The sequence below is a fragment of the Candidatus Methylobacter oryzae genome (assembly GCF_003994235.2).
Taxonomy (GTDB): domain Bacteria; phylum Pseudomonadota; class Gammaproteobacteria; order Methylococcales; family Methylomonadaceae; genus Methylobacter_A; species Methylobacter_A oryzae.
On the sequence record NZ_RYFG02000109.1, the window covers coordinates 1 to 57,671 of the forward strand.

At 47.6% G+C, this 57,671-nt stretch carries 46 protein-coding genes, 2 tRNA genes and 1 pseudogene (1 of these 49 running past the window's edge); 35 read left to right on the top strand and 14 right to left on the bottom strand.

The window, feature by feature from the left end; genetic code table 11:
• The 4 genes and pseudogenes from EKO24_RS15415 to EKO24_RS15430 form a co-directional block, all read left to right on the top strand.
• A pseudogene (locus tag EKO24_RS15415) lies at positions 1-269 on the top strand (hypothetical protein); the annotation flags it as partial.
• An 88-nt stretch (positions 270-357) separates the two neighbouring features.
• Entirely contained in the window at positions 358-852 is a 495-nt protein-coding gene (locus EKO24_RS15420; RefSeq protein ID WP_127028410.1) for a chemotaxis protein CheX, read from the top strand.
• 394 nt (positions 853-1,246) lie between these two features.
• Complete coding sequence (locus EKO24_RS15425) at positions 1,247-1,534, top strand: hypothetical protein (RefSeq protein ID WP_127028409.1); 288 nt, start codon at positions 1,247-1,249, stop codon at positions 1,532-1,534.
• 132 nt (positions 1,535-1,666) lie between these two features.
• Positions 1,667-2,074 carry a bacteriohemerythrin gene (locus EKO24_RS15430; protein WP_127028408.1) on the top strand — a complete coding sequence of 136 codons (408 nt, stop codon included), beginning with the start codon at positions 1,667-1,669 and terminating at the stop codon, positions 2,072-2,074.
• A gap of 137 nt (positions 2,075-2,211) precedes the next feature.
• Here EKO24_RS15430 and EKO24_RS15435 read toward each other — a convergent pair whose 3' ends face one another.
• A complete protein-coding gene (locus EKO24_RS15435; RefSeq protein ID WP_127028407.1) occupies positions 2,212-2,898 on the bottom strand; it encodes a c-type cytochrome in 687 nt (228 codons plus the stop codon).
• Positions 2,899-3,483: 585 nt separating this feature from the next.
• On the opposite strand from EKO24_RS15435, the gene cobO reads away from it, so the two are divergent.
• From cobO to EKO24_RS15460, 5 genes are all read left to right on the top strand, one after another.
• On the top strand, positions 3,484-4,020 hold the full coding sequence (gene cobO / locus EKO24_RS15440) for a cob(I)yrinic acid a,c-diamide adenosyltransferase (protein WP_127028406.1): 537 nt from the start codon (positions 3,484-3,486) through the stop codon (positions 4,018-4,020).
• Positions 4,021-4,155: 135 nt separating this feature from the next.
• Complete coding sequence (locus tag EKO24_RS15445; protein ID WP_127028405.1) at positions 4,156-4,527, top strand: hypothetical protein; 372 nt, start codon at positions 4,156-4,158, stop codon at positions 4,525-4,527.
• Between the two features lie 153 nt (positions 4,528-4,680).
• Positions 4,681-5,019, top strand: coding sequence for a cold shock domain-containing protein (locus EKO24_RS15450; RefSeq protein ID WP_127028404.1), 339 nt, complete (start codon positions 4,681-4,683; stop codon positions 5,017-5,019).
• A gap of 123 nt (positions 5,020-5,142) precedes the next feature.
• On the top strand, positions 5,143-6,198 hold the full coding sequence (locus tag EKO24_RS15455; protein WP_127028403.1) for an AI-2E family transporter: 1,056 nt from the start codon (positions 5,143-5,145) through the stop codon (positions 6,196-6,198).
• Positions 6,195-6,983: a DUF3530 family protein gene (locus tag EKO24_RS15460; RefSeq protein WP_127028402.1), complete on the top strand. Its 789-nt coding sequence runs from the start codon at positions 6,195-6,197 to the stop codon at positions 6,981-6,983. Before EKO24_RS15455 ends, EKO24_RS15460 begins: the two co-directional genes overlap by 4 nt.
• A gap of 197 nt (positions 6,984-7,180) precedes the next feature.
• Here EKO24_RS15460 and EKO24_RS15465 read toward each other — a convergent pair whose 3' ends face one another.
• From EKO24_RS15465 to asnB, 9 genes are all read right to left on the bottom strand, one after another.
• Positions 7,181-7,780, bottom strand: coding sequence for a serine O-acetyltransferase (locus EKO24_RS15465; RefSeq protein WP_127028401.1), 600 nt, complete (start codon positions 7,778-7,780; stop codon positions 7,181-7,183).
• A complete protein-coding gene (locus EKO24_RS15470; protein ID WP_127028400.1) occupies positions 7,781-8,518 on the bottom strand; it encodes a DapH/DapD/GlmU-related protein in 738 nt (245 codons plus the stop codon). It lies immediately after the preceding gene.
• Positions 8,515-9,351: a hypothetical protein gene (locus tag EKO24_RS15475; RefSeq protein ID WP_127028399.1), complete on the bottom strand. Its 837-nt coding sequence runs from the start codon at positions 9,349-9,351 to the stop codon at positions 8,515-8,517. The genes EKO24_RS15470 and EKO24_RS15475 overlap by 4 nt, the downstream gene beginning before the upstream one ends.
• A 39-nt stretch (positions 9,352-9,390) precedes the next feature.
• Positions 9,391-10,431 carry an NAD(+) synthase gene (gene nadE / locus EKO24_RS15480; RefSeq protein WP_127028398.1) on the bottom strand — a complete coding sequence of 347 codons (1,041 nt, stop codon included), beginning with the start codon at positions 10,429-10,431 and terminating at the stop codon, positions 9,391-9,393.
• A 22-nt stretch (positions 10,432-10,453) separates the two neighbouring features.
• On the bottom strand, positions 10,454-12,016 hold the full coding sequence (locus tag EKO24_RS15485) for a class I adenylate-forming enzyme family protein (protein ID WP_127028397.1): 1,563 nt from the start codon (positions 12,014-12,016) through the stop codon (positions 10,454-10,456).
• Positions 12,017-12,238: 222 nt separating this feature from the next.
• Positions 12,239-13,141, bottom strand: a complete 903-nt coding sequence (gene prmC / locus EKO24_RS15490) for a peptide chain release factor N(5)-glutamine methyltransferase (protein WP_127028396.1) — start codon at positions 13,139-13,141, stop codon at positions 12,239-12,241.
• Between the two features lie 27 nt (positions 13,142-13,168).
• Positions 13,169-14,707, bottom strand: a complete 1,539-nt coding sequence (locus tag EKO24_RS15495) for a class I adenylate-forming enzyme family protein (protein ID WP_127028395.1) — start codon at positions 14,705-14,707, stop codon at positions 13,169-13,171.
• 15 nt (positions 14,708-14,722) lie between these two features.
• Positions 14,723-14,977 (bottom strand): acyl carrier protein, encoded by a 255-nt coding sequence (locus EKO24_RS15500; RefSeq protein ID WP_127028394.1) that lies wholly within the window; start codon positions 14,975-14,977, stop codon positions 14,723-14,725.
• 26 nt (positions 14,978-15,003) lie between these two features.
• Positions 15,004-16,968, bottom strand: coding sequence for an asparagine synthase (glutamine-hydrolyzing) (gene asnB / locus EKO24_RS15505; protein ID WP_127028393.1), 1,965 nt, complete (start codon positions 16,966-16,968; stop codon positions 15,004-15,006).
• A gap of 742 nt (positions 16,969-17,710) precedes the next feature.
• On the opposite strand from asnB, the gene tig reads away from it, so the two are divergent.
• From tig to EKO24_RS15545, 8 genes are all read left to right on the top strand, one after another.
• The gene (gene tig / locus EKO24_RS15510) at positions 17,711-19,006 is read left to right on the top strand and encodes a trigger factor (protein WP_127028392.1); all 1,296 of its coding nucleotides are present in this window, start codon (positions 17,711-17,713) and stop codon (positions 19,004-19,006) included.
• A 42-nt stretch (positions 19,007-19,048) separates the two neighbouring features.
• Complete coding sequence (gene clpP / locus EKO24_RS15515) at positions 19,049-19,666, top strand: ATP-dependent Clp endopeptidase proteolytic subunit ClpP (protein WP_127028413.1); 618 nt, start codon at positions 19,049-19,051, stop codon at positions 19,664-19,666.
• A gap of 87 nt (positions 19,667-19,753) precedes the next feature.
• Positions 19,754-21,025: an ATP-dependent Clp protease ATP-binding subunit ClpX gene (gene clpX, locus EKO24_RS15520; RefSeq protein ID WP_127028391.1), complete on the top strand. Its 1,272-nt coding sequence runs from the start codon at positions 19,754-19,756 to the stop codon at positions 21,023-21,025.
• Between the two features lie 156 nt (positions 21,026-21,181).
• The gene (gene lon / locus EKO24_RS15525) at positions 21,182-23,608 is read left to right on the top strand and encodes an endopeptidase La (RefSeq protein WP_127028390.1); all 2,427 of its coding nucleotides are present in this window, start codon (positions 21,182-21,184) and stop codon (positions 23,606-23,608) included.
• Positions 23,609-23,802: 194 nt separating this feature from the next.
• On the top strand, positions 23,803-24,075 hold the full coding sequence (locus tag EKO24_RS15530) for an HU family DNA-binding protein (protein ID WP_127028389.1): 273 nt from the start codon (positions 23,803-23,805) through the stop codon (positions 24,073-24,075).
• A 13-nt stretch (positions 24,076-24,088) separates the two neighbouring features.
• Positions 24,089-24,164: transfer RNA gene (locus tag EKO24_RS15535), tRNA-Val, on the top strand.
• Between the two features lie 6 nt (positions 24,165-24,170).
• Positions 24,171-24,247 (top strand) — tRNA-Asp (locus EKO24_RS15540).
• An 80-nt stretch (positions 24,248-24,327) separates the two neighbouring features.
• Positions 24,328-26,190: a SurA N-terminal domain-containing protein gene (locus EKO24_RS15545; protein WP_127028388.1), complete on the top strand. Its 1,863-nt coding sequence runs from the start codon at positions 24,328-24,330 to the stop codon at positions 26,188-26,190.
• Positions 26,191-26,256: 66 nt separating this feature from the next.
• On the opposite strand, the gene EKO24_RS15550 is transcribed toward EKO24_RS15545, so the two are convergent.
• Positions 26,257-27,039 (bottom strand): enoyl-ACP reductase FabI, encoded by a 783-nt coding sequence (locus EKO24_RS15550; protein ID WP_127028387.1) that lies wholly within the window; start codon positions 27,037-27,039, stop codon positions 26,257-26,259.
• A gap of 377 nt (positions 27,040-27,416) precedes the next feature.
• Here EKO24_RS15550 and EKO24_RS15555 point away from each other — a divergent pair, with 377 nt between their 5' ends.
• From EKO24_RS15555 to EKO24_RS15570, 4 genes are read left to right on the top strand one after another with little or no spacing between them, the layout of a single operon-like run.
• Positions 27,417-29,285, top strand: a complete 1,869-nt coding sequence (locus EKO24_RS15555; protein ID WP_421743943.1) for an ABC transporter substrate-binding protein — start codon at positions 27,417-27,419, stop codon at positions 29,283-29,285.
• Complete coding sequence (locus EKO24_RS15560) at positions 29,282-30,259, top strand: ABC transporter permease (protein ID WP_127028385.1); 978 nt, start codon at positions 29,282-29,284, stop codon at positions 30,257-30,259. Before EKO24_RS15555 ends, EKO24_RS15560 begins: the two co-directional genes overlap by 4 nt.
• Positions 30,259-31,590: an ABC transporter permease gene (locus EKO24_RS15565; protein ID WP_127028384.1), complete on the top strand. Its 1,332-nt coding sequence runs from the start codon at positions 30,259-30,261 to the stop codon at positions 31,588-31,590. Before EKO24_RS15560 ends, EKO24_RS15565 begins: the two co-directional genes overlap by 1 nt.
• Entirely contained in the window at positions 31,583-33,208 is a 1,626-nt protein-coding gene (locus EKO24_RS15570; protein ID WP_127028383.1) for an ABC transporter ATP-binding protein, read from the top strand. Before EKO24_RS15565 ends, EKO24_RS15570 begins: the two co-directional genes overlap by 8 nt.
• On the opposite strand, the gene EKO24_RS15575 is transcribed toward EKO24_RS15570, so the two are convergent.
• Positions 33,182-34,459, bottom strand: a complete 1,278-nt coding sequence (locus EKO24_RS15575; RefSeq protein ID WP_127028382.1) for a TolC family protein — start codon at positions 34,457-34,459, stop codon at positions 33,182-33,184. The genes EKO24_RS15570 and EKO24_RS15575 overlap by 27 nt on opposite strands.
• On the bottom strand, positions 34,452-35,060 hold the full coding sequence (locus EKO24_RS15580) for a TetR/AcrR family transcriptional regulator (protein WP_127028381.1): 609 nt from the start codon (positions 35,058-35,060) through the stop codon (positions 34,452-34,454). Before EKO24_RS15580 ends, EKO24_RS15575 begins: the two co-directional genes overlap by 8 nt.
• Before the next feature lie 263 nt (positions 35,061-35,323).
• Between EKO24_RS15580 and EKO24_RS15585 the strand changes: the two genes are divergently transcribed.
• The 9 genes from EKO24_RS15585 to EKO24_RS15625 all read left to right on the top strand — a co-directional run bounded on the left by EKO24_RS15585 (position 35,324) and on the right by EKO24_RS15625 (position 46,409).
• On the top strand, positions 35,324-36,340 hold the full coding sequence (locus tag EKO24_RS15585; protein ID WP_127028380.1) for an HlyD family secretion protein: 1,017 nt from the start codon (positions 35,324-35,326) through the stop codon (positions 36,338-36,340).
• A gap of 234 nt (positions 36,341-36,574) precedes the next feature.
• The gene (locus EKO24_RS15590; protein ID WP_127028379.1) at positions 36,575-38,134 is read left to right on the top strand and encodes a DHA2 family efflux MFS transporter permease subunit; all 1,560 of its coding nucleotides are present in this window, start codon (positions 36,575-36,577) and stop codon (positions 38,132-38,134) included.
• Positions 38,135-38,220: 86 nt separating this feature from the next.
• Complete coding sequence (locus tag EKO24_RS22420) at positions 38,221-38,358, top strand: YceI family protein (protein ID WP_127028378.1); 138 nt, start codon at positions 38,221-38,223, stop codon at positions 38,356-38,358.
• A 38-nt stretch (positions 38,359-38,396) separates the two neighbouring features.
• Positions 38,397-39,005 carry a glutathione transferase GstA gene (gene gstA, locus EKO24_RS15600; RefSeq protein ID WP_127028377.1) on the top strand — a complete coding sequence of 203 codons (609 nt, stop codon included), beginning with the start codon at positions 38,397-38,399 and terminating at the stop codon, positions 39,003-39,005.
• 156 nt (positions 39,006-39,161) lie between these two features.
• The gene (locus EKO24_RS15605; RefSeq protein WP_206667292.1) at positions 39,162-39,902 is read left to right on the top strand and encodes a glycerophosphodiester phosphodiesterase; all 741 of its coding nucleotides are present in this window, start codon (positions 39,162-39,164) and stop codon (positions 39,900-39,902) included.
• Between the two features lie 388 nt (positions 39,903-40,290).
• A complete protein-coding gene (locus tag EKO24_RS15610) occupies positions 40,291-42,327 on the top strand; it encodes a carbamoyltransferase family protein (protein WP_127028375.1) in 2,037 nt (678 codons plus the stop codon).
• A 302-nt stretch (positions 42,328-42,629) separates the two neighbouring features.
• Positions 42,630-43,418 (top strand): hypothetical protein, encoded by a 789-nt coding sequence (locus tag EKO24_RS15615; RefSeq protein ID WP_127028374.1) that lies wholly within the window; start codon positions 42,630-42,632, stop codon positions 43,416-43,418.
• Positions 43,419-43,464: 46 nt separating this feature from the next.
• On the top strand, positions 43,465-44,400 hold the full coding sequence (locus EKO24_RS15620; protein WP_127028373.1) for an ABC transporter substrate-binding protein: 936 nt from the start codon (positions 43,465-43,467) through the stop codon (positions 44,398-44,400).
• Positions 44,397-46,409 carry a TonB-dependent receptor plug domain-containing protein gene (locus tag EKO24_RS15625; RefSeq protein ID WP_127028372.1) on the top strand — a complete coding sequence of 671 codons (2,013 nt, stop codon included), beginning with the start codon at positions 44,397-44,399 and terminating at the stop codon, positions 46,407-46,409. Before EKO24_RS15620 ends, EKO24_RS15625 begins: the two co-directional genes overlap by 4 nt.
• Before the next feature lie 205 nt (positions 46,410-46,614).
• Here the strand turns inward: EKO24_RS15625 and EKO24_RS15630 are convergent, their stop codons facing one another.
• The gene (locus EKO24_RS15630; protein WP_127028371.1) at positions 46,615-47,919 is read right to left on the bottom strand and encodes a DUF917 domain-containing protein; all 1,305 of its coding nucleotides are present in this window, start codon (positions 47,917-47,919) and stop codon (positions 46,615-46,617) included.
• Positions 47,920-48,178: 259 nt separating this feature from the next.
• Here EKO24_RS15630 and EKO24_RS15635 point away from each other — a divergent pair, with 259 nt between their 5' ends.
• The 5 genes from EKO24_RS15635 to EKO24_RS15655 all read left to right on the top strand — a co-directional run.
• Entirely contained in the window at positions 48,179-49,369 is a 1,191-nt protein-coding gene (locus EKO24_RS15635; RefSeq protein ID WP_127028370.1) for a cytochrome P450, read from the top strand.
• Positions 49,370-49,739: 370 nt separating this feature from the next.
• A complete protein-coding gene (locus EKO24_RS15640; RefSeq protein ID WP_127028369.1) occupies positions 49,740-52,082 on the top strand; it encodes an alpha/beta fold hydrolase in 2,343 nt (780 codons plus the stop codon).
• Positions 52,083-52,564: 482 nt separating this feature from the next.
• Positions 52,565-53,704, top strand: a complete 1,140-nt coding sequence (locus EKO24_RS15645) for a thiolase family protein (RefSeq protein WP_127028368.1) — start codon at positions 52,565-52,567, stop codon at positions 53,702-53,704.
• Positions 53,704-56,016, top strand: coding sequence for a 3-hydroxyacyl-CoA dehydrogenase/enoyl-CoA hydratase family protein (locus EKO24_RS15650; protein ID WP_127028367.1), 2,313 nt, complete (start codon positions 53,704-53,706; stop codon positions 56,014-56,016). The genes EKO24_RS15645 and EKO24_RS15650 overlap by 1 nt, the downstream gene beginning before the upstream one ends.
• A 200-nt stretch (positions 56,017-56,216) precedes the next feature.
• Positions 56,217-57,671 carry the 5' portion of an acyl-CoA dehydrogenase gene (locus tag EKO24_RS15655; RefSeq protein ID WP_127028366.1) on the top strand. It continues 981 nt past the right edge of the window, so 1,455 of the gene's 2,436 nt are visible here — the first part of the coding sequence; its start codon is at positions 56,217-56,219; the stop codon falls past the right edge of the window.

Consider the following 57,671-nt stretch of genomic DNA (forward strand, 5'->3'; position numbering starts at 1 on the left):
GGTTATCGCCACGTTCATCACCGGCTTTATGCCGGGCAAAGACCAGCTCAATCCACAATATTAACCAGCGGTCAATGCGTAACTTCTATATTAATAAAACTGGCGTAATAGTGTTGGCGAATGAACAAGCGGCGTTTATTAGTTTCGGTCGTTTTGCTTTGCCCGACCTTGAATATATTGCGGATGAGCTTGAAGTCGTGGGCAAGAGTTGGAACGAAGCATCAAAGACCGGCGTATTATGGTTATGCGCAGGCCCAACAAACGCCTGAATTAAAACCAGAGTTTGAACCTTAAAATAGATTGGAAAACGCTATTGAAAGTCCTATTCATTTTTACCAAATTAAACGGATTTAAAGCATGAAAGTTAATTTCATCAATCCGGTTCTTAAGTCAACGTTGATTGTGTTTTCGACGATGGCGCATATTGAACCCCAAGTTGGTTCTCCAGAGGTAAAAAAAAATTTACAGTCTGTTCAAGGGAAAAATATTACCGGTTTAATGGACATGGTTGGGGCAAAAGGAAAAGCATCCATTGCGTTAACTTTTTCTGAGTCTGCCATTTTACTGGTTGCAAAAAATATGATGCCTCCTGACAGCGTAGGGACTGCCATTGACGGCATGGTGATTGACTTGGTTGGAGAGCTCGCCAATATGGTTCTCGGCGGCGCAAAAAGCGAGCTTGAAAATGAAGGTTATCTTTTCAAATTATCGCTGCCAACAATTATCTTTGGAAGTGATTATTTGATCACCCATAAAACAAATACCCCCATCATTAGACTGCCCTTTACCATGCCTGTAGGTGAGTTTTTCCTTGAGGCAGGTTACGAAGAAACCAACAGTCAAAAAGAATAAAGGGCATATTGGCAGGCATCGCGCCTCCAAACGGGACTGGATTTGCAAGCTTGTCCCTAACCTTTGTTTTCCCTCCACACTGATACACAAGCTACCCCCGTTTTCAAGCATTTTTGCGATGTTTGAGCAAGGCAACGCAGCTCGTTCGGCTTATAAGCAAATAGTCTGGATGGAACTTACGGATTCAGGGCTTCGAGGCGTTGATCAGCCTGCATTCCGCTACGCTGCATACGGGCTACGTTAATCATATGCTTTCCCCGAATGATACCGTGGTTCTATTAGACTACAATAGACAACCGATTTATTCGATAAAATCGATAAAACCGATTGACAGTTGTTGTCTTTGAGTTTTAAATCTCCGCTGACGTCTTTAACTAAAGGGTGGGGAAATACAATGATGAACAACACATTGATTACCAGAATCATGGGGATATCCAAATCCGCCATAGCAGACGTAAAGTTTAATTATCCCAGTCAATTGAAATATGCTAAATCGCCGGAAGGCGGAATTATGATTACAGGCGACAGCAGCACACTTGCCGACGTTTTAGCATGGCTCGAAGACAATCATCATATGCATAGTGTTCGGAGACTCGGCAGTCTGGAATTTTGCGAACGCTTGCTTTTGGCGTTACGGGCAGGCCAGTTTTTAACCTGCCATGCCAATGAGTTGCAACAGTAGGAAAAAATGGACCCAAGCTTTGAGGTTTTGTATTGTGCGGTTTTTTCAAACAAACTTGATTAGGCACAGTGCAAGGCCTCCTTTTTTCTTATAAATTGATGTTACGCACTGTCCACGAAAAGCACGAAAAATATGTCTTTAATTACCTGGAACGACCAACTTACAGTTGGAGTGGAAGAAATCGACCAACAACATCAAAAGCTTGTCCAGCTTATTAATGGTTTGCATAACCATATGCTGGCCGGCGATGCCAGCGAGATAATGAATAAGGTTCTCGATAGGGTTATCGAATATACGGGCTTTCATTTTCAAACCGAAGAGCAATTAATGCTGGAGTATGATTATCCGGACTCGGAAACTCATCGGCAGGAGCACAAAGATCTTGTGAATACCGCAGTCGATTTGCAGAAAAAACTGAAAAGCGGGCACGCTCACATCACCATGGAAACCATGCATTTTTTACAAGATTGGCTGCAACATCATATTCTCGGGTCAGACAAGAAATTTGCCGGGCATCTTAGAGCCAAGGGGCTTAAATAAATATAAACACTCCTGCATGATGTATTGGGTTGCAGAAAATGCAACCCAATACAATTGCTTGCAAAAGCAGTGCGCCATTTTTCAAAATCAAAGTAACCGTTCCGGCAAGAACCCTCGCGGTTCTGTTCGGCGGGGAATTATTGTGCTCCGGGGACGGTGTTATAACTGTTCAAGATGAACAAAAATGGATTGGAGTTTGGCACCAACGTCAATTCGGCACTGACTTGATTTTGGCTAGCGCCATTTTGCATCAGCTGAACAACAGGAATAGTCATTTGCCCGGTTGTCGGGAAAAAATTCGCAGCATTTCCCGAAGAGTCTGTGGTTGGTTGGGCGGTCTCCAACACAAAGCCAATGCCTGTCGGGCTGCTGTTGATGGTGTTTAGTCTAAGCGTAGCGTTGTACGTTTGACTGCCGACATTAACGACAGGCAATGTCAGCATGTTATTGTCGTAGGAATAATTGGCAATGCCCGAGGTAGTGGCTGCTCTTGGGTAGCCATTTCTTTGCCAAGCGAGCATGGCCGCACTCTGCTCCTGGTTAAGTACAGGGATACCGTCGTTAAAAGAGGGCATGGGGTCTGTCGCTCTTGCGACAGCGCGAGCGGCATTCTGTAATGTTGCTTCATAAGTATCCCAGTTAAATGAATCCGGGGCGCCGTTTCGAGCCGAACCGGCCAGGTTGGACGAATGGCAGCCCAAGCAATGAGGGACGAATATTTGCTCGCGAATGCCGTTCGCACCTTCGTAAAAGGGGTCGGTAGCGAAAGCATTACCGGCGGTGAAAAAAAGAGATAATATGACTAACGTGCTTTTTGTATTCATTAAAGTGTTCCTTTTATATGTATACGGGAATTAAGGACGTTTCTAAATATCAGTTTTTTCATAAAATAAATTACACAAGTGATTGCGTTGATAGTGCTCCTTTATACCCGGAGGGCATAAGTTTCGTTTGAGCAGGCAAGCTGCTCAACTCAGCTTTAATTCAAGTTATATGGCATAAAATGGATTTATGATGGTGAGGGCAATTCGGCAGTAATCGTAAAAATTCCGTCCTGGAATGTTGTTCTCAGCCGAAATGATCGGCTAATGCTGTTTTGTTACCGCCTTCCAATTCCATAGACCTCGTTCAGCTCAGACAATACAGGAAAATTCCCTGTAAATTCATTATGCTAGAAAAGCAGCATTGTTCAATACGTATGATTACCTTAGTTAAACCTCATGCTGCTGAAATTATCTAATACGGGAGGCGGGGACTTGCATTTGATCAAGATGTGTCGTGTTCAGGAGCGGATTCGGGCGATAATGCCTTTTTAAACCCAGAGGGCATAAGTAGGGTTTGAGCAGACAAGCTGCTCAACTCAGCTTTATATAAAACAGGTGTGTTTCAAATTTAAGGAATAAGCTTTTATGAAATCCAGAGATAGACGCCGGGGCTTGGTTTTAGTCAATACCGGTTCGGGCAAGGGGAAATCTTCCAGCGCGTTGGGCATGGTTTTTCGTGCCGCCGGTTGGAATATGAAGGTCTGCGTGATCCAATATATTAAAGGACAATGGCAAACCGGCGAACAAAAAGCCGCCGAACGCTTTGAGAATATCGAATGGCATGCGCTGGGCGACGGATTTACTTGGGATACCAAGAATCCCGAGCAGGATATTAAAACCAGCCGGGAAATTTGGGAGTTCAGTAAAGCTAAGATTCTGTCTGAAGAATTCGATCTGGTGTTGCTGGATGAGATCAATTACTGTTGTGGCTATAATTGGATCTCCGGCCGGGAAATAGCCGATTTTATCCGCAATGAAAAGCCTGCCTGGATGCATTTAGTTTTGACCGGTCGCAATGCAGCCTCCGAAGTCATGGAAATTGCCGATACCGTTACCGAGATGACGAAGATAAAGCACGCTTATGAGCAGGGCATCAAGGCTGAGCAAGGGATTGAGTTTTAATATTGATCGATAAGAACAGGAATTGGGACTGGTATGTTATAAGTTGCCGGGCGACAGGCGGCTATAGAATTTTAAGGTAAATACGCCGGGCAAGCTGTAGAATGCCGGGGGATTATCACAACGAGGAGAAGAAAAATGTCAGAAGTACAAAAAATTATGATAGCGGTTGCTTCAGTTTTTATAATGGGTTTTATTCTGGTTGGCCTAAGCAAAGAAGAGCAGACGCCAGAGCAAATGGAAGCGGCGGCAAAGATTAGAGGCATGGCGGCAATGCAAGCGATGGCAAACAACAAATGTCCTCAGAAAATCAAGGAAGTAACCGGAGAGCAAGTGTTTCTCACTTCTGAAACCGAGAGCGATAAAGAGACTTACCTGACGTTGAAATGGGTAGGCGAAAACGCGAATAACGGCGGCTTCAAACATGCATCGTGCACGCTGCATGCTGCGTTGGGCGGGATTTCCGAACTGATTATTGATGATAAGGTCATCATAAAGAAAAAAATATAGGTTAATGGAATTCCGGTTGGATCGGCCATTTTGATGCGCTTCGTTTATCCAACCGGAAAACAGCTTTAGAACTTGGACACCACAAAACTCGTATCCCGTAGTCTACATTGATGTAGCCGGGGTTAAGATAACAAAGAAGAAATTTTTATTTTTATGACAAAAACAGTGATTAGAGGAGTTTTAAAAACATGGAAAGAAGATCGGGGGTTTGGTTTTATTAGCCCTGATGGTGGTGGAAAAGATATTTTTATACATATCTCTGCGCTCAAGGGAGCGAGTCGCCGCCCGGTAACCGGCGATATTATTTATTACCAGCCTGCAAGAGATAATCAAGGAAAGTTCAAAGCGGTTAATGCGCGTATTGAAGGCGTAGAAATTATCGAAGAAAAAGCCGCCCCGGCCTTTTTTAAGACCAAAGAGAGCATTGTTCTGATAGCGCTAGCCTTAGTCGCTATTGCTGCTGCGGTTGTCGCACTCAATTTGGCGCCTTAATCGTAGAAAATTATTTACCAGCCGACGACGATAGGCGGCGTATCGGCTGGTAAATTATCGTTAATTACACGGCAGCTAATGAACGGTACTAATCCACTTAAACTATAAATTAAGGATTTGTAAATGACCGATTCACAAAAATGGTTGGCCTTGGTTTTTATCTCGGGTTTAGCCTGGCTGGTTTATCTGTTGGCGCCGGTGTTGATGCCGTTTGCATTTGCCGCGATGCTGGCTTATTTAGGCGATCCGTTGACCGACAGATTGGAAACGTATCAATTATCCAGGACCAAGGCCGTGCTGGTGGTTTTCTCCGGGATGACGCTGGTTTTTGTATTGTTTTTATTGCTGTTTGTCCCTCTTTTGGAATACCAGGTCGAGCATTTTGTCGGCAGTCTGCCCGCCTATGTGACGTGGCTGAACGAGACCGTCATACCTTGGACGCAGCGTCGATTTCATCTAGGCATCAGGCCGATTAACCTCAACCAAATCATTAATCTTGTTAAGAGCCACTGGGAACAGGCCGGCGGTATTGCCGCGTCTATCATGAGTTCGGTTTCCCATTCCGGCGGGGTCATAGCCGAATGGATGATGAATCTGCTGTTAATTCCTGTCGTTACTTTTTATTTATTGCGCGATTGGGATGAACTGATCGTCAAAATCCATGATTTATTGCCCCGGCGCGTGACTTCTACCGCGTCCAAGCTGGCGCGAGAAGTCGATACCGTGTTGTCTGCATTCGTTAGAGGCCAGCTCTACGTGATGTTGGCCCTGGGTTGTATTTACAGTATCGGGCTGTGGATGACCGGCCTCGATTTGGCGTTGCTAATAGGCATGTTGGCCGGCCTGGTCAGTTTCGTGCCTTATCTGGGCTCGATTGTCGGCATCGTTACGGCCTGTATAGCCACCTTGGTGCAATTTCACGACCTGATAGAACTGGTGCCGGTCGCCATCGTTTTTATCGTTGGGCAATCCCTCGAAGGCATGGTGTTAACGCCGATGCTGGTAGGCGATAAAATCGGTTTGCATCCGGTTGCGGTGATGTTTGCGGTATTGGCCGGCGGCCAGCTATTCGGTTTTCTAGGCATTTTGCTGGCATTGCCTGTCGCTTCGGTCATTATGGTGCTGCTGCGGCATGTGCATGATATATACCGGTACAGCGATTTTTACGGCCGCGAATGAGATTTACGCCGGTCGTTTTTACGCTCTGTTTTGCGTATTTGCTTGGCTCTGTCTGTTGGGCTAGCGATGAAAAGCGGGAAGCCGATTTTGCCGATGGCATCGGCAAGACGTTGACTGTCGGCAAGACGGTTTGGCTGGAGTCAGAAGGAAGAAAGTTTCTCGGTCTTTATACGGAAACTGAAAAAGTGTCCGGCAATGGCGCTGCAATTATTCTGCACGATATCGATGGACATCCCGACCAGCAGCAACTGGTCAATCGTTTAAGAGTCCTTTTACCCGAACATAACTGGTCAACACTGTCGCTGCAAATGCCGCTTAGGGAGGCCGGCGCTGAACAGGAAGAATATTACGCTTTGCTTCCTGAGGCGGCGGCGCGGATTCAGGCGGGAATTAGTTATGTCAACGGCAATGGCGCAACCAATGTCGTAGTGATCGGTTATGGTATCGGCGGCTTGATGGGCATTTACGCGCTGTCTGAGCGAGGGGCTAATATCAAAGCATTGGTAGCCATTAGCTTGCCGGTGCCGGCGACTGACAACAAAATGGCGCAAACACTCGATTTCATCAAGAAGATCAAGATTCCGATGCTGGATATTTACGGCTCACTGGACATAGCCGATGTGGCTGGAAGCGCCAGGGAGCGGCGTTTGGCGGCAAAAGAAAATAGCGGTTACCGGCAGGTTAAAATCGATGATGAAGGCCATGCTTATTTGCACGATGAAGGGCTGTTGGTTAAGCGCGTCTACAGCTGGTTAGGGGCGGTCGCTGCCGCTGCCGCTCAATAATTGATCGAGGTCGAGATCCTCGGTTAATCAAGACCTTATACCCAGAGGGCATAAGTAGGGTTTGAGCAGGCAAGCTGCTCAACTCAGCTTTATAGCCAAAGGCCATAAGTTTCGTTTGAGCAGGCGGGCTGCTCAACTCAGCTTTATACTCAAAGGGCATAAGTTTCGTTTGAGCAGACAAGCTGCTCAACTCAGCTTTATACCGCGCAATTATCTTGTTGCGTCATGCGGCCCGGATTGCTGATATTGTAGTCTCGTTGGGCAATACGTCCCGGATTGCCGAGCACCAAGCAGTGTTGGGGGATGTCCACGGAGATGACAGCGCCGGCGCCTATGGTGACATCGTCGCCGACACTGACGTCTCCGCATATCCGTGCATGGGCGCCGATATACACGCCTTCGCCAATCACCGGTCCGTTGCCGGCCGTTTTATTGTCCCGTCCCACTTTGACTTGCTGATGAATCACACAGTTCGGTCCGATGCGGCAGTTTCTGATTTCAATGCCGCCGAAGTGTCCGATGCAGAAGCCGGGGCCAATATCCGCACTTTGATCCAAATCGATACCGTAGGCGTTACGCACACATATGGACAATACCCGGTAAACCGGGGCGAGAGACGTTGCAATCAGCCAACCGCAGCGGTATTTGCGCAGATGGCCCAACCAGCGTCCAAAGCGGTATATCATCAGCGCCTGAAGTCCGTAATTTACCCAAAGCGAGCCCAGCACATCAATCGGGCGGGCCGTGCCGGTCCAGCGATGTACGTGCATAATATCTATACGAATATTCTCGAACATTTAATCTTCTTGTCCCGTATTCACATAGTGCGTGGCATCCAAATCGCAATGCTCCCGCAATTGGGAATTATCAAAACCCCTCGCCACTAATCGGGGAGGATTGCCTTGCATCATAACGCCGGGCGGGACGCTTCTGCTGAGCACTGTGCCCGGCAGTAGCGTAGCCCCGTCGCCGATAGTGATGGCGCCGTAGATCACGCAATCCGAACCGATCCAGACATTGCGGCCAATCTTCGGCCGCCCTCTATCGGTATGGTTCATGCCGACGGTGACGCGCGTGCCGATCACAGTTCCGGAGCCGGTTCTTCGGGCTCCGAAAATGATATTGCCCTGATCGGAAAAGAGCACGTCCTGTTCAATCTCACAGTCGTTGGCAATGTCGCTTTTGGCGTTCATCCTCATCATCGTCAGCTTCATCAGTGCAATCGGAATCAGCATGACCCGCCAAAGCCATTTGCGTGCGCTGTTATTTTTACGTTTTAAATATAACCAGTGATCGATGCGGTGTATCAGTATCAGCCGTAAGCCCGGAGAAACCGCCAGTAATTGTGAACGTGAGATTAAGTTGGCAGGACGATCCGGCCAGCGTCGACAATGAGCGTTGTCGATGTCGCTGCTGATCCGGTCGTCTATGGGCCAAGGAGAAGGGGTTATTTTATAAACAGTCTGACGAACAGCATCTGCCTGTGTTTGTTGAGGGGCAGGAGAAGCCTCAACGTCCTGGGCTAAGCGGTTCATTTTGCTACCTGCTCGGTAGATAGTGAGCTGGCAAAATTTAAAAAGGCCGTGGCAACGAGTTCTTGCCCGCGTTCGTTCAGGTGGCCGCCATCGTTTGTCAGCTCAGGGCACAGTGCCTCGACTATTTGCCCATTGACGCTTGCTTGGCAGGACTTGCCGCCCGATTCAGCTTCGGCCCGCGCAAGATCGAACAGGCGTCCTGTTGCAAGATAGCGTTTGCGCAGTAGCGTATTGAATTCCGCACGCTTAAGATTGTCTACATAACCGCCAGGCTGCTTGCCTATCAGCCCTTTAAGCCAGGCCTTCGGTCCGGTTTGTACGGCCATCAACGGCGCGGTGACTGCGACAAAGTTTGTTTTGGGATGCCGCTTAGCCAATGAGTCGAGATTGGCAATATAACTGTTCGCCAGTTGCTGGGCATCGGTAGCGGCGTTGAAATCGATATAGCAGAGCTTCATTAACGCCACATCTGCGTTTTGGGCGGCGCCGGCATCGATGGCGGCTGCAAAATCCTCTATTTTAGATAGCGGGTCGCCGTTGTTGCCGATCGCGAAATGACTGATTCCGTGTGTCTTAGGCGCTGTCCGTTGCTCGCGAATAGTCAGATTGCCGCCGTTCCTGGTGTTTAGCAGTTCTACGCCGTTGAGGATATTCCAGCCCACCGATTGGTGTCCGAAAACTACCCGCATTTTTTCCAGCACCCGCCATTCCGGCCTGTTGATTTGCGTTGCTATTGCCATCGATGTTTCCTCGCGTTTGGATTGATTACAGCCCGGTAGTATTAATAGGGTTGCCGCAATCAACCACCATCCACACTTATTTCTCATCGTCATACCCTTGCCTCCGCTCAGTATTGCTCAATGGTTTTTCGTTCAGATAAGCATCGGCGGTTTTGTGATCGGGCCGATCACCGCTTCCATCGGAATTCCAGGCCAATGCAATGCGGCAGTGGTTTTTCGCTTGGCTTGGATGTCGCGGTAGATGAATTTCGCCTGGTCCAGGTGAATACCCAACTCCAGCGCCAACTGCGAGGCCGGTTCGCCATTGTTGTAAGCCAGCAAGGCAATATCCATTTTGTCGTAAGGCAGGGCGTAATAAAATTCGTCCTGTCCTTGCGCCATGCTGTAGGTATCGGTGGTGGGCTGGGCGTTGCAGACGGCTTCAGGCAGCTCCAGATAACGAGCCAACGCATAAACTTGAGTCTTATATAAGTGGGCAATCGGCTTTATGTCGGCCGAGCCGTCGCCGTTTTTGACAAAAAAACCCTGGTCGTATTCCAGGCGGTTAGGTGTGCCAATGACGGCATAGTGCATACGATCCGCATGAAAGTACTCAACAGTTTTGCGCACCCGTTGCTTGAAATTGGTCGCGGCGACAATTTGCAGATAATTCTTCGAGTCCAGCCTCTCCTCGAACAATTGCCCATCCGGAGATTGCACGACCAGTTTGAAATAGTTGACACCACCTGTTTGTCCGCCGGCAATCGTAATTTTGCTTTTCCAATCGGAGCTATAGGTTGGGAAGACTGCTCGAATGGCATCGTCCCGCCAGTCGTAACAGCCCAAAGCTTCCAATACCGGGGCAATATCGAACTCCTCGTAAGCGATGCCGAGCTGATCCGCGACTAGGCGGCCGCGGATAGAGCTTTCGGAGGCAGAGTCGCGCTCAGGCAGCAATAAACCAAATACGCGCTCTTGCCCAACTGCGCGAACGGCGAGTGCGGCGCAGACGGCACTGTCTATGCCGCCGGAAATCGCGACAATCAAGCCGCGCCGATGCAGATGGCTGCGCAACAGTTCGCGTATGCGTTCGGTAATTTTAGTGGTTTCAGCGGCTTCATCCAGCTTGAGCCCGGCTGTAATATTTTCAAATGACTCGTCCAGCTTGAGTCCTATATTAAGCTTTGTAGACATAAACAAACTCCTCAATAATGGATTATTTTAATTTTGCGAGTGATGCGGCGTGCTGTTCTATCGTTAGCTTCCGTGATAACTTGCCGCTGGCTGTGTGCGGCAGTTTCGGGAGTAACAGGACGTGTTTAGGCACCATGTAGTTTTCCAGCCGTTCATTGCAAATATGTTTAATCTGCTGCACGCTCAGGCTTTCACCTTCGCGCACAGCCACAAAGGCGCATACGGCCTCACCTAGCAGAGGATCGGGGACGCCCGCCACTACGACTTCCTGCACGGCCGGAAGACTATAGATGGCATTTTCAACCTCGGCTGGGCTGACTTTTTCTCCGCGGCTTTTGATGATTTCGTCGCTACGTGCGACGAAACATAAATCGCCGTCAGCGTCCTGCCGGAATAAATCGCCGCTTTTCAATAAAAACTCGCCCGGTAGCGGACCGGGCACCAGTACCTCGGCAGTTTTTTCCGGCAGGTTCCAGTACCCTTGCATGATATGAGGGCCGCGAATGTGCAGATTGCCGATTTCACCTTGCGCTACTGTGTGCCCGTCTTTATTCAGCAACAGTAGTTCGGTGCCGGGTATCGCGGACCCGACCGATTCCGGTTTGAGCTCGGCCAAGGCCGGGTCCAGGTAGGCGCAACGGATGCACTCGGTCTGGCCGTACATTTTGTATAAGCCGGCCTCAGGAAATATCCGCCGGATGCCGGGAATAAAGTCAGCCGGCAGCGCTGCGGCAGCGTTAGTCACTATGCGCACGCTGGGAAAGCGTAGCGCTTGCTTGGCATCGTGCGCCAACATCATCGCAAAGACTGTCGGGACGCCGGCAAAGCTGGTGACCGCTTCGTCATGCATGCGCTTGAATACCTGCGCCGGAAAGATAAAAGAGCGCTCCTGGACCAATGTTGCTCCGGCATGCACTGCGGAAAGCCATTGGAAAAGGCCGTAGCCGAAATTGAGCGGTAATGCGGAAAATAATCGGTCATTGGCTGAAAAGCTCAGATATTCATTGATGCTGTTCAATACAAATAACAGCGATCGGTGAGTATGCATTACGCCTTTAGGAACGCCGGTAGTGCCGGAGGTGTAGATCAGCGCAGCCAAGTCCAAGGTTATAGCCGGTTGCGGCGGCGGCGTGACAGGCATGTCGGCCAATATCTCGTCGGTATTTTCAACGCCGGCCGGTAATGCCTTGGCGTTGGCAGTGCACAATATCTTCAGCGCCGGCATTTGCCTGGCCAGCGGGGCAAACACGCGCGCAAGATTGGGCTCGCTGAGCAATACGCGGCTGCCTGAATCGTTCAGGATAAATGCCAGCTTGTCGCGTTTGGTTTGGGCGCTAATCGCGACAAACACGCCGCCGGCCAGTAATATGCCATAGACGGACAACGCGCATTGCCGGCTGTTGTCCATGAAAATGGCGACACGGTCGCCGCGGCTGATGCCGAGAGAGCGTAAGGCATGAGCCAAACGGCATGCATAATCGATTACTTCGCGGTAGTTCATCCGTACATCGCCTGCGACCAGAGCCGTGTAATCCGGATAGCGTTCAGCAGTCGTGATTAAGGTATCCTGTAATAATCGAGGCATAACGTCATCTTTGCTGATAACAGTAATTAGCAAATTCCGGCATCGGTGCAATATCCGATGTCGCGTGGAAGATGTCGCATTGCGTTAGATGCTGTGCATGGACTCGTGTGTTCAGACGCTGGCGGCCCCTCGAACTTGAGAACCGTAGTCATACGGATAGACATAGTAAACTCCTCAATAATGCTGACTTCAATTTGGCAAATAAGAGAATTACTGCAAAGGTTATTTTCGAGCCAATATCACCCGTATATTTCCCGAATCGTCAGAGATCGATTCAATATGGCTGTAAAGTCCGCTTCTTTGGCACAACCGTGAAGCGAAGCGACCCTGTCCAACCCCGACTTCAAAAATCAACGCGCCTGATTTTGTTAAAAATCGCGGTGCTTCAAGGATTAATTTCTGGATCAGGCTAATACCCATAACGCCGCCGTCAAAGGCCAAAACCGGTTCATGAGCCAATATCTCAGTGTTCATTTTGGGAAGACTGGCGCTGGGTATATAAGGCGGGTTACAAACGATCAGGTCTATTTTTTCAAAGTAGTCTTCCGTTTCAAAAGCCGATAATAAATCTCCTTGTCTGACATTTATCCGGTCACCCAGATTTAGGAATGAGATATTTTCCTGCGTGAGTTCAACGGCTTCCGCAGAAAGGTCGGTGGCATAAACATAGGCTTGAGCATTGTGGCTGACGATGGCTAAACCTAGATTCCCTGAACCGCAGCAGACGTCGATAATGTTCGCTCTTTGTTTTTCTTTGGCAATTTCCTGAGAAAGGCCAAGCGCTTTGTATCCTAGAATTTCAGTTTCTTTTCTTGGAATAAGGGCTCTTTCATCGCATAAGAACTCAATCCCCATAAAGCTTTGCCGGCCTGTTATATGGGCAAGAGGCGTACTGTCCAGCCTTTGATTGAGAAGCTCGAAGAGCCTGTTTTTATGCTCCTCCGTTAATTCCGGAAAAGGCAGTTTTGCAGCTGTTTCGGCCGATTTACAAAGGCCTAAAGCCGCAAATCCTAAGGCTTTTAAAGTGGAGTCAATGTTTTCTTCCGGCTTGTCCTTAAGTAAATTGAGTTTGTTTTCTAAATCGGGTCTTACCAAATTGTATAGATTTTCATTACCTAGAAACATAATCCTTTATTCCTTAATTAGTAGCGTTTAGAGCATGGCGGCGAGCGCCTTTTTGTCGGTTTTGTTGTTCGCGCTTCTGGGCAGTTCAGGCAGAATCGTCACATACTTGGGCACCATGAAACTTTCCAGTTTATCGCAGCACAATTTCTTGATCCGGCCTTCGGTCAGAGTGCTGTTTTCCATTACGCTGACAAAGGCCATCACGGCCTGCCCTAGCAAAATATCCGGAATGCCGAGCACGACGGCTTCGCGAATGCCGGGGATAGCGTAGAGAACGGCTTCAATTTCCAGCGGGCTAATCTTTTCGCCGCGACTTTTGATAATGTCGTCAGTGCGGCCGACGAAGTAGAGGTAGCCATCTTCGTCAACACTGAATAAATCGTGAGTGCAGAGCATGAGTTCGCCCGGAAGAGCGCCTGGTTTAAGCATGTGAGCGGTTTTTTCCGGCTGGTTCCAGTAACCGAGCATCACGTGAGGACCACGGACGTAAAGTGTGCCTACTTCGCCAGGTTTGACCGGTTGGCCGGCATCGTCCAATACCATGACTTCCGTGCCGGGGATAGCGATACCTACGGACTCCGGTTTTTGCTCGATTTGCTCCGGAGGCAAGTAGCTCACGCGTTTACATTCGGTCAGGCCGTACATGCGATAGATGTCGGCATTGGGAAAAACTTCCCGCAGCCGGGTATTAAAGTTGGCCGGCAATGAGGCAGCCGTATTGGTAACACGCCGTACTTTCGGGAAGCTCAGCGCTTGGCGCTCATGGGCGGCTAACAGCATTGCAAAAATAGTCGGCACGCCGGGAAAAACGGTAACACCTTCAGTCTCTACGACGCTGAGCACTTGGGCCGGATAAGTGAATGAACGCTCAAGCACTAAAGTAGCGCCGGTGTAGACCGCCATCAGCCATTGATATAAACCATAATCGAAGGCTAACGGTAGTACGCATAATAACCGGTCGGTCTTTTCCAAACGCAGGTATTCAACCAGGCTTTTTAAAGCAAACAGCATGGATTGATGGGTATGCATCACGCCTTTAGGTTCGCCGGTGCTGCCGGAGGTGTAGATCAGCGCGGCCAGGTCCAAGGTGATGGCCGATTGCGGCGGCAGTGCGGCAGGCATGTCGGCCAATATCTCGTCGATATTTTCAACGCCGGCCGGTAATGTTTTGGAGGTGGCAGTCGACAGTATTTTGACTGCCGGCAGTTGCTCGATCAGCGGAGCGAATACGCGTGAGAGATTCGCTTCGCTAAGCAGTGCTTGGCTACCCGAGTCGCGCAGGATGAAGGCCAGTTTATCTTGTTTGGTTTGAGCATTAACGATGACGAACACGCCGCCGGCTAATAGTACGCCATAGATTGACAACGCACATTGCCAGGTGTTGTCCATGAAAATGGCGACACGGTCGCCACGGCTGACACCGCGCGAGCGCAAGGCATGAGCCAAGCGGCACGCATAATCCATCACTTCGCGATAGCTGGCGCGTACATCGCCTGCAATCAGCGCTGTATCATCCGGATGGCATGCTGCGGTAGTGAGCAAGCTGTCTTGCAATAGTCGAGACATAGCGCTTGCCTTTTCTTAGGCAGCAACAGCTTGGGCTTGCTTAAGCTGCACGAAATTAGTCAGGTTATCTACGGAGTCGAGATTAGCCGGGAGCATTTCGTTGTCATTGACCTTGATGCCAAAGGTTTCTTCAATGAAAAGTATTATTTCCAGAACGCCGGTAGAATCTATAATGCCTGTGTCAAGGAAGGAATCGTTATCCTGTAAAGCCGATTCGTCTTCGGTGAAAAGGAAACTTTCCAAAATATATTGTCTAATAGTCTTTTTCATAGGTATGGCTCTAAGTTAGCGTTAAATTAAGAAGAGTAAGAGTTGTCCGTTTTGCGGACAGATTGAGAAAATTGTTCAATAAAAAAATAATGGCACAACTGTGTAGAAAGGACGCCTACCAAAGCCATGTTGTCTTTGTAGGCAATTGAGTTGCCGCGGCTGGCTTTTTTAAGCAGAAAACCGACTTTTTGGGCATCGAAATAACCATAGCGTTTGAGCTTTTCTTCGCTTAGCAGATCATTCACATAGGCTGGAGGATGGCTGGAAAAGAAGGCAGGAATATCAGGCGCACGATACGGTTGTTTGTGACGCTGAAGAATTTGCCGGGGCAAATGGCTTTTCATGGCTTGTTTGAATAGATATTTTTCGTTCAGTACGCGCATCTTCAGGCGCGGGTTCAGGCGATTGGCGAACTCAATAACACGATGATCCAGGAACGGAAAACGTCCTTCTACCGAATTGGCCATCAGCATACGGTCGCCCTGGGAGCATAATAAATAACTGCCCATCAGCGTCTTTGCTTCCAGATATTGCGCCCGGTTGAATGAATGCCAGTTGCCGAAAGCGGCCGGCAACTGCTCGCTTAGCCGGTCGGCGGCATTTTCCCGTAATTTGGCGTTGAGTTCCGGCGAGAAAAAGATTTTGCACTGGGACGTAGTGAACCACCGGGTAAGATGGCTGAATCCCGGTTGATTGGGCGTTTCCAGACCGATGCTGTAGTAATTGTTCAAGTAAGTTTTAGCCTGGGAGCCGGAGGTTTCCAGATAAGGATATAGCGCTTTGAGCAGTAACGGCCGCCATTCGGATTGAGGATGACGGGCCCAGAATTGGCGGATTTTGGCTTCCTTGAATAGATCGTAACCTCCCAATGTTTCGTCAGCCCCTTCTCCGGTAAGAACGACTTTATAACCCGAGGCGCGCACCAAGCCGGACAGTTGCCGCATAGGCGTCGGAGCCGTGCGTAAGATCGCGGTTTCGGCATGGAAAATTGTGTCCGGGAAGTTATCGGCAATGTCGTTGTTTTGACAGGATATTCGGCTGTTTTCCACGCCAAGGTGTTCGATCATTTGTTTCTGGAAAGCTGATTCGTCAAGCGACTGATCTTCAAATCCGATAGAGAAGGTCTTCAGCGGCGCATCCGAGTGGCGGCGGATTAATGCTACCAGCGCAGAGGAGTCGAGTCCTCCTGAAAGGTAGGCGCCAACCGGGACATCGGCGCGCAAACGAATGGATGTTGCATCGGCTAATAATTCATACAACTGCTCGGCCAGGTCGGCGTCCGAACCTTCGTGATAGTCGCTTTGTTCGGGAAAGCGCCAATCCCAATAAACGGATTCATGCAAACTACCGTTTTCCAATACCAGCATGTGCCCTGGCGACACTTCAAAAATATCTTCAAAGAGGGTATTAGGGCTGCGAGGCGCCCAGAATGTGAATATTTGGTCTAACGCGGCTGCGGATATGCGCGGTGCTTCCGATAGTTGGGGTAAGAGCGCTTTGATTTCCGAAGCAAATAATAGCCGATCGCCTTGGCGTGTGTAGAAAAACGGCAGAATACCGACTCGATCCCGCACTAACAATAATCGTTGGCGGCGGCTATCCCAAAGAGCGATGGCAAATTGGCCGTTCAAGTGTTGCACAAAAGCGTCGCCGTATTGTTCATAGGCATGGACAATGACTTCGGTATCGCTGTGCGTATAAAAGTAGTGCCCCTTTTTAATCAGGGTTTGGCGCAGCTCTATATAATTAAATATCTCGCCGTTGAAAGTGATCCATACGGTCCGGTCCTCGTTATGCATCGGCTGAACGCCACCGGTAAGGTCGATGATGCTGAGCCGGGTGTGACCCAAGCCGACCCGCTGGTTGGGATCAATGTAGACGCCTCTTCCGTCCGGTCCACGGTGGTGCAGGGAGGGCAGCATGCTGTACACGTCCGTTTCATTAATTTTGGTTTGCATCGAGAGCGCTGCGATACCGCTAATTCCACACATGTAAATTCCTTGGCGTCCTGTTTGAACTTAAGTGTTACTCTTTGAATATCATATGAAAAACGACAACGTTTGATTTATTCTAAATAGAAACGATGAGAAAGAATATAAGTGCAAATACTAGGAAAACCGGGGAATTTAATGGAAAGTTAATTTAACTGTAATAGGATTGTTTTGATGATGTTGAATTAAAACAATCTCTTAAGTTGTCCGGAATCTAATAGGCATTGTATAAAGGCAATAATAGCTATGGGCGGGTAAGCGTATTTCCGATATGGATGAGCAGGTCTTTTGCTGATGGTGCGTATCAAATACTCGGGTGATATAGATGGCAGGCTTGCATCGTGCAACGGAGCGGGTTACTTGCCGGATTGGCAAGAAGCGATTTTTTAAGCTTTGTCTTATTCGTTTAAATGAAGAATAACTGTGTCTGAATGCCATGCCGCGCAATATTTTCAGGGATGAAAAGCCGGTAAATAACAAGGTTATTTTAGCAGTGCTATTGCCTGAGTAATCGGGTAGGAATATAATGGAATATTGAGAGGGTATTAATCGTCTCTTCACTAAACAATAAAGGGTCTGTAAATCGTTATTTAGTGTTAATGGGTGTGATTTCGAATCCTTCCGTTCACGCAGTCCCATTCATAATTAAGAGTTAGCGATGATCATTAACTCTTCAGTTCTTTTGAGCCGTTTACCGGTATTCTATAGAAATTCTTATTTAAATTTTAGTTGAGGTAAAGAAATGCAAGTTTCTGTCGAAAAGACATCAGAATTAAGCCGAAAAATGACTGTTAGCGTGCCTGAAGAAGTTGTTCAGGAAAAAATGGCGGCACGTTTAAAGTCGTTAGCGCGCGAAGTTAAAATTGATGGCTTTCGTCCGGGTAAAGTGCCACAGCATGTCATTAAGAAAATGTATGGAGATCGGGTTCGCGGCGAAATAGCGGGGGATCTGGTTGAAACCACTTATTATAAAGCGCTGGAGGAAAACGATTTAAGACCTGCCGGTTATCCCCACATTCATCCATCCGATGAAGGCGAAGGCTTCAAATATACCGCTGAGTTTGAGGTCTATCCTGAAATATCATTGGAAGGCGTTGAGAAACTTGAAGTGTCGCGGCCTGTCGCCGTGGTTCAAGATGTTGACGTCGACGACATGATTGAAAAACTAAGAGCGCAAAAGAAAACATGGGCAGTTGTTGAACGTGCATCCCAAGAACAGGATCGAGTGACGATTAGTTTTTCAGGCGAATCCGAGGGCGAGAATTTTACGGATGGAAAAGTAGAAAATTATAAGGTTGAAATCGGCGCAAAACAAATGATTCCAGGCTTTGAAGACAACCTAATCGGTCTTAAAGCAGGCGACAGTAAAAGCTTTGAAGTATCTTTTCCTGAAGAATACGGCAATGAGAAATTAGCCGGCAAAGCGGCTAAGTTTGATGTTGAAATGACTAGTGTTGAAGAATCTACTCTGCCGGAAATCGATGAGGCTTTTATTAAGGCATACGGTATTGAAGGCTCGACGGATACTTTCCGCGAAGATATTCGCAGCAATCTTGAAAGTGAGCTGGAACAGGCATTACGCAACAAGTTGAAAAACTCAGTGATGAATGCGCTATATGAAAAAATTCAGATTACTGTTCCGAATGCATTAGTTGACTTGGAAATTGAAAGTATGATGAAACCGTACATCGAGACAGCCAAAAGACAGAAAATGAAGCTGGAAGACTTAAAGCTGCCTAGAGATGCATTTGAAGAGCAGGCAAAGCGCCGCGTGGCTTTGGGATTGATCTTAAGCGAGATTATTCATAAAAACGAAATTAAAGTGGACGATAACAAAGTGCGTTCTACTATTGAAGACATGGCGAAAAGCTACGAGCGTCCCAGCGACGTTGTTGAGTGGTATTATTCCGATAAGACTCGGTTAAACGATGTAAAACAGATGGTTTTGGAAAATCAAACCATTGAGTGGCTGGTCGAGCGGGCCAAAGTGTCTGACGAGACTGTAAGTTTTAGCGATGCTATGAATAAGCAAGGGTAACAAGGGGTTTAAATGTATAACCAGTACATAAGAAATCAAATGATGGCGCCGGAAGCAGCAGGCGGTTTGGTGCCTATCGTTATTGAACAAACTGCTCGCGGTGAGCGTTCTTTCGATATTTATTCCAGATTATTAAAGGAGCGGGTCATCTTTTTAGTGGGGCAAGTTGAAGATTACATGGCCAATCTGGTTGTTGCTCAATTGCTCTTTCTGGAATCGGAAAATCCTGATAAAGACATCCATTTATATATCAATTCGCCGGGTGGTTCAGTGACGGCAGGTATGTCAATCTATGACACTATGCAGTTTATTAAGCCCGATGTCAGTACTATGTGCATCGGCCAAGCAGCCAGTATGGGGGCGTTGCTTCTAACTGGCGGCGCCAAAGGCAAGCGTTATTGTTTACCCCATTCAAGAATGATGATTCATCAGCCTTTGGGCGGTTTTCAAGGGCAGGCTTCCGATATTGATATTCATGCCAGAGAAATTCTGTCCATAAGGGAAAAACTAAATAAAATTCTTTCCGATCATACCGGTCAGCCGATAGAAAAGGTTCAGCAAGACACAGACAGAGACAATTTTTTAAGCGCAAATGACGCTGTTAGTTACGGTCTAATTGATCAAGTGTTGTCGAGTCGAACAACTGTTGCTAATAAATAACGGTTGGTATTTTTTTGTATTTCGATATATTCTTTGCTCAATCGAAAGTAAAAACATCATCTTTGGATGTTTGGGGGAGTCCAATTTATGAGTAATGACAAAAACAGCAAAGATGACGATAAACTACTTTATTGTTCTTTTTGTGGCAAAAGTCAGCATGAGGTCAGAAAGCTTATTGCTGGGCCATCAGTTTATGTCTGTGATGAGTGTGTAGATCTTTGTAACGATATTATTAAAGATGAGTTACAGGATGACTCTTCTTCTTTCGGTGGTGAATTGCCCAAGCCGAAAGAGATAAAAGAAGAGCTTGATAGCTATGTTATCGGCCAGGAAAATGCGAAAAAGATTTTGGCTGTTGCGGTTTATAATCACTATAAACGTCTGCGCAGCAAGTCCAAAAAAGATACGGTTGAATTAGCCAAGAGCAATATTTTATTGATCGGACCTACCGGTTCAGGAAAAACCTTGCTGGCTGAGACATTGGCGCGCTTATTGGATGTACCTTTTACTATTGCTGATGCAACTACGCTGACAGAGGCTGGCTATGTCGGAGAGGATGTAGAGAATATCATCCAGAAGATTCTGCAGAAATGTGATTATGATGTAGAGAAGGCTGAGACCGGTATTGTCTATATTGATGAGATCGATAAGATTTCCAGGAAATCCGATAATCCGTCAATTACACGGGATGTTTCGGGGGAAGGGGTTCAGCAGGCTTTATTGAAACTGATTGAAGGAACCATCGCCTCGGTTCCGCCTCAAGGCGGGCGCAAACATCCTCAGCAGGAGTTTTTGCAAGTTAATACGGCTAATATCCTGTTTATCGTTGGAGGCGCTTTTGCAGGCTTGGATCGGGTTATCAAAGACCGTTCGGAGAAAGGTGGAATCGGTTTTTCTGCCGATATAAAAACCAAAGATGAATCAAAAAACATCGGTCAGCTATTTGCTGAAGTCGAGGCTGAGGATTTGATCAAATATGGATTAATTCCTGAATTTGTCGGCCGCCTTCCGGTTGTTGCTACATTAGAAGAGCTGGATGAAAATGCTTTGGTTCAAATATTGACAGAACCTAAAAATGCGCTGGTCAAACAATATAAGCATTTGTTTGAGATGGAAGGAGCGGAACTTGAGTTCCGGGAAGATTCATTGGTAGCGATTGCCCGTAAAGCTATGGAAAGAAAAACCGGAGCAAGAGGTCTAAGAACAATTGTTGAAAATGTTCTGTTAAACACTATGTATGAATTGCCGTCTGCAGATAATATTTGCAAGGTGGTCGTTGACGGTAGTGTTATCTTGGGTGAGTCAGAACCTATTCTGGTGTATGAGACCGAAAAGAAAAAAGCTTTTGCTGAATCTTAAATTTTAAAACATACGGTTGGATGATAAAAAAGGGAGCTTTTTAATTTAAAGCTCCCTTTTTTTGTGCTGGAGGTACTATCTTGAGCAGGTATCCTTGCTATTTTAATTAACGCCCCAATAATCTTCTTTTTAAGAAATAGATAGATTATTCCGTTTATGGAAACGCACAAAATGACAGATTTACAACAAATAAATACACTGATTCCGGTATTACCGCTCAGAGATGTAGTGGTTTACCCACACATGGTTATCCCCTTGTTTGTCGGTCGGGAAAGGTCGATTGATGCTTTGGATGCTGCGATGAAAGACAATAAACAGATTCTGTTGGTCGCGCAAAAGGAAGCGGAAATTGATGAGCCGGATATTACTGATCTTTATGAGGTTGGTACTCTGGCTAACATCCTGCAGATGTTGAAATTGCCTGATGGCACGGTCAAGGTGTTGGTTGAAGGCATTCAACGCAGTAAAGTATTGCACTATAAAGAGACAGAGAAATATTTTTCCGCAATGGTGACGGAGATTTTTGATGTTTTGAAATTAACCGAGCAAGAACAGGATGTATTGCAACGCACGGTTATTAGTTCATTCGATCAATACGTTAAGCTGAATAATAAGATTCCTCCCGAGGTTTTGAATTCGCTGTCAGGTATTGATGATCCAAGCCGGCTTGCCGATACCATGGCGGCCCATATGACTTTAAAAGTCAATGAAAAGCAGACCATTTTAGAAACAGCCGATATAGAAAAGCGCCTTGAAGGCTTAATGACCTTGATGGAAGGAGAGGTTGACCTTTTAGAGATGGAGAAGAGAATTCGTGTGCGTGTTAAGCAGCAAATGGAGAAAAATCAAAGGGAATACTATCTGAATGAACAGATGAAGGCGATTCAAAAAGAATTGGGCGATATGGATGATGTGCCCAATGAAATTGAAGAATTGACAAAGAAAATAGAAAGTGCAGGCATGACCAAAGAAGCTAAAGCGAAAGCCGATGCTGAGCTTAGTAAGCTTAAACAGATGTCGCCTATGTCGGCCGAAGCAACCGTGGTGCGCAATTATATTGATTGGATGGTCAATGTACCGTGGAAGAAAAAGACCAAGGTTCGGCATGATTTAAAGCTTGCAGAGCAGGTTTTGGAAGCTGAACATTATGGTTTGGATAAGGTTAAAGAGCGTATTCTTGAATATCTTGCTGTTCAGCAGCGGGTTAGGCAGCTCAAAGGGCCAATTCTATGCTTGGTCGGTCCTCCGGGTGTAGGAAAAACTTCTTTGGGTGAATCGATTGCCAGGGCAACCAACCGTAAATATGTACGTATGGCTTTGGGCGGTGTGCGTGATGAGGCTGAAATTCGAGGCCATCGTCGAACTTATATCGGATCTATGCCTGGTAAAATTTTACAGAATTTGTCTAAGATCAAAACGCGTAACCCAATGTTTTTACTTGATGAAATCGACAAAATGGCTGCGGATTTTCGAGGAGATCCTGCGTCGGCTTTACTGGAAGTGCTGGATCCCGAGCAGAACCATACTTTTTCGGATCATTATCTGGAGGTGGATTTTGATTTATCCGATGTGATGTTTGTGGCGACAGCGAACACCATGAATATTCCTCCTGCATTGTTGGACAGAATGGAAGTCATACGTATCGCGGGTTATACAGAAGATGAAAAAATCAATATTGCAATCCGCTATTTGATTCCCAAACAAGTCAAAAATAACGGCCTTAAAGAGCAGGAGATTCATATTACCGAAGAGGCTGTTAGAGACATAATTCGGTATTATTCTCGAGAGGCCGGAGTTCGAAGTCTTGAGCGGGAAATATCGAAAATTTGCCGCAAAGTGGTTAAAGATTTGTTATTGAAAACGGATCAAGTTAAGGTTGTAGTTAATCCTGCAAACTTGGATAAATATCTGGGCGTTAAGCGTTTCCATTATGGTCTTGCGGAAGAGAAAGATCAGATTGGGCAGGTTACCGGTTTGGCTTGGACTGAAGTCGGAGGCGAGCTGTTAACTATTGAGACGGCAGTAATTCCCGGAAAAGGCAAGCAATCGTCAACCGGTAAACTCGGCGATGTTATGAAGGAGTCGATTGAAGCGGCGATGACTGTCGTCAGGAGCCGGTCCGGAATTTTGGGCATTGATAATGAATTGTTCCAGAAGAATGACATTCACATTCATGTTCCAGAGGGAGCAACGCCAAAAGATGGGCCAAGTGCCGGTATAGGGATGTGTACCGCCATTATCTCGGCTTTGACTAAAATACCGGTTCGAGCTTCTGTCGCTATGACAGGAGAGATTACTTTGCGCGGCGAAGTATTGCCTATCGGCGGTTTAAAGGAAAAGCTTCTGGCCGCTCATCGTGGAGGAATAACAACAGTTGTAATTCCTGCAGAAAATGAAAAGGATCTGGCTGAGATACCGGAAAACATCAAACAAAACCTGGAAATAAAACCGGTTCATTGGATAGATGAAGTATTGGAGATTGCTTTGCAGCATATGCCGATTCCTTTCGAAAAAATAGAAGAGCAGGGAAAAACCGAGGCCGAAGCAATTAAAGTGATAAAACAGAGCCCAACCGCACATTAATTGCGTTTGCGGTTTTGTCGGTTAAGTTGGCAAAACCGCAAAAATCAGGGCTTGCAGGGTGGTTAGTGCTTGACACTGCGTGAGTGCAGTTGCTATAAAGGCTAGCGTTTTTGTGCTACTGAGGATTAGGCATGGGAATCATCACGCAGATCTTCAAGAATATAACTTTAAAAATAACTTCCTAAGGGGGAATAATGAATAAATCGGAACTTATTGATGCTATAGCAGAGTCTGCTGAATTAACAAAAGTGGACGCCGGTCGTGCATTGGATGGCTTTATCGCAGCAGTTACAAAAGCATTGAGCGCTGGTGATTCTGTCGCTTTAGTTGGATTTGGAACCTATGCAGTAAAAGAAAGAGCTGAGCGTAAAGGACGTAATCCGCAAACTGGGGCAGAGATTGTTATTAAAGCAGCAAAAATTCCTTCATTTAAAGCTGGCAAATCTTTAAAAGATGCTGTAAACTAGTATTTCTTTAGTCGGGTGCTTAGCTCAGCCGGGAGAGCATCGCCCTTACAAGGCGAGGGTCGGGGGTTCGAACCCCTCAGCACCCACCAGACTTTGGAGTGGTAGTTCAGTTGGTTAGAATACCGGCCTGTCACGCCGGTGGTCGCGGGTTCGAGCCCCGTCCACTCCGCCAAAAAATCAAAAAGCTCCGGATCGATTGGTTCGGGGCTTTTTTTTTGATTAAAATTTAAGTTGTTTCCTTAGGACAGAACTATGCTGACAAAGATTAGAGAAAAAGCACAAGGTGCTTTTGCATGGGGTATTTTGATAATAATTTGTGTGCCTTTCGCTTTATGGGGTATTCAGAATTATCTGGATACCGGCGAAGAAGCTCCTGTCGCTTCCGTTGGCGATAAAGATTTTTTTCAGCGCGATGTTAACAGAGCTTATGAGCAATACGCCCAGAATCTTCAAGGAATGACCATAGATGAACAAAGTTTGAAAGCTCAAGCACTGCAAAAGCTAATAAAAGATGAAGTTTTACTTCAGTATGTACACGCTAAAGGCTTGGTTACAACTGATGATAGCGCCCGTGAGTTCATAAAATCCTTAACTTATTTTCAAGTTGACGGTAAGTTTGATGAAAAACGTTATAAGACAATGCTCAACTCCCAAAAAATGTCTTCTAACGAATTTGTAAGCAGGATTAAAAATGCACTGATCATGGAGCAGTTTCAGCGCAGCATCATAGATAGCAGTTTCGCGACGAAATATGATGTCGAGAGTTTTTTCAAGATTCAAAACCAACAACGCAATGTAGATTACGTTAATGTTGCGTTGCAAAAGCCGGCAGAGCAGCCCTCAGAAGAAGAAATAACAACCTACTATCAGCAACATCAGGATGCTTATCAAACGCCCGAGCAAGTTTCTGTAGAGTACGTAGAGCTATCGCTTGAAGACATAGCAAAAACAATAGCAGTAACCGATGATAAGTTGAAGACTTTCTATGAAGAGCAAAAAGATCAATTTACCACTCCTGAGCGGAGAAAAATCAGCCATATCCTATTCGCAATCAACGATAAAACCGACGAAAAAACCGCGTTGGAAAAAGCCCTAAAAGCAAAACAGGAACTGGCGAATAAAGATTTTTCCGCTTTAGCGGCGGAAGTCTCCGACGATAAGTTAACCGCTAAAACAGGCGGCGATTTAGGTCTTTTTAATGTGGGCGTCATGGAGAAGTCATTTGAAGACGCGGCAAGCTCTTTGAAATTAGGTGAGGTTTCAAATCCGGTTAAATCGGCGTTTGGTTATCATTTGATTAAAGTAACAGAGCTGGCACCGGGTGAAGTTAAACCGTTCGACGCAGTTAAAAATGAAGTCACCAAGGCTTATCAAAAAGCTCAGGCAGAAAATGCCTTTTATCAAGCGGGCGAAACTTTAACTGAAATGAGCTATGAACACCCTGATAATCTGAAAACAGTGGCGGATGCTTTGGGCATTACCATTAAGAAATCGGAGACGTTTACCAGAGATAAAGGTGAAAGCATTGCTGCCGATGAAAAGGTGCGTAATACAGCCTTCACTGAAGAAGTTCTGCAGGGCAATAATAGTACGCCTATTGAGCTGGGAACCGATCGCTTGGTTGTATTAAGAATGCAGGAGCATAAGCCGGCAGCAGCGAAAGAATTAAAAGATGTAAAACAGGAGATAGCCAGCACCTTATTGACGGATAAGGCCAAGCAACAAGCTATTGATACCGCCAAAAAAATTAAGGCCAGATTGCAGGTAGGAGAAGCCATTCAAACTGTTGCTGCTGAATACAAACTGCCAGTAAAAACAGTGGCTGGGTTAACGCGCACTAAAGAAGACGTGCCGTTGCCACTGGCCCAGGCTATTTTTAAGGCCGCCAAACCTGTTGGCGGTAAACCGACTGTCTTTATTGCCGAATTACCGGCAGGTGAACAAGTGGTTGTAAGTTTGTCGAAGGTAACGGAAGGTGCAATGACTGAAAATGACAAAAAGCAGATGGAACTGGCGACCAAGAATATTGCCAGAGCTTTCGGTCAGGCTGAATTCAATGCATTGATAAACAGCTTAGAGGCAGAAGCCGACGTGTCGGTCAGACAGCCTAAGTAAAACCGCTGAAGTAGAAATAAAAAAGGGAGCTTTTAAGCTCCCTTTTTTGTGCCGGTATTTTTTGTATTAAGACGCAGCTAAACCGGCAATGTTATAGCCGCAATCGACAAACGTGACTTCGCCGGTAACACCCGAAGCCAGGTCCGAACACATAAATGCCGCGACATTACCGACTTCTTCAATGGTGACGTTTCTTCTTAAAGGCGCAGTATCGGCTGCCTTGCTGAGCATCGCTTTAAAGTTATTGATGCCGGATGCGGCTAAAGTCCTGATCGGGCCTGCGGAAATAGCATTGACCCGGGTTCCTTCAGCGCCCAAGGCTGCCGCCATATAGCGGACATTGGCTTCCAGGCTGGCTTTAGCGACGCCCATCACGTTATAGTTAGGAATAGCCCGGTCGGCACCTAAATAACTCAGCGTTAATAATGAACCGTTACGCCCTTGCATCATCGAACGTCCGGCTTTTGCCAGTGCGGTAAAGCTGTAGGAGCTGATGTCGTGGGCAATCTGGAAGTTTTCTCTGGTTGTCGCATTGACGTAATCGCCATCCAGCGCGTCGCGTGGAGCAAAAGCCACGGAATGTACGATGCAGTCCAAACCGTCCCAGTGTTCACCCAGTTTTTTAAATACGTTGTCGATATGTTCGTCGCTGCTGACATCGCATTCAATAGTAATGTTGGAATTGCATTGTTCAGCCATTTCCTCGACGCGACTTTGCAGCTTATCATTCTGAAAGGTAAAAGCTAATTCAGCTCCTTCGCGGTGCATCGCTTGGGCAATACCCCATGCAATTGAACGGTTACTGGCTAAACCCACGATCAAGACGCGTTTGCCCTGCATAAAACCCATTATCATCTCCCAATGTTTTTGTTGTTACAATAGAGCTTCAAGTATCTATGACCCTTTTATTGATGTCCAGTCTTTTGTCTATGATGATGCAAACCTATAAAACGCATACGTTAATTCCGATATGGCTGGCGATATTTCTAGCTGTCTCGCCGTTATGCACGGCACCGGCATCGGCACAACTGAACAATCCTTATACTGAAGACGAGGGCAAACAAGCTGTTTTGTATGAATCATTTTCAGGACGTCCCAAGCATATGGATCCCGCTGTCGCTTACAGTTCCGATGAATATGCCTTTATCTCGCAGATTTACGAGCCTCCGTTTCAATACCATTACTTGAAAAGACCTTACCAAGTGGTGCCGCTAACCGCTACCCATATGCCGGAAGTAATTTATCTGGACCGGAAAGGTGAAAAGCTAGGTCAGGGTGTAAATGCCGGCGATATCGCATTTACAGATTATGTGATTGAAATCCAGCCGGGCATTCGCTACCAGCCGCATCCTGCGCTGGCTCAAAATGCCCAAGGTGAGTATCAATATCACCAGTTGAATGAGGCACAAATTGGCTCAGCTACATCGCTGAACGATTTTAAAGCCACCGGCTCGCGCGAACTTACTGCCGAAGACTATGTTTACCAAATCAAGCGTCTGGCGCATCCCAAAATCCAGTCGCCGATTGCTGAAATCATGAAGAACTATATTGTCGGTTTTGACGATTTTTCGAAACAGGTCAAAGATAAACCCAAGACCGCAATTAAGGATTTGGCGATGGATAGTGCGACATCACTAAGCCGCTATCGATACCGTATCCGCATTAAAGGCAAATATCCGCAGTTTATCTATTGGCTGGCCATGCCGTTCTTTTCGCCGATGCCGTGGGAAGCGGATGTGTTTTATGACCAGCCGGGACTTGCAGACAAAAACATCACGCTGGACTGGTTCCCGATCGGTACCGGGCCTTATTTGCTGGCGGAGAATAACCCGAACAGGCGCATGATCCTGACTAAAAATCCGTTATTCAATCATGAAACTTATCCGAGCGAAGGCGAGCCGGAAGACAGGCAAAAAGGCCTGCTGGCCGATGCCGGAAAACCGCTGCCGTTTATCGACAAAGTGGTTTTCATGCTGGAAAAAGAAACCATTCCCTATTGGACCAAGTTCCTGCAGGGCTATTACGACGCGTCGGGCATCGCCTCGGACAGCTTCGATCAGGCTGTACAATTCACCGGTAGCGGCGGCGTCGCGCTGACGCCGTCCTTGCTGGAAAAAGGCATCCAACTGCAAACGTCGGTAACGACCTCCAATTTTTATATGGGTTTTAACATGCTGGACGCGACCGTTGGCGGTGCTTCCGAGCAGGCTCGGAAGTTGCGTCAGGCGATTTCTATCGCGGTCGATTATGAAGAGTTTATCTCCATCTTCATGAACGGACGCGGTGTTGCGGCACAAGGCGCTTTGCCGCCCGGCATCTACGGATTTGCCGAAGGTAAAGAAGGGATCAACCCGTATGTTTACGAGTGGCAAGCCGAGAAGGCGCAACGCAAAAAAATCGAAGCCGCGCGGCAATTGATGGTCGAAGCCGGTTATGCCAACGGCATCGATCCGAAAACCAAAGAGGCGCTGATTCTGTACTTCGACACCACTGCCACTAGCGTTGACGACCGCCCCAGAATGAACTGGTATCGCAAGCAATTCGAGAAACTGGGCATCAAACTGGTAATCCGCTCGACCGATTACAATCGTTTCCAGGAAAAGATGCGCACCGGCAACGCCCAGCTATTTTTCTGGGGTTGGAATGCCGATTATCCCGATCCCGAGAACTTCTTTTTCCTATTGTACGGCCCTAATGCCAAGGTGCAATACGGCGGCGAAAATGCCTCAAATTACCGGAATCCTGAGTTCGACCGCTTATTCGAGCAAATGCGCAACATGGATGACGGCGAGCAACGCTACCGGATTATCCAGCAGATGCAGGAAATAGTGCGCCGTGACGCGCCGTGGATTTTCGGCTTTCATCCTAAGAACTTTTCGCTGTTCCACGGCTGGTATAAAAACCTGAAACCGAACCTGATGGCAAATAACCAACTTAAATATACCCGGTTGGATTCGGCGCTCAGGAACGAAAAAAGGCAGCAATGGAATCAACCGGTGTTTTGGCCTTTAGTGTTGGGCATTGTGGTATTTATCGCAATGTTAATCCCGGCGATTAACGCCTATCGCCGACGTAGCAAGGAAACCATTCAATGACCCAATATATTATCCGGCGACTTTTATATAGCTTGCCCTTACTGATGGGCGTTAATATTTTAACTTTCGTGTTGTTTTTCGTCGTTAACAGTCCGGACGATATGGCGAGGATGCAACTGGGACAAAAACACGTCACCGAGCAAGCCATTGCAAACTGGAAGCACCAGCACGGCTACGATATGCCGTTGCTTTGGAATAGCGATGAGCCGGCCGAGAAAAAAATTACCGAAACGATTTTTTACCAAAAATCGGTCGGCTTGTTCTTGTTCCGCTTTGGCGTATCCGATAGCGGCAGGAACATCGGCGCCGATATTAAAGAACGTGCCTGGCCCAGTCTGGCCGTGGCGCTGCCGACTTTGCTGGCCGGCTTGTTCGTGAACATCTGTTTTGCATTGATGATGGTACTGTTCCGCAATTCTTACCTGGAACATGGAGGTATCGTGTCGTGCGTGATTTTGATGTCGATTTCGTCGCTGTTTTATATCATCGGCGGGCAGTTTTTGATCGGTAAGTTATTAAGACTGGTGCCTATTTCGGGATACGACGGCGGTTTCGCAGCGGTTAAGTTCCTGATCTTGCCGGTGCTGATCGGCGTATTTTCGGGTATCGGTTCCGGCGTTCGTTGGTACCGGACCTTATTTTTAGAAGAAGTCGAAAAAGATTATGTCCGTACCGCCAGAGCCAAGGGCTTAAGCGAAACTCAAGCTCTATTCCGGCACGTGTTGCCGAATGCGATGATCCCGATTTTGACCGGAGTCGTCGTGGTGTTGCCGCTGCTGTTCATGGGCAGCCTGATCATGGAATCGTTTTTCAGTATTCCCGGCTTGGGCAGCTATACCATCGATGCGATCAACAGCCAGGATTTCGCGATTGTCCGGGCAATGGTTTTCCTCGGTTCGGTGCTATACGTGATCGGGCTGTTGCTGACCGATATTTCCTATACATTGGTCGATCCGCGCGTGAGGTTAGCGTAATGGCCGTATTATGGACAGATGCACTAATCTACTTACTGATGGCCGTGATACTGGCATTGGGATTGTACCTGCGCGGCAAGGAACACGTTCAACGCCCGTTGCGGCAAATTGGGCGCAGCAAAATCGGCATGGTCTCGCTGGTGGTGCTGCTGTTTTTTTTGGCGGTCGGTTTGCTCGACTCTCTGCATTTTAGAAAAAATAACGAGATTGTCAGTTTATTGGATGTTTGGGCTGCGCCGTTACGGGAGCATGGCGAGAAAACCTACTCCGCGCCTTTTGCAACCAAGCTGTATAGCAAGGAAATGATGACTCAGGCAGACGGAACAATGCAATGGGATTATCCGAGGCTGGAGTTCGGCGGCAAACATTTAGCTAATCCCGAGACCGAAAAAATCCCCGACATTTTACAAAAAGCAGTGTACGGATTATTTCAAGGCGCCAGCCTGATCGGTTTTTTCCTGTTTATGGTTTGGCTTTTATATCCGTCGAAGTTCCAGCGCCTGATGCGCAATGCGACATTAAAGGCCGTGTTGGCCGTCGTGCTGGTCATCGTCTCGTTGAGCTATGCGTTAATTTATCTATCCGGTTATTACCACGTGTTCGGCACCGACAAAGTCGGCGAGGACGTGTTTTACCAGACGATAAAAAGCATACGCACCGGCCTGGTCATCGGCACGTTGACGACATTAATCATGCTGCCGATGGCGATTATCTTCGGCATCTTGGCCGGTTATTTTCGCGGCTGGGTCGACGACGTGATCCAGTACGTTTACACGACGCTGAACTCGATTCCCGGCGTGTTGCTGATCGCGGCCTCGATTTTGATGGTGCAAGTGTATATGGCCAATCATGAATCCGCGTTTACCAGCGTGATCGCCAGGGCCGATATGCGCTTATTGTTTTTATGCATGATCCTGGGCGTGACCAGTTGGACCGGTTTGTGCCGCTTGCTCCGGGCCGAAACGCTAAAACTCAGGGAGATGGAATACGTGCAGGCGGCGCAGGCCTTGGGCGTCAAACAGGGAACGATCCTGATGCGCCATATCCTGCCTAACGTGATGCATATCGTATTGATTTCCGTCGTATTGGATTTCAGCTCATTGGTGCTGGCTGAAGCGGTGCTGTCGTATATCAACATCGGCGTCGACCCGACCACGCATAGCTGGGGCAATATGATTAACGGTGCGCGGCTGGAGATGGCGCGCGATCCTGTGGTTTGGTGGTCGCTGGCGGCCGCTTTTGTGTTTATGTTCGCGCTGGTGCTGGCGGCCAATTTGTTTGCCGATGTGGTGCAAGATGCGTTCGATCCGAGACGGAGCGGCAATGAATAACCCGGTATTGGCTGTCGAACAGCTTCGCGTTACGTTCAATCACCGCCAGACGGTGGTTGACGGTATCAGTTTTGACATTCATGCCGGCGAAACGTTTGCGCTGGTCGGCGAGTCGGGGTCCGGTAAATCGATGACCGCATTGTCGGTGCTCAGACTGCTGCCGAATAATGCCCGGATTAATGCCGATGCCATCAAGCTGCATGGTGAAAACCTGCTGAAGCATTCCGAGTTTGAGCTTTGCAAAATTCGCGGCCGGCGTATCGGTTTGATTTTCCAGGACCCGATGTCCTCGCTGAATCCGGTCATGACGATAGGCAGCCAGATTGAAGAGGTCGTCAAGCTGCATTTCAATTTGTCTAAGCCCGAACTGAAACAACGGGCGCTGGAACTGTTACGGCAAGTCGAAATACCGGCCCCCGAACAACGCGTTAAAGATTACCCGCACCAGTTGTCCGGCGGCCAGCGCCAGCGGGTGATGATCGCGATAGCTCTGGCGGGTCAGCCTGACTTGCTGATTGCCGACGAACCAACCACATCGCTGGACGTGACGATTCAGGCGCAAATCCTGTCATTGCTGAAAACTATCCAGCAAAAAACCGGCATGGCGTTATGGCTGATCAGCCATGACTTGGCGCTGGTGTCCAGCATCGCAGACCGGGTAGCGGTCATGCAGCAGGGCAAAATTGTCGAAACCGGCGCTACGGCCGAGTTTTTCGCTAATCCGCAGCATCCTTACACGCAAAAGTTATTGGGCGCATTGCCGTCGATGAGCAGTTGCGCCAACCGTGCCGCCGATGACAAGCCGCCGCTGTTGCAAGTCAGCGATTTTTACTGCCATTACCCGATACGAAAAGGCATCTTTAAGCGGATTGTCGATTACGTGCGGGCCGTCGATGGCGTCAGCTTTACTATACAGCAAGGCAAAACGCTGGCCTTGGTCGGCGAGTCCGGTTGCGGCAAAACTACGTTGGGCAAGAGTTTGTTAGGACTGATACCCGGCAGTGGGCGCGTTGTGATCAACGGCATTGAATTGAATGCGTTAAGCGGCGAAGCATTACGGCAACAGCGTGCGAATATCCAGATCGTGTTCCAGGACCCGTTTTCGTCGATGAATCCGCGCATGTTGGTCGGCGACATCATCGCCGAAGGTATTAAAGCATTGCACCCGAACATCCGAGCCGAACAGCGCAAAACCAGGGTGCGGGAACTGTTACAGCAAGTCGGCTTGCCGGAAGATTCGGCGTTGCGCTATCCGCATGAGTTTTCCGGCGGCCAGCGCCAGCGCATCTGCATCGCCCGTGCATTGGCGGTCGATCCTAAATTGATTGTCTGCGACGAGCCGACCAGCGCGCTGGATGTATCGGTGCAGGCGCAGATTATCGAATTGCTGAAAGCCTTGCAGCGGGAAAAAGGCGTCAGCTATTTGTTTATTACTCACGATCTTGCGGTTGTTGGCGAAATCGCCGATGACGTCGCGGTAATGTATAAGGGCAAGATTATCGAGCAGGGCAGTGCGGCGGAAGTGTTGACGCAGCCCAAGCAGGCGTATACAAAAAAATTGCTGGCGGCCGTGCCGGTGCTGGACAAGCCTTTACAAAACACCTACGGCACGGCGTAAATGCAGTGCGGCTAATGCGCCATCGTAACTGGCATTATTGAAGTTATCATGCGTAGTGGTCCGCAAATCCTCGGCTTTAAGCACGTCGGTATTGGTAGACAAGCCCTGTTGGTAGCGGTCCATGGTCACTTTTAAATTCTCGTCGGCTTGCGCTATCGCTTGCTGGGTGACGGCAATGCGCTTTTGCGTTTCTTGAATATCCAGCCAGGCTTGGCGTACCTGCAACGCGATCATGCTCGATAAATCGTCCCGTTGTTCTTTTAACGCCATTGCTTGCCGGGTTAGCGCATCGCTACGATGACCGGAACTGCCGTCAAACAGTTTCCAGTCCATGCCGACGTTAGCCATCCACATCCCTTCAAAAGCCTGGTAGCGGTTTTCCTGGTATTGGTAGCCGCCGTTGACCGCGACCTGCGGCAGCAAACCGGCTTTTACGCTCTGCGCTTGTTGGCCTAGCGATTCGATTTGCTGTGCCAACGTGACCAGCTCCGGGCGCTGTTTTAATGCATTGCTGCTTAGCTCGTCCAACGCTCCTGGTGGGGTTTCGGGAACTTGATGAGCCAGCTTAACCTCATCGGCAAGATTCCGGTCCAGCAACTGGTTATAGCGCGCCTTGGCAATATCCAGTTGGTTATTGGTCAGCGTGACCCGCTGTTGGGCGTTAGCCAATTCAACATTGGCCGCCAGTACGTCATTGCGCGCAACCATGCCTTGCTCGAACAGGCTATTCACATCCTTCATGTGCTGCTCTAACGTGCCGACATGGCTAAGGGCAACCTGCAATAAGCTTTCGATACGCAATACCGCGATGTAGGCTTCCGCCACCTGCATTTTGATATTTAATACCGACGTCATTTCGTTGGACTGCACGGCCTGTAGCGATGCTTCAGCGGCATTGATATTGTGACTGATGCGGCCGCTGGTAAAAATCGGTACCGACGCAATCGCCTGGGCTTTGACGCTGCCGGCCTGGGCGGTGCTGAATTGCGCGGTCTGGCCGGCGATTTGCGTTTTCGCGGCCGGCGTTTCGCTGTATTGGGTATAGCCGCTGCTGACGTTCAAATCGGGCAGGCGTTGCCCTTGCGCCGATTGTAATTGCTGTTCTGACGCGCTGGTGTCGGCTTTTGCCGATTTGATCTGATGGTTGTTATTGAGCGCGCTGTTCCAGGCGTCTTCCAGTGTTTCCGCGCAAACGTTTGTAGCCGTGCAGAACAGCAGTGCGGCGATTAAATGATTAGTACGATTACGCATCGATCATTCCCCGCATGTAAAAAGCAATGACTTGCTCGATCAGACGATTTTTCTGTTCGGCAGACGGCCGTACGGCTTTCGTTAACAGGCAACGCAAATGCAGGTCGCCTTTCAGCATGCTGAAAAATACGTCGGCCGCGAATACCGGATCGGCAATATTGCAGCGGCCCTCGGCATCCAGGCGGCGAAAGTAAGCTTCCAATTGCGCTAATACCGGTTGCGGCCCGCTCTGGTAAAACAACCGGCCCAGTTCCGGAAAATCCGGGCTTTCGGCAATGATTAGCCGGTAAATCGCCAATGAGTCTTCCGCATAGATCAAATCCACTGCGGAAGTCGCGATTTGGGTCAGGTTGCTGGCGACGTCATCCGAGTCAATCGTTGCATGGTTCATGGTTTGCAGCAACAACGTGCAGCGCTCGGCAATGACCGCCGCAAGCAGCGCGCTTTTGCTGTCGAAATGGTTGTACAGCGTCGCTTTGGAAACCGGTGCGGACTGGGCGATTTTTTCCATGCTGGTATTGCGGTAGCCGTGCGCCAGGAACATGCGGGTTGCGCCGTCTATAATGGCTTGGCGCTTGGGGTCGATAGGTTCTGAAATCATTTGTTTGTTGATGCGGATATTAAAAAACTCACCACAAAGACGCGAAGAGCACGAAGCTTTTAAGCATTTGCACCGGCTACATGATTGATCCGTCGCTTTCTGCTGCACATCAACAGACTTATGCCACGCTAGGCAAGAATCTGACTTACGATGCTTTTCAATCTTCGTGCTCTTCGCGTCTTCGTGGTGATCTATAACTTTTTGCCTAAAATGAATTGATGAGTTAGACTAAACTAAACCGTTTAGTTTATCAAGGTCATTTCATGCCCCGCTTTAGTCCCATTTTATTGATTCTTTTGATTGGTATTCCTTTGCTCTCAGCTATCGGTTATTGGCTATTGGAACGCCAGCATTACGAAACCACCGACAATGCTTACCTGCGCAGCAACATCGTCCTGATCAGTCCGAAAGTCGAAGGTTATGTAACAAAAATAGCCATCAGCGATAACCAGGCCGTCAAACAAAACGATGTGCTGGTGACGATAGACGACCGCGATTACCAGGCCAAAGTGATCCAGGCCCAGGCCGACGTCAATGAGGAGCTAGCCCATATCGAACGGCTGCGGGCAATGAAAACTTCGCAACGAGCCCATATCGAGACGGCCGGGGCAAATATCGCGGCCGTGCAAGCCCGGCGCGAACAAATCCAGAAAGATTTACAGCGTTTTAATAATTTGATCGATCGCGGTTCGGCGGCGCGGCAGGCACTGGATAAAATCCAGGCCGAGTCCAAGCAGGCGCAGGCCGAGTTGAGAGGTTCACAGGCGTCAGCCAGCGCCGAACACAACCAGTTGGCAGCGCTCGATAGTGAAATTACCGAAACCGAAGCGCGCCTGCAAAATGCCCAGGCAGCGTTGGAGCTGGCGAAAATCGACCTGGAGCATACCCAAATCAAGGCGCCGGTCGACGGTATTATCGGCAATCGCGGCGTGCAACTGGGGCAATTGGTTCAACCCGGCGTCGCGCTGGCGTCCTTGGTGCAGGACAGCAAGATTTGGGTGGTCGCGAATTTCAAGGAAACCCAGTTGGAGCATATGCGTCCCGGACAACAGGTCACGATTGAAGTGGACGCCTATCCCGAGCTTAAGCTGACCGGTACGGTGGACAGTTTCTCTCCGGCCAGCGGTTCTGAGTTCAGCCTCCTGCCGGAGGAAAACGCAACCGGCAATTTCACCAAAATCGTGCGCCGGGTGCCGGTCAAAATCGTTTTCGATACGGGGGCGGATACCAAACTGCTGAAACCGGGACTGTCGGTCACTGCCAGAGTCCATGTGCAGTGAACTTAAAAACAGCCGTTATCCACGAAAAGACACGAAAGACACTAAACAAGACGCCGTGTTGCGTCGATTTTAGTGGCTAACTGTATGGTGCGGTGTGCAAAGCCGCACTTGAACGGTTTGGCGGAAAAGGCCTGCTTTGTATTCCGTGAACTTCGCCTTTGGAATTTGATAACGCATTGAAAATTTCGTGCTTTTCGTGTCTTTCGTGGACGAAATGATTTTCTAGGATAATAGATGACTGAACAACAAACGGAAAAAACGCTGACGACGGGCCAGTGGGTCGGCTTTTTTAGTATGGCAATCGGCGTGTTCATGGCGGTGCTGGACATCCAGATCGTTGCCAGTTCGTTGCAAAAAATCCAGGCCGGGTTGTCCGCTACGCAAGATGAAATTGCCTGGGTGCAAACGTCTTACCTGATTGCCGAAGTCATCATTATTCCGTTGTCCGGCTGGCTGGGCAGGCTCCTTTCAACACGCTATTTATATGTAATATCGGCAGGCGGGTTCACTTTGACCAGCCTGCTTTGCGCATTCGCCTGGAACTTGCCGTCGATGATCGTATTCCGCTGTTTGCAGGGGTTTATCGGCGGCGCGATGATTCCGATGACGTTTACTGTGATCTTTATTATGTTCCCGCCGCGCTTGCAGCCGGTGATGAGCATCGTGCTCGGCTTGATTGTGACAATAGCCCCGACCGCGGGGCCTGTACTGGGCGGCTACTTGTCCGAAACCTATAATTGGGAATTGTTGTTTCTGATCAACATCATTCCCGGCATTTTGGTCTGCGTGCTGGTCTGGCGATTTGTCGATATCGACCAGCCCGACTGGTCGCTGTTGAAGCAAATCGATTTTACCGGCATCGCCTTGATTGCTATTTTCTTGGGTTCGATGCAGTTCGTACTCGAGGAAGGCGCACGCGAGCAATGGCTTGAAGACGATCGGATCGTCGCGCTGACGATTGTCGCCATCGTCAGCGGCATCTCGATGTTTGTTTGGGAATTAAAAACCAAGCACCCGATTATCGATCTCTACGCATTCCGCAATGTCAATTTTGCGGTGGGATGTGGCTACAGCTTTGTGCTGGGCATCGGGCTTTATACGATTATTTATTTAACGCCGGTTTATCTTGCCGGCGTTAAAGGACTTAATAGCCTGCAAATCGGCTATTACCTGATGGTGGTCGGCCTGTTTCAATTGCTGTCGGCGTTTATCGCCGGGCCTTTGGAGAAAAAAATAGATTTGCGTTGGATGCTGTGCCTGGGGCTCAGCTTGTTCGCCCTGGGCTCGTGGCTGAACGGCAATTTGACTGCCGAATCCGGCTATTGGGAATTCTTCTGGCCGCAAGCTATCCGCGGCAGCGCATTGATGCTGTGCTTCTTGCCTATCAATACGTTATCTTTAGGATTGTTGCCGGTCGAAGAAGTCAAAAACGCCAGCGGACTTTATAACTTGATGCGCAATTTGGGGGGCGCGATCGGCCTTGCGGTTGCCAATACGCAAATGATTTATTCAACCAAAGCCCATTACGCGGCGCTACGCGAGTCGGTGACAGCGACCAGCTATCAAGCCCGGCTAACGTTGCAGGGCTTGACGGCCGCAATGCAGCAAAAGCATTTATCAAGCCCGGACCTGGCGGCATTAAAACAAGTCGCCGGATTGGCGATGCGGGAAGCCGAAGTGATGACCTTCAATATGTTGTTCCACACTATCGCCGTGATGTTTGTGGCTTCACTTGTTGTTGCGCCTTTTTTAAAGAAGGTGGATAAACAAAAGGCGGCTACAATTCACGAATGACGTTATGCCGTTGAGGGTAATTTAAGCTTGCACGGCATTACCAGCAGGTACATTTGATGGTAGATTATTTTCATTGCGGAATGAATATGAACGCAATGAAAAACGTTTGCGGCGCGAACGCCTCCACGACTATCAAACGATCCGGTTTTGGCGTGGGTAAATATGCGCCGACCCTTGCCGATGACGTCAACGTCGTGCTTCAAGTTAAAGCAATCAAAGAATAATCGGCTTTGTTCGTTAATACTGCCCAGAGGAAAATGCCATGAAACTTTATTACAGCAAAGGGGCTTGTTCATTATCCCCTCATATCGCCGCTTGCGAAGCGGAACTGCCGCTTGAATTGGTTGAAGTGGATTTGCAAAGTAAGCGCACCAAAGCCGGAGAGGATTTCCGGCTGGTGAATCCCAATGGTTACGTGCCGGTGTTGGTCCTTGACGACGGCAATCGGTTAACGGAAGGACCGGCTATTGTTCAGTATTTGGCCGATCGGGCGCCGGATAAAAAGTTAGCTCCGGCAGCTGGTACGTTCGAGCGTTATCAACTACAGCAATGGCTGAACTTTATTTCGACCGAGATTCACAAGGGAGGATTTGGGCTTTGGTTTAATCCCTCCATGCCTGAAGCCGCCAAACGGGTGGCGATTGCATCGTTGATTTCGCGCTTGGAAACTGTTTCGGATCATCTTTCGAGCCGGGCATTCTTGCTGGGCGAGCATTTTACGGTGGCCGATGGCTACTTGTTTGTAACCTTGCGTTGGGGCGTTTATGTCAATGTCGACATAGGTCGTTGGCCTGTGCTCGCGAACTATGCCGCTAAAATCGGTGCGCGTCCCGCAGTGCAAAAAGCGTTGAGGGAAGAAGGACTGGTTTGAGTTTTGCCGGAGCCAATAACTAAATTTGAACGTTAAGAAAAGGCGGTTTTTTGGCATATCCGATTAGCCAAACAGGGTGAGTATCGTGTACCTTATGAACTCCTAAGTTAAGTTGATGAGGCCGTAAAATTGACGTTCAAGCAGAGTAAATCATGTTTGATCTTTGCCCACCGCGGCGGCAACAGGGAGGCGAAAGACGTCGCCGAAAATACTCGCGCCGCGTTTAATTATGCGCTTTCGCATGCGGTTGACGGCATTGAAACGGATGTGCAATTAAGTCTGGACGAAGTTCCTGTGCTTTGGCACGATGGGTTTTTGGATAAACTGGGGCATCCTGGAAAATGCATCGACGATTTTGATTTCGCGCAGCTTGAACAAATGGATTTTGCCGGGTATTGCTCGCCCGAGGCGGAATCGGAAGGCGCTTTGAGCTTTAAGGAGTTTATCGACACTTATCAAGGACGTTGTGGCCTGGATATTGAGCTTAAAAGCCGCGATGGGGAATCGCAACAACGGTTGGAAAGCAAGATACGGAAAATGCTGGCTATCATCGGGCCGTCGGCCGCCGACGGCGTGTTTATTTCTTCGTTCAACCTGCCCGCTCTGGTGCTTATCCATCAATACGCACCGGATTTGCCGCTTTATTATCTTTTGACCGGTCGCCACACTCAGGCCGACATTGAACAGTTCCTTAAGGATTACAGCTTTCTTGCCGGTTTTTGCCTACCCATCGATATTCATAACGCGTCCATAGCAGAGCTTTTGCGAGAGCGGGGGAGAAGCGTCGGGGTTTATACCTGTAACAGTGAAAAGGACATTCAAAAGGCGCTGGATCTTAAAGTTGATATCCTGATTACCGATTACCCGCAGTTGGCATTGCGGATGCGGGATGCGTGAATGCATAGCTTGCGGATTGGCATTTTGATGTGTTAGTTCGCAACGGCATTTATGGCGAATGGCCTGCGTACGGTATGCTTCCCGTAAATTAAAGAAACAAGCGTTAGTAAAATATGAACTTCGGATAATCCGATTCAATATTTTTTATCCTTATTTCTGTAAGGATATAAGTCCTATTTTTTTCAAATCAGTAAATCCCATTCTTCCGTTACGCAAGAAATTTGTATATTAAATCCCGTCTGCGATAATGTTTTCCTAACTTGCATTATTTGTGGGCAGGTTGTTTTTCTTTTTGTCCATCCGGGTCAGTAATTTCATATGTTTTAATGAAATTTGTAATTGACTTCAGGGTGTTTAACTATATTAGCAATGTATTAAGGAAAGTTTAATGTTGGTTCTCGGCTTAAGTGGTGGTTGTGATTCGGTATTTGATCGGAATTTTAAATTGTTTGAAGACGCTCATCACGATACTGCGGCGGTGTTAATGGAAGATGGCAAAGTCGTTGCCGGAATAGAAGAAGAGAGATTAATCCGCATTAAACATACCGGTAAGATATGGAGATTTGCAGTGTTGTTTTGTTTGCAACAAGCAAACAAAACATTGGAAGATATCGATTATATTGCAATCTATTCTAATGAAGATATTTTAAATAAAGTATTAAAAAAATATCAGATATGTAATCCCTTGCTTGCTGAAATTGGAGATGCGCGAAAGCTTTACCGTTATCTGTTTCAGAGTGAGTTTGGTTTTTGCTTAAGAGATGAACAGCTTGTATTTGTAGATCACCATATTAGTCATGCCGCCACCGCTTATTATATGTCGGGTTTTAATGACAGTTTGATACTGACTATCGACGCGCTTGGCGATACTTTATCGACCAATGTGATCGATGCGCGCAACAAGCGTTTCGATAATCTGCTGAGCAAGTCGGAATCCGATTCTATAGGTATCTTATATTTAGATGTAATACGTTTTCTTGGCTATCGTATTTTTGATGAATATAAAGTTATGGGATTGGCGCCTTATGGTTGTAGTGAGACTTATAAAGAACAATTGCGGCGCTTATATACTTTATTGCCGAACGGCGATTATACGTTGCATCGAGAACGCGTAATTGAATTGTTTAGCATAACCAATCCTCGGAAAAAGGATGCGCCGTTTACCCAAGTTCATACGGATATTGCGGCAGCATTGCAAGAAGCGATAGAAGAGATCGTTTTTCATATTCTTAGCCATTTTCAGCAAGTGACCGGCCACACGCGTCTGGTGATCAGCGGCGGTGTCGGGCAAAGCAGCAGCATGAACGGAAAAATCCTTCGCTCAGGTTTATTTAAAGATGTTTTTGTGCCTTCTTTCGCCGGTGATTCGGGCTGTGCTTATGGAGCAGCAGCTTACGCGGCCCACCAAATGCAACCGGAATTACCGTTTGCCCGAGCAAGTCACGCCTATTGGGGAACCCAGATTCATGACGATGAAATCGGTGAAACTCTCGATGCATGGCGTCCGTTCTTGCATATTGAAAAAATGGACAACCGGTCGGAGCAGGTATCCGACTTGATGATTGATGGAGCGGTAATCGGTTGGGTGCAAGGACGCTCCGAATTCGGGCCCAGGTCTTTGGGTAATCGTAGTATTTTGGCCGATCCGCGCGTTGCCACGCATAAGGAAACGATCAACGCTATGATCAAAATGCGTGAAAGTTACCGCCCGTTTGCGCCGTCTGTCCTGGAAGAACGCGTCCTGGATTTCTTTGAAGTACCGGGAGAAAATGCCGAATTTCCGTTTATGTCGTTCGTGTTGAATGTCAAGCCGGAATGGCGCGAGCAATTACCCGCTATCACGCATATAGACGGCAGCGCCCGGTTGCAAACTGTAAGCCGGACCAGCAACCCGCGCTATTGGGAGTTAATCGACGCATTTGGCCGTAAAACCGGCATTCCGGTTTTATTGAATACTTCATTTAATAATCATGCCGAGCCTATTGTCGACAGTATAAATGACGCGGTAGTGTGTTATTTGACATCCGGCCTGGACTATCTGGTTGTAGGCGATTATTTAGCCCGTAAAAAAGATTGGCAGCCTAGCGATATGAGCGGCTTAATCGTTAGCTTGCCAAAAGCGGCACTCTTATTAAGAGAAGATTACTACGTCAATCATAGTGAACGCGGCTTCACTTACTCATTAGCTTGGAATTACGATACTGCGCGCGACCATGACTACGACCCTACACGGCGGCCTCATGCATTGTCGGAACCATGGTACAAGATTTTGCAAGCGGCTGACGGAAAGCAATCTGTAAGACAACTTATGTTTATATTAGGTTTCTCAAACGAACAGCAAGCACAGGTTTTAGAGGAGTTGCCGGGATTATGGTCGGATCGATTGGTGGTGTTGAGGCCCGGTTCCGGCAATGATAATTTTTAGTTCATGGTTTGGTGGTTAGCCGTTACAACAAGCATGTATCAGTATTAACAGTTGTTTTTATAGGAGAATGACTAAAAATAGCAGCAAATGTTCAGCGGGGAATAGAGATTTTATCTTTGTCTTTGGGCAGGGTTTGTAACATCCAAATGTGTCTATAAGTATTCATACGTATTTTTTCGATGCTTTATTTTTCTTTAACGGCTATCATTCCAATTCCCTACAATCCCAAAGAATATTAAATGATCACGCCACAACTTTCTTTTTTGGTATTTAGAGTGTTGTTTTAACAAAAGATACTGGAAATGAAACGCATCTTATCTGTTCTTTTTATCTTTTCTGTTTTTGTTACGGGAGCTTACCGGTCCGCGTATGCGGATGAAGGCCCGTTTATCTATTTTTACAATCCGGAAACGAACATCAATAATTTTGCGTCATTAAAAAGAGGCTTTGATGTTTATTTAGTGGATCATGGCGGTTATCTTTTTCAACCTTTTGATATAAAAGAGACTTTTGAATCCGCGATTCAAGGGAAAAAAGGCGATGTTTATTTATTATCCAATTGGCATTTAAAAGCGTTACAGCAAAAAAATATACCTCTGAAAATTGCGTTGGTCGGAACCTCAAAAGGCAACACGATGCAAAGGAAAGTGTTAAGTGCGAAAAAAGACATTACTGATGTCTCCATGCTTAAAAATACCGTAGTCGCAGGTGCGGGAAGTGAAGAGTACATCCAAAGCGTATTGAAGCAAATACTCGGCAAAGACCAAGAAGCATTGCTTAAAGACATCAAAATCCTGATCGTGCCCAAAGATATCGATGCCATTATGGCTGTGGGATTTGGAATGGCGACTGCCGCCATCTCGGCAGAAAGCAGTTTGGAAAAATTGGCGATGATTAACCCTAATCAACACCGGGAGTTACATAGTTTAGGGGTTAGCGAAAAAGATTATTTTCTAATCGCCGCGACACTGAAGAAACCGGACCAGAAAGAAGAACAATTGCTTGAGGTGTTACGCAAAATGCCGGATGCCGATGCCGGTGAAGAAAACTTAAGGATGTTAGGTATAGACGGTTGGAGGGCGTTGCAATGAAGTGTGTCAATAATCGCCGTGTATCCGATAAAGACTGGAAGCAATTATGAAAATAAGAAATTTTTGTAAGGTCTTAATACTGTTGACGGTGTTTTGGATCAGCGCCGGTTTTGCCCAGCCGAGCAAAATATTGATCGTCAATAGCGACAATAGTGTTTATCGGTATCAAACAATTGCTACGGAATTTAAGAAAATCATCCAGCAAAATGCCTATCAAGTGGCAGAATTGAACTTAAACAGCCATGCCGACGCCGAAACTGAACTAAAGCAGCTTATTCAGCAAGAAAATCCTGGACTCATCTATACCATAGGTACCAAAGCTTATTTATTAGCGCGCGACTATACCCATAACAGAAAGTTGTTATTTTCAGCGGCTATTAACTGGAGAAGGTTGGATATTGCTGAAGGAACTTATGGCGTAGCTAATGAATTGGCATCGGCACAAGAAATATCGTTGCTACGCTATTTCTTGCCCTCAATTAAAACTATCGGTTTGCTTTACAGCGATAAATTCAGTCGCGAGTACGTGGAAAGCATCAAAAAAGATGCTTTGTCCGTAGGTATAAATGTCGTTACCAAAGCCATTAATGAAGACAAAGAGATCGGCGACGCGCTTAACGGATTGTTGCCGAAAATAGAGTTGTTCTGGATTATTTCCGATCCGGTTGTTTTAAGTAATAAAGAATCGGTAAAGACAATCTTCCAATCGGCCCAACAACAAAAGAAACCTGTCTATGCATACAGCGACGTGTATATAGAACAGGGCGCGGTCTTGGCCGTTTCAGCGGATAGCGACACCATCGGGAGACAGTCGGCTAGTTTCGTCCTGATGATGGATAAAGATAAAGTGTCTGAAGGAACAGTGCAAAGTCCGGCGGGTTCAACGATCACTTTAAATAAATGCGTTCTCGATGCATTGCGGCTCAATTTCAATAAAGATGCCTTGGATTCGATCAATAAAGTCGTAGGGTGTGAGAAATGAACAAGTACGTATATAACCTACTGTTTGGCGTATTGATCTTGAATTCGAACGCTTCTGCGGAAACTTCGGCTGCGAATAATGATTTGGAAAAGGAATTGGCCTATCTTGCCGCGGAAAGACAAGTCGTGGTGACTGCCTCGAAAATGGAAGAGCATGTGGACAAAACGATTGCCACAACAACAGTGATTACCCAAGACGATATTGCGCATATCGGCGCGCGTAATTTATTGGATGTGTTGCGGTTGGTGCCGGGCATCGGTATTACTCAAACCCAGTTTGGCTGGCGTGAAATTGAAGTTCGCGGCGTTAAAACAGTACTGTCTGAAAAAGTGCAGATCATGTTGAACGGCCATCCGTTGGATCATAACCTGCAAAATGCCGGCAGTGCTTGGGTTTACGATGATTTACCGGTCGATACGATCAAGCGCGTGGAAGTCGTGCGCGGCCCGGGGTCGGCTTTATACGGCGCTAATGCTTTTCTTGCCGTTATTAATATCATTACCCAGAATGCCAAGGATTTGAATGGCGTGCAAACGTCGGCCGGCTGGGGCAGCTTTGATACCCAGCAATACCGGGCGTCTTGGGGAAAGCAATTTGATAATACCGCTGAAGCAGCGTTACATTTTAATTTTACCGATACCAACGGTATTAATTCGCCGATTCCGGCTGATAGTTCAAGCATACAAGGTTTAAGCTCTTCAGCTCCTGGTAAAAGCCAGCTTACAGAGGGCCGTTATGACTTGGAATGGCAGTTGGGTTATCAAGATTTTAAACTGGACGGGCGGTACATTAATAAAAAGATGGGGACGTTTTTTGGAGCGGCAACTATTCTTAGCGATGACAGGACTCAACAGGACTATAATGATTATTTCTTGCGTTTGAGTCGAGCGTGGAAAATTAAAGATGATTTCACGATAGATACTCAAATATTTCATGATTTCTATAGTGCTGATAATAGATGGCAACTTGCACAGAATCAGTTTACTCGTAGTGGCTTTCAAGACATGCGCACTGGTGGTGAAATCCAAGCTAATTATCATATCAGCGATGCTCAAGCCGTGATCGCTGGGTTCTCATATGCAAAAGAACAGCAGGGTAATCTTATTGATGAATTGGGTCCCGATCCTGAACATTTGATACCCGCACCGTCTATTACCGAGGAAAGAACACGTAAACATTGGGGCCTTTATATCGAAGATGTGTGGGATCCATTAAAAAATTTACGCTTGACTCTGGGTGCACGCTATGACCGATATAACGATTTTGGCGGTACATTTAATCCCAGGATGGGGTTTAATTGGGAGTTTATTAGAAATTATTCATTGAAGTTTTCTTATGGTACCGCTTATCGAGCACCTGCTTTTGGTGAGCTCGGCCTTGTCAACAACCCTGTATTATTAGGTAACTCATCACTTAAGCCGGAAGAAGTTAAAACCTTTGAAACAGGTATTGTTGCCCATCCTGTGGCGAGCTTGACGACCCAGGCTATATATTATCACTCAGCAATCAATCAAATTATCTCACAGGTTCCCATTCAAACGGCGATTTCGCGTTACGATAATAGTGGCAGTGTCATTGCCGAGGGAGTTGAGTTAGAAGCGCGTTACGATTTTGAAGGGAGTTTACAAGGTTCTTATCTGAGTGCCAATCATGTTTTACAGCATAGCGTCCAGCTTGGCCAACAGTTAGCGGACGTGCCACGGCATCGCACTAACCTGACAGCCAATTTGGCTTTCGATAACACCTGGAGTAGTTTTGCCCATGTCCTTATTAAAGGCAATACATTACGTAGTTTAAGCGACGCGCGTAACGAGGTACCCGGATATGCCTTGCTCGATGTCGGCTTGTTGGGGAAAAATATGTTCGGTAGGAAAGTTGATATCAGTTTTAATGTTTATAACTTATTTGACAAACGCTATTACGATCCAGCTCCGACCAGTTTGAGTTTTATAGGTGATTACCAAATGCCGGGAAGAGCTTTTTTTGGGCATGTCAGCTTGAGGTTTTAATTAGGAAAGTGCATATGGAGAAGGTGGACTGCCTTCCGGTGAGTCCACCTACAGGTTACGATCTTAATAGAAATAGAACATCTCGCCTCTCTTTCAATGAAATTATCTAAAGAAACTTTTAAGGTTATGAGCATCGTTTGTTGCACTTCATTAACAACGCAATCAGGAGAAGGACGATCCTGAGTGCTGTATAAATACTTATTTATTATATTTTATAATCCGACATTAAAGCTGACAGGGCAATATAGCTATTGGGGGCAGGTATACGATCCTCAGGAAATGCAGCCAAAATTTCTTCAATATTTGATAAAAACAAGTCTATAAGTTCAGTATGTTGCAGCTTTTCAATAGCACATAGTCCGATAATGCCGATTTCTGTTCCTAACGGTATATGTTTGGGGTTTTTTTTCGGGTCACTATTTATATCGGCATTCGATAAAGGTTGAGCGTCTTTTTTGGCAAGGAAGCTTATTGAATCAGGTCCCATAGCAACATAGCTTTTCTTTGTTGCATTCCATGCCAATAGACTTTCATTTTTATAATAGATAAAAAACGTTTCATCTTGATTTGAGACAGTAATTTTTCCTGCATCAAAACCGCTTATTTCTCTCTCTTCTTTGTTGGTGATTATGCCTTCAAATAACATATAGCTGGTAACTGAAAAGCTACTCAACAACTCCAGAAATTTATTGTAGCTTCTGGATTCAATCATATTTCGTCCTAGATTCCATGCAAGTCCCACTGTCCATTGGTTAAATTTAGTCCAGTTTTTATCGGATAAAATTGAGCAATTCAAGTCAGCTCCTTGCATTGGATAGCATGCCAAACCTGCTGTACTATTGTTTGATTTGGCAAAATGCCGAGCTTGGTTTTCTGCATCTATCGCACCGTTCACCTGTACGACTGTTTTTTGATAGTGCCCTAATTCGTCTGTATCTGAAGTCAAGATAACAGGATTTATGGGTAATTTATTGATATTAAAGAGTGTCATGCTCAATTCCGGCATTGCTCTGCCACAAGGGTCTCCATTAATTACCTCAATTCCCTTTCTGGCTGAAATTATAAAGGGGACTAATGTATTAATTGCCCCCATTTCAACCGGGATTAAATAGCCTAACGGGTCTTGGCCGGAGTGAGTTAGATATTTATCCATTTCTAAGAAGGCATTTAATGAAGCGGTTTGTCCGAAGCCTTCAAACACCTTATCCGGTGAACCTAAACCCGCGACAAAAGCTATGTTTTTATTTGCTTTAAGGTTATCGGGATTTACATAGTGCATAACATTGGTGTCATTTATCATTTTATCCATAAAAAGCAAAGCTAGCCCAATTGATCCGCCGCCGCCCGATGCTAAAAAGCAAGCGCCATGCACAATATAGCTAATGTCTTTTTTCGTTAATTGATAATTGTCAGAACCGAAGTTTATTATTCTGTAGTCATTCGGATAGATTTTTTTTATCTGCTTTTCTTTATAAATAGATGATTCTTCTATTGAAAGATCATTAAGCATGAAGAAATATTCCTTAAAATTAAATAAATTGGTTTTGTGTCGGTTGAGGGTTATCTTTGTTAAATATAGAAAAATCTGTTGGTTTAACTTAGATAAAATATTTTTAACAGGATAGAGATGATATTGTAAGCTATAACGTTAACAATATGGGGCAAAAAACTGACATAATTTAACTACTGACATTTTCAGTAAATATAGATAATGCGATTTAACATTTATCCTACCGAAAAAATACTCAATTATATAGAGATATTTGCTTATGCAACTGGACCTTCAATCTCCCGAATTTATAGCAAACCCTTACCCGACTTATGCCAGATTGCGCGAACAAGCTCCGATCTATCCTTTAGAATCAGGAGCATGGCTCATAACCCGCTACCACGATGTTGAATACTTGTTGAAAAGCCCGCTTTTAGATAAAGATGTTTCTTCCATATATGTTCAACTTTATGGACGCGATATGAACGATGAACCAGCTTATCGTATTCATAATAATTTCTGGGCGTCAATGAGTTCACTCGGCCGACGTAAACTGGTCGTTAAAGCACTTAATGCCGGCAGAGTTAGTGAGGTGCGTGCGCTGGTGCAAAAAAGTGCGGATCAGTTAATCGATAAATGGATAGAGCTTGGACAGGCTGATTTAATGAATGTTTTTGCGTATCCGCTACCCGTGCAAGTTATCTGCAATATGCTGAACATTGAGCTGGAACAGAGCCTTGATTTTTTTGCGGAAACTAAGCTCATGTCGAGAGCTGCCGAACCGCATCCTCTTAACGCTGCGGAATTAAATGAAGCTAATACCGGAGCATTGCGTTTAGAGATGTTTTTCCGTGAAATTTGCCGCCAAAGGGGTGAACAGCTTGGGGAAGATTTAGTTTCTCAGTTACTGATAGCTGAAGAAGGGGGCGAACGTCTAACCGAAGACGAAATTATCTCCAACCTTATCGTATTGTTTGTTGCGGGGTACGGAACTACCGCCAATGCATTGTGCAATACCTTGCGACTGTTGTTTCTTTATCCCGAACAAAGAGAATTGTTGATTGCCAAGCCGGAACTTTTGTCCAATGCAGTAGATGAAGCGTTGCGTTTTAATTCTTCAGCGCCTATTACTTTTCGTACCGCCATGGAATCGTTTGAATTTAACGGTGTTCAAATTGGCGCTGGGGATGGAATTTTTCTGGCTCTTGATTCGGCAAACCACGATCAGGAGATATTTGTTGAACCCGATCGTTTTTGGATAGAGAGACCTCTAACTGTAAAAAAACCACTTACTTTTGGACTGGGTAGCCATTATTGTCTGGGAGCTAAGTTGGGAACCGTCGAAGTAGAAGTTGCAGTGGAAACATTATTTCGCCGCTTACCGAATCTAATTATCGATAATATCGATCAATTAAAGTGGCAGCCAACATGGATATTCAGGGGCTTGGAATCTTTACCTGTAAGATGGTAAAAATAAAAACTTTTTCTCATTCTTTCGTAATGCACTCATCGTTATAAGCCGATGTGTCCCTAAGCCGTCCCGCCAATTTTTGCCGGGACGGCGCGAGCTTTAAAATCCCCGCAGTGCGTCTTTACGTTTCACTTAACAGCAATGACGCACTGCGTGGGAATAAGGGCGTCAAAATATTCCCAAGAAGAGCAGGCAACCACCTGCAAATAATTCGTGCCGCCACCTGTACAGCCAGTGCTGCACGTAATAAAAATGACCAAATTGGCGTGCGGGGTGGTAAAAATTCCAATACATAGGTTGTTATGCGAGTTATATGAAAAACGTATATTAGGCATAATGGCGGTTTTCTACATTAGACAATGAAGGTGGTATGAATAAAGCACCTTACCAGGATGATTGGCCTGATATAGATACCAAGCTCTATAATCGCTCGGTCAAGTTGTTTAATGCGGTCAAAAATATATTGAGCGTCAGGCTCGATTTGCATACCGATCCTCAGGTTGTGTTGGAAGGCGACATCTTTCTATTCAACCACTTTTCCCGGTTTGAAACGTTCATCCCGCAGTTTCTTATTTACGAAAAAACCGGGGCTTACAGCTGCTCGATCGCCTCTGGGGAGTTCTTTAAAGAAGACAATGTGCTGTCACGGTATTTAAAGCGTGTCGGTGTTTTTCCTCATAGTCATGAACGCTTATTTCCATTGCTGGCCGGGCAGATTTTACGCGGCCGCAAAGTCATCATTTTTCCCGAAGGCGGCATGGTGAAAGACCGGCGGGTGATCGATAAGCACGGCCATTACAGTATTTTCTCCCGTATCACCGGCAACCGGCGCAAGCATCACACCGGCCCGGCGGTTTTAAGCCAAGGCGTGGAAACCTTTAAAGCTGCTGTTCGCCACGCTCATAGCAAAAACGATATTGCGCTGTTGCGGCAATGGAAAGATGTGCTGCATATCGACAGTATCGACCAATTGATTGCCGTCGCGAATAAACCGACGCTGATGGTTCCCGCCAATATTACGTTCTATCCGATCCGTTCCTCCGAAAATCTGTTGTTTAAAAGCGTTGAGCTGTTTTCCGACGGCCTGAGCTTACGCCAGTCCGAGGAGTTGCTGATTGAAGGCAATATTATGCTGGAGAACACCGATATGGATATACGCATGGGCACGCCTGTTAATCCTTGCAGCGTATGGAATTGGCGCAGCCATTACCTGGTCGGCAAAGTTGCTCTGGAAATAAATACGATAGACGATGTTTTTACGTTGAACTCCAGGCCGCAGAATTGGCGGCAGCGTTTATTAGGGGCTGATTTCATAAACAACGCGCAAATATTGCGCGATCGCTACATGGAAGGCATGTATGCGAACGTTACCGTCAATTTAAGCCATTTGGCTGCGACGCTGATCATGTATTATGTCGGCCAAGGACAATCGCATATCGAGAAAGGCAAGTTTTACAGGATTCTGTACATTGCTATCAAATCGTTGCAATCCAGCACAGTCATTCATTTGCACCGAAGCCTGCTGAATCCCGACGATTACAGCGATCTGTTTAAAGCCACGAATAAGCGCTTCGAGCATTTCATCTCTGCCGCAAAAGAAGCCGGACTGATCAACGAAGACGAAAACAATTACCAGTTTTTACCCAAACTGTGCGTTGAGTCCGACTTTGACAGCATTCGCCTGGAAAATCCAATAGTCGTCTACAACAACGAAGCCGCACCGTTGCATACGGTTCGCGATACCCTGATCGATGCGATAGCCGAATGTTCTGTTGCGGATAAAGCTGAGTTGAGCGGCTTGTCCGCTCAAACGAAACTTATGCCCGTTGGGTGTAAAAATAAATTGGCCGCCTGGCATTTTGAAGACGAATGCCGGACTCTGGCTTGGGAAAAGCAAGCTTATTCGAAACCGGTATTTGTCGACATCAATGGCCATGAAATTGCTGTTGCCGATCCCACGCCTTTTTTCGTCCAGCCTAAAGTTGCCAATGGCATAGGCGTATTGCTTGTTCACGGGTTGCTGGCCAGTCCCGCAGAATTACGAGCTTATGGCGATTATCTGGTTCAGCAGGGTTATATGGTCATAGGCGTTCGCTTAAAAGGTCACGGTACATCCCCTTATGCTTTGCGCGACCAGACGTGGGAGGATTGGTACGGGTGCGTGCAACGAGGCTTCGATATTCTTAAGGCGCATTGTTCGCGTATCTTTGCTGTCGGTTTTTCCACGGGCGGCGCGTTGGCGTTAAAGTTGGCTGCTGAACAGCCTCCCGAAATATTAGGCGTGACGGCTATTTCAGTGCCGCTAAGATTCGTTAATCCCGCTTATATGCTGGTGCCGTTACTACATGGCACCAACACGCTGGTCGGCTGGGTTTCGGCTTATGAGGGCGTAAAGCCTTTCATTGAGAATGAACCGGAGCATCCGAACATCAATTATCACAATATACCGGTCAGGGCGCTTTACGAGTTGAGGCGGCTAATCGCGCATATTGATGAACTGTTGCCGAAGATTAGCCTGCCTATCTTGATTTTGTATGGCGATCAGGACCCGATTGTCTCACCCAAAAGCGCACCGATTATTATGGAAAGATTAGGTTCGGCATATAAGCAAATTCAAGCTATTAAATCCCAACGGCACGGTATCTTGATGGAAAACATCGATGGTACTTGGCGGGTGATTGATAAGTTTTTTAATGAGTTAAAGCTGAGTTGAGCAGCTCGTCTGCTCAATGAAATTTATGCTCTTTGAGTGTAAGAAGATGATAGCGCATTGTCCACGAAAAGCACGAAAGACACGAAAAAATATCGGCCGTATCCGCTCTTAAATTAAAGGTGCTGTCTGTTCAGGACTGTGCCGGTTAGACCTTCCAGATTTTACGACTGCCATGGATGGCGGAAGTGTCGCAATCGGTAGGGAACCGATGCGACCGACTGCCATGGATGGCGGCCGAGACTGCTCCCGGCAGTCCTCGGCATTTCCTCCATCCATGGAAGTCAGAAGTACTGGAGTTGCCGGGAGCGACTCCAGTAAAAACCTGGAAGATCTGCCTAGTGCTAGGCTTTCTGCCTAACGTTAGGTTGGATGGTTTTCATGATGAGAGCGGTCTATAACGATGAGCTCAAGAGCGAGGGAACGATGAGGTTTAACTATTTTCGTGCTTTTCGTGGACAGAATCAGATAGAGGAGATGATGAAATGAAAAATGTAGTTATCGCAGGATATTGCAGGTCGCCTTTCACGCCGGCGCAAAAAGGCCAGTTGGCTAAAGTCAGGGCGGATGATCTTGCCGCGCAGGTTGTCAAAGGCTTAATCGACAAAACCGGCGTTGCCCCGCAGGATATTGAAGATTTAATTTTAGGTTGCGCATTTCCTGAAGGCGAACAGGGTATGAATCTGGCGCGTATTGTCGGTCATCTTGTCGGGTTGCCTGTTCGCGTAGCCGGCACCACCGTTAACCGATTTTGCGGGTCCTCAATGCAGGCCATTCATAATGCGGCCGGCATGATCAGGATGAACGCCGGCGAAGTCTTTATCTGTGCCGGCGTCGAATCGATGAGCCGGGTGCCGATGGGCGGTTTTAATTTTCTGCCCAATCCCGATCTTTATAAAGCCTATCCGCAAGTCTATATGAGCATGGGCGAGACTGCGGAAAACCTGGCCGCGCAATATCATATCGATCGCCAGGCCCAGGATGCGTTCGGCTTGGCCAGCCAGCAAAAAACTGCCGCGGCCCAGCAAAGAGGCGCATTTACCGATGAAATCATTCCGATTAAGCGGCCCGACGGCGAGATTGTTAAGCTCGACGGCTGTGTCAGGGGGAATTCTACATTAGAGGGGCTCGCCGAACTGCAACCGGCGTTTCTTAAAAACGGTACCGTGACAGCCGGAACGTCCTCGCCGATAACCGATGGCGCGGCGGCCGTGCTGGTATGCAGCGAAGAGTATGCAGACGCCCACGGCCTGGAAAAACTTGCCGGAATCAAGTCCATTGCGGTATCGGGTTGTGCGCCGGAAATCATGGGCATAGGGCCGGTTGGCGCAACGCATAAAGTTTTGCAACGTGCCGGTTTGATGTTGCAGGACATCGACATCGTCGAACTGAACGAAGCTTTTGCCGCGCAATCGTTGTCGGTGCTTAAAGATTTGCCGATACCGCCGGAAAAATTGAACTTGGACGGCGGCGCAATCGCTTTAGGTCATCCGTTGGGCGCATCCGGTGCCAGAATTACCGGCAAAGCCGCGAGCCTATTGAAAAGGGAAAACAAGCGTTTTGCCCTTGCGACCATGTGTATTGGCGGCGGTCAAGGCATTGCGACTATTTTGGAGGCTATCTAATGGACATCAAAAAAGTTGCAGTCATCGGGGCTGGTGTTATGGGTTCCGCTATCGCCGCTCATGTCGCCAATGCCGGCATTCCGGTAAGGTTATTGGATATTGTCCCAAAGGACAGCGCTAACCGGAACGTCATTGCCGAATCGGCGATTGCCAAAATGCTCAAAGCCGATCCCGCGCCGTTCATGCATAAAAATAACGCCCGGCTGGTCACGCCGGGCAATATCGAAGACCATCTGACATGGCTCGGCGATGTCGATTGGGTGCTTGAAGCAGTCATTGAAGATCCTGGCATCAAGCAGGCGCTATACCGGAAGCTCGATAATGCCTGCCGCCCGGATACCTTGATTTCATCGAATACCTCGACCTTGCCGTTGAAGCTGCTAACCCACGATATGCCGGACAGCTTCAAGCAGCGCTTCATGATCAGCCATTTTTTTAATCCGCCCCGCTATATGCGGCTGCTGGAACTGATTCCAGGGCCGCAACCCCGGCCCGAATTGGTCGACGCGCTCAGCCGTTTTGCCGATACGCATCTGGGTAAAGCCAGCGTTACCTGCAAGGATACGCCGGGTTTTATCGGTAACCGTATCGGTATTTACTGGCTGCAGTACGGATTGCTGGAGGCGCTCAAGATGGGTTTGACCGTGGAGCAAGCCGATGCGGTGATGACGGTTTTCGGTATACCGAAAACCGGCGTGTTCGGCCTGCTGGATCTGGTCGGGCTCGATTTGATTCCGCATATACTGGGCGGAATGAAATTGGCCTTGCCGAAAGCGGATGCGTTTCATCAGGTCAACCAATTGCCGGAGCTGGTCCAAAAGATGATAGACGGCGGTTACACCGGCAGGAAAGGCAAGGGCGGTTTTTACCGGTTGAATGAAGCCGGCGGCAAGCGCGTTAAAGAGTCGATCAACCTGCAAACCGGCGATTACCGGGCTAGCGAGAAGTTTGCGCTGCCGGAGCCGCCGAAAACGCAAGATGAGCTAAGGGCATTTTTGTTGGGGAACGATGCAATCAGTCAATACGCCTGGAAAGTGTTGTCCGGTACGTTGGCTTATAGCGCCAGCCTGATTCCCGAGATTGCCGATGACATCGTCGCCGTCGATACCGCGATGCGGCTCGGTTATAACTGGAAATACGGCCCGTTCGAGCTGCTGGATCGGATCGGCGTGGATTGGTTTGTCGACCGGCTGGCGGCTGAGAATCGCGATGTGCCGCCATTGTTGGCAAATCGGCATAGTTTATACAAGGTCGATTCCGGCAAACGCTTTTATGCCGGTTTAGCCGGTAATTATCAGCCCGTCCGCAGGAATCACGGTATTTTGCTGCTAACCGACATTAAATTGCAGGCTCCGGCAGTACTTCAAAACCCGTCTGCCAGCCTCTGGGATATTGGCGACGGCGTTGCCTGCCTGGAGTTCCACAGCAAAATGAATACGCTGGATATGGACAGCCTGACGATGGTTCGGCAAAGCGTCGACAAGGTTAAAACCGATTTTTCGGCATTGGTTATTCATAACGATGCGGACAATTTTTCAGCCGGGGCTAATTTGACGTTGCTGGTGCAAGCCATCCACAACCGGAACTGGCCTGAGGTAGAACAATTAATCAAACAGGGGCAACAGACTTACCGGGCTTTGAAGTACGCACCGTTTCCGGTGATTGGCGCGCCTTCGGGACTGGCTTTGGGTGGTGGTTGCGAAGTTTTATTGCATTGCGATGCGATTCAGGCTCATGCGGAGCTATATATCGGACTGGTTGAAGTGGGCGTGGGGCTGGTTCCGGGCTGGGGCGGTTGCAAGGAATATTTGCGCCGTTGGCTGGCATTTTCGAGACGGCCGGGCGGTCCGATGCCGGCTATTGCCCAGGCATTCGAAACAATCGGCATGGCAAAGGTTTCCAAATCGGCGGCCGAAGCCAAAGAGATGTTGTTCTTGTCCACGACCGATGGCATTACGATGAACAAAGACCGCGTGTTGGCCGATGCCAAAGCTAAGGCGTTGAAGTTGGTGCAGGATTATACGCAGCCTGAACCTGCCGTTTTTCAGTTGCCCGGCGCTAGTGCAGTGGCGGCAATGGACGCGGCAATTCACAACCTGAAATTGGCCGGCAAGATCACGGATTATGACGTAGAAATTTCCCGGCAACTGGCGGATGTTTTAAGCGGCGGGCTTTGCGACATTACCGAGCCTCTGGCTGAGGACGATTTGTTGAATCTGGAGCTGAAAGCATTTTTGCATTTGGTCCGGCAGCCGGGCACTTTGGCGAGGTTGGAGCATCTGTTGAAAACAGGCAAGCCGTTGCGTAATTGATTTTTGTCCACGAAAAGCACGAAAGACACGAAAAATGGACGGGTAAAGTTTAATTCGGTTGATTAAGAATGGTGCGTGTTAGACCTTCCAGGTTTTTAAAACCTGGAAGGTCTGCGTACCGATGGTTTCTCACGTAACAAAGAACTTTCGTGCTTTTCGCGTCTTTCGTGGACAAAAGTAATTGATTTAAGGAGTCTTCCATGACCTGGCTAATCTTATTGCTCATTATCCTCAGCGTTCTGGCTTATATCAGCGCGTCGATTCATTTGGCTACATTAGTCATAGCCGGATGGTTGGGAGTTTATTCCTTGTCTGTTGAAAGTGGCATCCTCGTATTTTTGCTTTGGGTGATTTTCGACATCGTTTTTATCCCGCTGAATTTTCCGGCTATCCGCAAACTGTTATTCAGCCGTCCGATTTTCAAGTTGATGAAGCCGATGCTGCCGCAAATGTCGCAAACCGAACGCGAAGCGTTGGAAGCGGGCAATACCTGGTGGGATGCAGAGCTATTTTCCGGAAATCCCGATTGGAAGGTATTGCTGGATCTGCCCGCGCCGAAATTGAGCGCCGAAGAACAAGCCTTCCTCAATGGCCCGGTCGAGACGTTATGCGGCATGCTGGACGATTGGGACATTACCCGCAATCGCTTCGATTTGCCGGGTGAAGTATGGGACTTTATCAAACAGCATAAATTCTGCGGCATGATCATACCGAAGCGCTACGGCGGCCTGGAGTTCAGCGACTATGCGCATTCCGAAGCGGTGATGAAAATCTCCAGCCGCTGCGCTACCGCTGCCGTTACCGTGATGGTGCCCAATTCGTTGGGACCGGCCAAATTATTGCTGTTATACGGCACCGAGCAGCAGAAAAATCATTATCTGCCGCGTTTGGCAACAGGCGAGGAAATACCGGCGTTTGCATTAACCGGCCCCCATGCGGGCAGCGATGCCGGAGCGATGCCCGATACCGGCATCGTCTGTTACGGCAAATTCGAAGGCAAAGACAACGTGCTGGGCATCCGGCTCAATTGGGAAAAGCGCTATATCACTTTAGGGCCGGTTGCCACGGTGCTGGGTTTGGCATTCAAGCTCTACGATCCGAATCATTTGCTCGGCGACAACGAAAACATCGGCATTACCGTTGCGCTGATTCCGACCAATACCCCTGGTGTTTCAATAGGCAGACGCCACTTTCCGCTGGATTCGGCGTTCCAGAACGGCCCGAATTGGGGCAAGGACGTATTTATCCCGATGGACTGGATTATCGGCGGCAAACAGCAGGTCGGCAACGGCTGGCGGATGCTGATGCAATGTTTGGCGACCGGCAGGGCCGTATCGTTGCCGGCTCTTAGCGCCGGCGCGTCGAAAATGCTCAGCCGTAATTGCGGCGCTTATGCCCGGATACGCAAGCAGTTCAACTTGCCGATAGGCGAGTTCGAAGGCATTGAAGAGCCGCTGTCGCGCATGGCAGGCCAGACTTATATTATCGACGCCGCGCGCAAAGTGACCGCCGCCGCGCTGGATGACGGGCAAAAACCGTCGGTTATTTCGGCGATTATCAAATACGAACTGACCGAAAGGATGCGCCGCGTCGTTAACGACGGCATGGACATTCAAGGCGGCTCCGGCATTTGCCTGGGGCCTAAAAACTATCTT

Bases quoted from the DNA above. Each gene is read 5' to 3' on its own strand.
- clpX (WP_127028391.1), top strand. From the start codon at position 19,754: ATGAGTAATGACAAAAACAGCAAAGATGACGATAAACTACTTTATTGT.
- EKO24_RS15570 (WP_127028383.1), top strand. From the start codon at position 31,583: ATGAATAACCCGGTATTGGCTGTCGAACAGCTTCGCGTTACGTTCAAT.
- EKO24_RS22420 (WP_127028378.1), top strand. From the start codon at position 38,221: ATGAACGCAATGAAAAACGTTTGCGGCGCGAACGCCTCCACGACTATC.
- asnB (WP_127028393.1), bottom strand. From the start codon at position 16,968: ATGTGTGGAATTAGCGGTATCGCAGCGCTCTCGATGCAAACCAAAATT.
- EKO24_RS15630 (WP_127028371.1), bottom strand. From the start codon at position 47,919: ATGCTTAATGATCTTTCAATAGAAGAATCATCTATTTATAAAGAAAAG.
- EKO24_RS15640 (WP_127028369.1), top strand. From the start codon at position 49,740: ATGAATAAAGCACCTTACCAGGATGATTGGCCTGATATAGATACCAAG.
- EKO24_RS15580 (WP_127028381.1), bottom strand. From the start codon at position 35,060: ATGATTTCAGAACCTATCGACCCCAAGCGCCAAGCCATTATAGACGGC.
- EKO24_RS15645 (WP_127028368.1), top strand. From the start codon at position 52,565: ATGAAAAATGTAGTTATCGCAGGATATTGCAGGTCGCCTTTCACGCCG.
- EKO24_RS15550 (WP_127028387.1), bottom strand. From the start codon at position 27,039: ATGGGTTTTATGCAGGGCAAACGCGTCTTGATCGTGGGTTTAGCCAGT.
- EKO24_RS15530 (WP_127028389.1), top strand. From the start codon at position 23,803: ATGAATAAATCGGAACTTATTGATGCTATAGCAGAGTCTGCTGAATTA.
- EKO24_RS15435 (WP_127028407.1), bottom strand. From the start codon at position 2,898: ATGAATACAAAAAGCACGTTAGTCATATTATCTCTTTTTTTCACCGCC.
- gstA (WP_127028377.1), top strand. From the start codon at position 38,397: ATGAAACTTTATTACAGCAAAGGGGCTTGTTCATTATCCCCTCATATC.
- EKO24_RS15545 (WP_127028388.1), top strand. From the start codon at position 24,328: ATGCTGACAAAGATTAGAGAAAAAGCACAAGGTGCTTTTGCATGGGGT.
- EKO24_RS15495 (WP_127028395.1), bottom strand. From the start codon at position 14,707: ATGTCTCGACTATTGCAAGACAGCTTGCTCACTACCGCAGCATGCCAT.
- EKO24_RS15485 (WP_127028397.1), bottom strand. From the start codon at position 12,016: ATGCCTCGATTATTACAGGATACCTTAATCACGACTGCTGAACGCTAT.
- EKO24_RS15450 (WP_127028404.1), top strand. From the start codon at position 4,681: ATGACAAAAACAGTGATTAGAGGAGTTTTAAAAACATGGAAAGAAGAT.
- EKO24_RS15445 (WP_127028405.1), top strand. From the start codon at position 4,156: ATGTCAGAAGTACAAAAAATTATGATAGCGGTTGCTTCAGTTTTTATA.
- EKO24_RS15500 (WP_127028394.1), bottom strand. From the start codon at position 14,977: ATGAAAAAGACTATTAGACAATATATTTTGGAAAGTTTCCTTTTCACC.
- EKO24_RS15470 (WP_127028400.1), bottom strand. From the start codon at position 8,518: ATGAACCGCTTAGCCCAGGACGTTGAGGCTTCTCCTGCCCCTCAACAA.
- EKO24_RS15575 (WP_127028382.1), bottom strand. From the start codon at position 34,459: ATGCGTAATCGTACTAATCATTTAATCGCCGCACTGCTGTTCTGCACG.
- EKO24_RS15430 (WP_127028408.1), top strand. From the start codon at position 1,667: ATGTCTTTAATTACCTGGAACGACCAACTTACAGTTGGAGTGGAAGAA.
- EKO24_RS15650 (WP_127028367.1), top strand. From the start codon at position 53,704: ATGGACATCAAAAAAGTTGCAGTCATCGGGGCTGGTGTTATGGGTTCC.
- clpP (WP_127028413.1), top strand. From the start codon at position 19,049: ATGGCGCCGGAAGCAGCAGGCGGTTTGGTGCCTATCGTTATTGAACAA.
- EKO24_RS15465 (WP_127028401.1), bottom strand. From the start codon at position 7,780: ATGTTCGAGAATATTCGTATAGATATTATGCACGTACATCGCTGGACC.
- lon (WP_127028390.1), top strand. From the start codon at position 21,182: ATGGAAACGCACAAAATGACAGATTTACAACAAATAAATACACTGATT.
- EKO24_RS15565 (WP_127028384.1), top strand. From the start codon at position 30,259: ATGGCCGTATTATGGACAGATGCACTAATCTACTTACTGATGGCCGTG.
- prmC (WP_127028396.1), bottom strand. From the start codon at position 13,141: ATGTTTCTAGGTAATGAAAATCTATACAATTTGGTAAGACCCGATTTA.
- EKO24_RS15425 (WP_127028409.1), top strand. From the start codon at position 1,247: ATGATGAACAACACATTGATTACCAGAATCATGGGGATATCCAAATCC.
- tig (WP_127028392.1), top strand. From the start codon at position 17,711: ATGCAAGTTTCTGTCGAAAAGACATCAGAATTAAGCCGAAAAATGACT.
- cobO (WP_127028406.1), top strand. From the start codon at position 3,484: ATGAAATCCAGAGATAGACGCCGGGGCTTGGTTTTAGTCAATACCGGT.
- EKO24_RS15635 (WP_127028370.1), top strand. From the start codon at position 48,179: ATGCAACTGGACCTTCAATCTCCCGAATTTATAGCAAACCCTTACCCG.
- EKO24_RS15460 (WP_127028402.1), top strand. From the start codon at position 6,195: ATGAGATTTACGCCGGTCGTTTTTACGCTCTGTTTTGCGTATTTGCTT.
- EKO24_RS15560 (WP_127028385.1), top strand. From the start codon at position 29,282: ATGACCCAATATATTATCCGGCGACTTTTATATAGCTTGCCCTTACTG.
- EKO24_RS15455 (WP_127028403.1), top strand. From the start codon at position 5,143: ATGACCGATTCACAAAAATGGTTGGCCTTGGTTTTTATCTCGGGTTTA.
- EKO24_RS15475 (WP_127028399.1), bottom strand. From the start codon at position 9,351: ATGACGATGAGAAATAAGTGTGGATGGTGGTTGATTGCGGCAACCCTA.
- EKO24_RS15620 (WP_127028373.1), top strand. From the start codon at position 43,465: ATGAAAATAAGAAATTTTTGTAAGGTCTTAATACTGTTGACGGTGTTT.
- EKO24_RS15625 (WP_127028372.1), top strand. From the start codon at position 44,397: ATGAACAAGTACGTATATAACCTACTGTTTGGCGTATTGATCTTGAAT.
- EKO24_RS15420 (WP_127028410.1), top strand. From the start codon at position 358: ATGAAAGTTAATTTCATCAATCCGGTTCTTAAGTCAACGTTGATTGTG.
- nadE (WP_127028398.1), bottom strand. From the start codon at position 10,431: ATGTCTACAAAGCTTAATATAGGACTCAAGCTGGACGAGTCATTTGAA.
- EKO24_RS15610 (WP_127028375.1), top strand. From the start codon at position 40,291: ATGTTGGTTCTCGGCTTAAGTGGTGGTTGTGATTCGGTATTTGATCGG.
- EKO24_RS15615 (WP_127028374.1), top strand. From the start codon at position 42,630: ATGAAACGCATCTTATCTGTTCTTTTTATCTTTTCTGTTTTTGTTACG.
- EKO24_RS15585 (WP_127028380.1), top strand. From the start codon at position 35,324: ATGCCCCGCTTTAGTCCCATTTTATTGATTCTTTTGATTGGTATTCCT.
- EKO24_RS15555 (WP_421743943.1), top strand. From the start codon at position 27,417: ATGCCGGAAGTAATTTATCTGGACCGGAAAGGTGAAAAGCTAGGTCAG.
- EKO24_RS15590 (WP_127028379.1), top strand. From the start codon at position 36,575: ATGACTGAACAACAAACGGAAAAAACGCTGACGACGGGCCAGTGGGTC.